Origin of the sequence: Saccharopolyspora elongata, from assembly GCF_004348985.1 — a bacterium.
Taxonomy (GTDB): domain Bacteria; phylum Actinomycetota; class Actinomycetes; order Mycobacteriales; family Pseudonocardiaceae; genus Saccharopolyspora; species Saccharopolyspora elongata.
The window spans coordinates 113,323-154,989 of the sequence record NZ_SMKW01000011.1; the positions used below are offsets into that span (position 1 = coordinate 113,323).

Consider the following 41,667-nt stretch of genomic DNA (forward strand, 5'->3'; position numbering starts at 1 on the left):
CAGGGCCTTCAGGGTGGTGCCGTAGACCTGGAGCATCTCGTAGAAGCGGTAGATGGTCGGGTCGGTCGGGACACCGCCGTCGATGGAGCCGCGGGTCGGGATGGTCTGCAGCAGCATCGCGGCGTCGTCGTCGAGGCCCAGCAGTTCGGTGACGGCCTTGGCCGCCGCCTCCGGCAGGGCGTGCTGGCCGAGGACGGCGGCGGTGACGAAGGCCGTCGACAGGCCGGCGGCCTCGGCGATCTGCTGCCAGGTCAGGTCTTTGCGGGTCTTGGCCTCCACGGCGGCCGCGGCCACGGACTGGCGGGCGGTGGGGTCGAACTGGGCGTGCGGCATGGGGCGTGCTTCCTTTCGGGTGGCCGCCGCGCGCTGCGGCGGGGTTTCCGCCCGCGGTACCGGGGCGGTTGCGTCCTGCCTCGTGAGCGTTTTGGAGTGCCATGGCGCTCCAAAACGCGCACGAGCCGGGGTCAGGCGACCTGGGGGCGGAGGTCGCCGGCGTCGAGCTCGTCGACGGTGCCGGTCGGGATGTCGAAGATCCAGCCGTGCATTCGCACGGTGCCCTTCGCGAGGGCCCGCGCCACCGACGGATGGGTGGCGAGGTTCGCCAGTTGCGCGGCGACGTTGTCGCGGACCAGCGCGCCCACGGCATCGCGATCGCCGGGTGCGGTGCGGCCGGGAGCGGAGTCCGCGTGGCGCAACCAGTCGGCGATGGCGGGCATGCCGGTCAGGTCGTGGCCCTCGGCGATGGCGGTCATCGCGCCGCAGGCGGAGTGACCGCACACGACGATGTCCGACACGCCCAGGACCGCGACGGCGTACTCGATGCTCGCGGTGACGCCGTCCGCGCCCGGGGCGTAGGCGGGCACCAGGTTGCCCGCGGTCCTGATGACGAACAGCTCGCCCGGCTCCTGCTGGGTGATCAGCTCGGGCACGACTCGCGCGTCCGAGCAGCCGACGAACAGCGTGCTCGGCCGGTGGACGGCGCCGAGGCCGGCGAACAGGTTCGCCTTGGCCGGGAAGACCTCTTCCTGGAAGCGGCGGATTCCCTCGGCGAGGTGGTGCATGCCCACTCTCCTTCCGGACTTCTGCGGGGACCGACCACTCAACCGTGCACCAGCTGGGGCGATAGTGTCCAAGTCGCACTTCGCATGATCACGATTGGTCTCATCTATAGTCGCGCCATGCCCCTCGAGCTGCGCCATCTGCGCTACCTGCTCGCGGTCGCCGAGCACGCGAACTTCACCCGCGCCGCCGAGGACCTGCACATCTCCCAGCCGACGCTGTCGCAGCAGATCAAGCAGCTGGAGAAGTCGCTGGGCGTGCGACTGCTGGACCGCACCGGCCGCACCGTGCGCCTGACCGACGCGGGCGCGACCTACGCCGACCACGCCCGGCGGGCGCTGCGCGACCTGGCCGCAGGTCGGCGCGCGGTGCTGGACGTCCAGGACCTCACCCGCGGCCACCTGCGCCTGGCGATGACGCCGACCTTCACGGCCTACCTGATCGGGCCGCTCGCCGGCGAGTTCCACGACCGGCACCCGGGAATCCGCCTGGACGTCCGGGAGATGACCCAGGACCGGATCGAATCCGCCCTGCTCGCCGACGAACTCGACCTCGGCATCGCCTTCGAAGGCGCGCATCTGCCGGGCATCGAGAGCACCGCGCTGTTCGCCGAATCCCTCAGCCTCGTCGTGGGTCCCGGCCATCCGCACGCCGGGCGGGCCCTGCCCCTGCCGGTCGCCGAAGCGGCGCAGCAGCAGCTGGCCCTGCTCAGCCAGGACTTCGCCACCAGGGGCCACATCGACGCCTACTTCGCGCGGCACCGGGCGCAGATGCCGATCGCGGTCGAGACCAACACGATCACCGCGCTGACCGAGATCATCCAGCGCACCGCGCTGGCCACCGTGCTGCCGGACGCCATCACGCGGGAACACCCCCGCCTGCACCCGATCCCGCTCGATCCCGGGCTCCCGAGCCGCACCGTCAGCATCCTGCGCCGCGAGAACGCCTACCTCAGCGCGGCGTCCCGGGCACTGATCCGGCTGACGCACCGCTGGGCGCAGACGTAGCCACCGGTGCCCGCCAAGAAATCGTCTACTTAGGACTTGCGGCGCGACACAGGCGGTTCTCCCCTGGATTCAGGGACTTCCGGCCGCCTGGATCACACCCTCGACCGCCCGATCGATCCGGTCCGCGATCTCGTTCGGCTCGGGACGTCCGGCGTCCAGCCAGGCCATGATGGCCTCCAGGCACACGGCGGTGGCCAGCTGCGCGGCCCAGTCCGCCCACGGCCCGGCGGCGATCGCGCCGGCCAGCCGCGCGCGCACCTCTTCGGTCATGGCCGCGCGGAGCTCGTCGACCTCCGCGCAGAACTCGGGCTCCCTGGCGGCGTGCCGGAACAGCAGCCGGAATCCGGCGGGCTCGGCATCGGCCCACCGGAGCAGCGCGTGCGCGCTCTCGCGGCCGACCTCCACGTCGGTCGCCGCGGCCAGCCGGGCGATCGCCCGCTCCAGCACGGCGCGGTACAGGTCGGTCTTGGACTCGAAGTGCCGGTACAGGATCACCCGGCTGATCCCGGCCTCGGCGGCGACTTCGTCCAGCCCGGTGCCCGCGAACCCGGTGCGGGCGAAGGCATTCGTGGCCGCGGCGAGGATCTGCTCGCGGCGCTCCGCCCGGGGCAGCCGCCGCACCGGCTCCTGCTGGATCTTCGACATCGGGCTTGAGAGTACACCCGAGGATGTTTATGGTCAGATGTTCACATCAAAGTAAACATCGCGGAGGCGACATGCCCGCCGAGGACCTGCCCGACCTGCCCACGTCACCACCGCCCCTGCGGACCGCCGAACGCGGCGGGCCCGGCCTGCCGCGCTACGCCCGGGAAGACGTCGAGATCGGCGGCGTCACGATCCGCGCCGGCGAGGCGGTGCTGCTCGACACGACGCTCGCCAACTTCGACGGCTCGGCCTTCGAAGAGCCGGACCGCTTCGACGTCACCCGTGCGCCCAACCCGCACCTGGCGTTCGCCCACGGCCCGTGGCACTGCCTCGGCGCGCCGCTGGCCCGGATCGAGCTGCGGACGGTGTTCGCATCGCTGCTCCCCCGGTTCCCGTCCCTGCGGCTGGCCGTGCCCGTCGAGGAGTTGCGGCTCAGCGCCGACTCGTTCACCAGCAAGCTGGTGGAGTTGCCGGTGACCTGGTGACGGGACCACCAGGTCACTGCGTTCAGCCCTGCCGGGCTCGCCGGGCGGATTCCGCCGACACGGCGCGCATCTCCTCGCGGTAGCGCTGGGCGAGGTTCCAGCGGCGAGATTCGAGGGCGATGTTCATGTGGTGCTCGGCGCGGCGGGCCCGGTCGTCGAGCTCCGCCTCGGTGCATTTGTGCAAAATCATCTGGCTGTCCGGGAAATCGTCGTCTTCGCCGTTCACGCGGCGACCGGCTGCTGCGCGGCTTCGATGTCGACGGCGGCCTGCACCGCGTCGAGGTGCGTGCGGTAGACGGTGCGGGCGTGCTCCGGACCGGGGTTGGCCCGGGTGCCTTCCTGATCGCAGATCCAGGTGCCCATGAACAGGTTTCGGTAGACGTGGGGCCGCTGGTAGGAGGAGGGACGCGGATCGAGCGTGCGGACTGCCGGGTGTCCGGTGGCGGATCGGGGGGTGTGCATGGTGTTCTTTCCTGAGGGGTATCTGTTCGGTACGGAACCCAGCTTGGCCCGCGAGGCCCCCGGGGGAATACGGGAGTTCTACGTAGTGACTACCTAAATCCGGGACCTTCGCCTCTGTCCGGGTCGCCGCTTCCCGGTCGGCACGCGAGCACCGCGGAAGCGCACGGGCTCCGGATTCCGAACGGTAGGCTCGAACGCGGAAGTCCTGCCATGGCTGAGCAATCGGGGGCCGACATGGCGACCAGCGACGGACAACGGATCGAACTGCAGCGCCGCACGATCGCCGAGCACATCGACGCGGAGAACGCCCACGACTGGTCGCGGGTGTACGGCACCTTCATCCAGGACGAGCACGCCTACTACGACGTCGTCCCGCTGAGCACGCGGTACGCGGGGTTCGAGGGCGTCCAGGACTTCTACCAGATCCTGGAGACCGCCGTTCCGGACTTCCGCGTCACCGTGAACGCCGAGTACGACATGCCCGGATCGTCCGTGCGCGAGGTGACGGTCAGCGGCACGCACCAGGGCGAGTACTGCGGCATCCCGCCGACCGGCCAACGTGTCTCGTTCGAGCTGGCGGCGTTCTACCTGTTCCGCTCGGACGACGCCGCGAAGCTGCTCGCGGAGCGGATCTACTTCGACAACGAGACCGTGCTGCGCCAGATGCGCGGCGAGGAGAACGCGCCGATCGGCATCGGCCTGGCCCCGACCTGATCCGCATCGGACCAGTGGGCTTCGGCCGCAGGCATCGCCGTGTGCCGCGCCGTCGGCTGCGTGGTCACCCGGATCGACGGCACCCCGCTCGCGGAGACGAGCCGCGGTCTCGTCGCGGCCGCCGACGCGGAAACCCACGAGCTGCTGATGTCGGTGATCCGCGACCTGCGCTAGCGGTGTCCAACGAGGCCGGCCGGCAACCTCGCGAGAAATCCACCACCACCTGCTCGAACGCGGCGATCACTGGACGTGGCGGCTGTCGTCATCCGGGGATGATCTCTCGCGAAATCGGCCCCGCCCCGGGCGGGTGCCCGCTAGGTGGCGCCCTCGGTCTTGCGCTGTGCCGCGACCCACGCCGCGATCTGGGTGCGCGAGCCGAAGTCGAGCTTGGTCAGGATGTGCTCGACGTGCGCCTCCGCGGTGCGCTGGCTGATCACCAGGTTCGCCGCGATCTCCTTGTTGGACATGCCGCGGGCGACGGCCTCGGCGACCTGGAGTTCGCGCCGGGTCAGGGGTCCGCCCTGCCGGTCCCCGGCCGGCGGGGCCGGGTTCTGCACCGGAACCGACCGGGCCTGGCCCCGAACCATCATCGGGAGGCTCTGCGCCAGCGGTAGCTTCGCGGTTTCCGCGGCGAGCTTGTCGAAGACGCCGTCCCCCAGCTCCGCGCGTGCTTCGGCTTCGGCCCGGCTCCGGTAGTCGATCAGCTGCTGCGAGCCCAGCAGCGGGATCCCGACCAGCGGCCAGATCCGCCCGAGGACGCCGAACAGCCTGGCGGCCTGGTCGTGTTCGCCCAGCGACACGTGCGACCACGCCAGGACCTCCACCGCTACCCCGAGGCCGAACAGGTCGTTGAAGCGGCATTTGATGCCGATGCCCTCGCGAAGATCCGCGATCGCGGCCTTCGCGTCGCCCCGCATCCAGCGCGCGAGGCCGCGCACCACGAGCGACCACGAGCGGGTCCACAGCTCGCCGGCGGCCGCCGTGATCCGCAGGCATTCCTCGGCGTGCTCGATCGCGTTCTCGTCATCGCCCTGCAGGCACGCCACCAGGCCCGCCTGGACCAGCGACATGACCATCGGGCTGGTGATCTCCTCGCGCGTGCGATGCCGTGACCACGCCTTAATGCACAGGTCGTGGGCCTGCTCCAGCTCGCCTTCGGCCAACGCGGCGACGCCCCGCAGGTGCATGCCGAAGGACGCCAGGCTGGGATCGTCGAGCTCCTGGGCGATCGCGATGCACCGTTCGGCCGTGGACCGGCCCCAGGCCACATCGCCCTGGTGCGAAGCCAGCCAGCTGCAGACCCACAGATCGGTCGCCCGGGCCGCGGTCGGACTCGCATCCAGCGCCAGCAGGCGGTCGAGCCACTGCCGTCCCTCGGCGATGAGCCCGCAGGCCGTCCAGTAGAACCACAGATCTCCGGCCAGGCGGAGCCCGGCCTGCACGTGCTCGGGCTTCGACGCGCAGAACTCCATGGCCGCCCGCAGGTTGTCGTGCTCGGTGGTGATGCGGGCGCGCCATTCGAGCTGGCGCGGGCCGAACCACTCGCGGGCGGCGCGTTCGGCCAGGCCGAGGTACCAGTCCCGGTGCCGCAGGCGGAGCCGGGCCCCCTCCTCCTCGTCCTGCAGGCTCTGGCCGTACTCGCGGACGGTCGACAGCAGCTGGTAGCGGGTGCCGGCGGGAAGATCCCCGGTCGGGTTCGCGGTGCGGATCAGGATCGACTTGTCGATCAGCGACGCGATCAGGTCCAGCACGCGGTCCGGGGCGAGGCCGTCGCCGCTGCAGACGTGCTCCACGGCCGCCAGGTCCATGCCGCCGGCGAAGACCGACAACCGCGCCCACAGCATGCGTTCCTCGGCCGAGCACAGCTCGTAGCTCCAGTCCATGGTCGCCTGCAGCGTCTGGTGCCGCGGCAGGGACGTGCGGTTCCCACCGGAGAGCAGCCGGAAGCGGTCGCCGATCCGCAACAGCAGTTCGTCCAGCGACAGGAACCGGGTGCGGGCCGCCGCCAGTTCGATCGCCAGCGGGATCCCGTCGAGCGCCCGGCACAACTCGACGATGGTGCTTTCCCGGCCCGCGGGGCACCGGAAGCCCGCGGCCGAAGCCCGGTCGATGAACAACCGCACCGAATTGGACGTGCCCGCGCCCCCGTCGACCTCCGCCGGCCCGGGCACCGGCAGCGTCGGCACGACGAGGACGTGTTCGCCGTAGACCTCGAGCGGCTGCCGGCTCGTGGCCAGGATCCGCAGCCCGGGTGCGGCGTCGAGCAGCACGGCGCCGGCCTTGAGGCACCCGTCCAGCACCTGCTCGCAGTTGTCCAGCACGATCAGGAGGTCCTTGTCCCGGACGTATTCGGCGAGCACGGAGTCCACGCCCCGGGACGACCAGTCCTGGATGCCGAGCGTCTGGGCGATGGTGTGCACCACCAGGTCGTCGTCGCGCACCTCGGCCAGCTCGACCAGCCACACGCCGTCCCGGTGGGCACGGCCCAGCTGCGCGGCGACCCGCAGCGCCAGCCTGGTCTTCCCGACCCCACCGACACCGGTCAGCGTCACCAACCGGGAGCGGGACAGGAGTTCTCGCACATCGGCGCACTCCTGCCGACGGCCCACGAAACTCGTTCGCTCGGCGGGGAGATTTCCCACCAGCCTGCGCGACGTTCGACTGGCCATTTCGGCCCCACAACGAAGTAGCGGCACCGGGCGCGCAGCGCCCGCCTTTTTCACCGCCAGCCTACGGCGGGTGCGGCCCCGAATGCGAGCTGTGCACCTGGCCCCCGTGCCGCAAGGTTGCGCGGAACCGTGCGGACAGGGTCGCGGGCGGCATGCCGGAGCCGTCGGTCCGGCGTTCTCGGGCGTCGGTCGACATTGGACCGCCGAGCGCTCGCGGTTGCTGCTTCCTGTTAGCCTTCTCCGGTGTCGGACGCAGGACGTAACCGGGGACGAAGGGGCCAGGACCAGCGCGGGGGTGGCCGCTCCCGAGGGCTCCGGGTCAGCACCCGGAACGCGCTTTTCCAGCAGTGGCAAGCATTGTTGTCGAACCGAACGAAGCGGCAGCGTTCCGGCGAGTTCCTGATCCACGGCGTCCGGCCGATCACGCTGGCGGTCGAGCAGGGCTGGCCGCTGCACAACCTCCTGTACCCGTCGGGCCGGAAGCTGTCCACCTGGGCCCGGCGGCTGATCGACGAATGCGACGCGACCGCCGTGGAGGTGCACCCGGATCTGCTCTGGGAACTCGGCGAACGCGAATCCGAGACGCCGGAGCTGATCGCCGTCGCCGCCCTGCCCGCCGACGACCTCGACCGGCTGCCGGTCGGGCAGGACTTCCTCGGCCTGGTCTTCGACCGGCCCACCAGCCCCGGGAACATCGGCACCCTGGCCCGCTCCGCGGATGCCTTCGGTGCCGGCGGCCTGATCGTCAGCGGACACGCCGCGGACGTCTACGACCCGAAGTCGGTGCGCGCCAGCACGGGCTCGCTCTTCTCGGTCCCCGCGGTCCGGGTGCCATCGCCGCAGGACGTGCTCGACTGGGTTGACGGGCACCGGCGGCGCGGCGTGCCGATCGTGGTCGTGGGCACCGACGAGCGTGGCACCGCCGAGATCACCGACTTCGACTTCACCCGGCCCGTGCTTCTGGTGATCGGCAACGAGACCTCGGGGATGAGCGCGACCTGGCGCGACCTGTGCGACGAGATCGTCCGGGTTCCTATCGGAGGCGCCGCGAGCTCGCTCAACGCGGCCTCGGCGGGGACCGTGGTGCTGTACGAGGCCGCTCGGCAGCGCGGCTTCCCCGCGGCCGGCTGATCACCCGGACCCGCCCGCAGCCAGGGACGGATCTGTCCCCTCACAGGTCCGCCGCTCGATGCGAGACTGGACGGCGGCGAGCAGCGCGACCTCCTCGCGGCGCAGGCTCGACCGCGGCGTTGACGCCGCGACCTACGCCGAGAACCGATTTATCGGCAGGACAAACCAGGTTTTGTTCCTCAGTAGACGGAGATCGCTATTCGGCACGAGCGCGCCATCGCGGCACGCTCAGCGTCGTCCAGGCGCGCAGCAGCCACTCCACCGGGCCGTAGGCGTGGCGGCGCAGCCAACACCGGCTGCCCGCGGCCTGCAGCGCGAACAGAGCCAGCGCGATCGCCGCGACCCCGGCCGGCGAGATGCGGCCCACCAGCGCCGCTCCGTAGCCGGTGAAGATCAGGGCGCAGACGAGGGACTGACCGAGGTAGTTGGTCAAGGTCATCCGGCCCGCCGGCGCCAGCGCCGCGACCACTGCGCGGCCGTAGCGACCGCGGGCAAGGCGGAGGACCGTCGCGGCGTAAGCGGCGGCCAGCAACGGGGCGCTGATCACGTCGACTCCCAGCGCGAAGACCTCGTAGGCCGACCCCGGATGGCCGAGGCTCGCATACGCGTACACGACTCCGCCCAGCAACCCGACCGTGAAGCCCAAGATCTGGAGCCACCGCAGAACCCGCCGATGCCGGGCAGTATCGGCGAGGGCGCGGTGACGTCCGGCCGCGAGGCCGAGCAGGAAGGCGGCGAGCGCCGACGGGGCCTGGAAGAAGACCAGCAGGAACACCACGTCCGGCAGCTGCGCCAGATGCGCACCGATGATCGACGCCGGGCCTCCGCGCAGGGCTTCGGTCGCCTCCATCGCGCCGGCCGTCGAAACCGGGGCAACACCATCGATGGTGAGCGCGAGAAGCAGATACCCGGCCGCAGTGATCGCGAGCAGCGTGACGGCGGCGAACACCGCCGTGCGCGGCCGGATCCGGTGCAGGGCAAGGAGGATCAGCCCAAGCACCCCGTACGTGGTGAGGATGTCACCGGGGAAGAGCACCACGGCGTGCACGACACCGATCACGAACAAGCCCGCGAGGCGTCGCAGGAAGCGCGGCGCGAACCGGGCGCCGCTGCGTTCGGCGGAGGCCAGCTGCAAGGTGAGGCTGTAGCCGAACAAGAAGGAGAACAGCAGGAAGAACTTGGCCTCGAAGAACACCGCCACCAGCCATCGGACCAGCTCGTCGAGCGGCCCGCCGAAGGCCGGGTCTTCCACACCGGTGCCGTGGTAGGCGGAGGCCAGGTAGCCGATGTTGACCATCAAGATCCCGAACAGCGCGAAGCCGCGCAGCGCATCGACCTGCGCCAGACGCGTGGTCGCTACCCCGGGGCGGGATGCGGTCGTCTGGATCACGCCGCCCTCCTGTCGTCGTTCAGCTGTTGCACTGCCCTACCTCCCAAGTTTCGGTTATCTTTAAAACTATCGTTTTCAAAACGAACGTAGTAAATTTGAACACATGATGTGGTTGCCCACGAAAGCGGGAGGGTGAAGAGCGCGGACACGGCGGGCCCTGTACGAACGCCACGGCTTCACCGCCCGTGCGCACCCAGCAGACGCCGTTCCTGCGCGACCTGATGGGATTCGGTGCCGTGACGACCATGAACCGCCCCGTCACCGCGGCGGACCTGTCCAGCGGGAGGCCGCGATGAACGCCGGGGAGAACACCCACCAGGTGAAGCGCCCGGAGATCCCGACGCGACTGCTGGTGCACGCCCTCGTCCGCGAGGACGGCACCGTCGACGCCGCCGAGCTCTACGCGGTCGCCGGCATCCTCGGCATGTCCGACCAGCAGGTCCGGCTGTGCATCAAGCGCCTCGTCGCCGAGGGGCAGTTCACCCATGAAGGACGCGGGCGGCGAGCCCAGCTCCGGGCCGTCGCCGACAGCACCGGCTCCATCGTTCCCGACGCCGATCACCTTCGTCACGCCTACCGCCAGGACCTGGGGATCGCGCCGTGGGACGGCACGTGGCACCTCTTCGCCTTCGCCATCCCGGAATCTCTCCGGACCGCCCGGGACGCGCTGCGCGGCACCCTCCTCTACCTGGGGGCCGCGGCCGTGCAAGGCGGTCTTTACGTCAGCGCCAACGCCATCGAGGACCTCGTCGAGGCCGAGGCGCGCCGCCTCGGCGTGCTGGACGCGGTCAAGTTCCTCACCAGCACCGACCTGCGCATGGGCGGCACCGGAGACCCGCGCGACCTGGCGGCCGCGATGTGGCCGCTGGCGGAGATCGCCGGCCGTCACGAGCGCCTCGCCGCCTTCGCCGAGTCCTGCCTCTCGGAGTTGCGGAACGGAAAGGTCGAGGCGGGCGCCGAGCGGCTGACGATGGCCGTGGAACTCGCGGCGGAATTCACCCGCGCCATGGAGCCGGATCCGTTGCTGCCGCCCGACTTGCTACCCCGTCCCTGGCCCGGCAGCCGAGCCCGCAGCCTCGCCCAGCAATGTTGGGCAGAGCTCCGCGAGACAGCGGGCGATCAGGACCGCGACAAGCCGCTCCCACGGCTGTTCCGGCTCTACGACGCCGCACTGTCCCCGGCAGACGAGCGGTGACACCCGCGCAGGCGCAGCGCATGTGCCAGAACAGTCCACAAGAGACGGTTTTCGACGGGGAGGCCTGGTCGCAGCCGTCGCCAGCGGAAAGGCCAGCTCCGCCGTTCAACGCGGGCTGATCGCCCAGATCTCGTGAGTGTTTTGGGTTGCCATAGCGACACAAGACACTCACGAGCCGGGGTGGCCGGTCGGCGCACCGGGAGGGGGAGGAATGCGCCGACCGGCCGGAGGGTTCGATGCCGGGTCGGGGGCATCAGCGGCATCGAACCTGGTCTTCAGGCCCGGCTTTCGCAGCTAGGGCTTCTCGACGGCAGGCGGTTAATCCTGTTCGTCGCGCAGAATTCCGTTGCAGTCCCGGCAAGTCGGCGCGGTGCACCAGTCCATCTCGCTCGGCTTGGCCATCGCTACCCGTTTGCCGCACACCGTCGTATCGCAGGACTGGCTCTCCCAACGGCGGCCCCGGAAAGCGTGCCGCACGAACCTGTCCTCATCCGGCGTTGGCAGCCAATAATGGCGTGGCGGCTCCCCCAGCTCGGTCCTCGGAAACCTCCGCAGCCTTCCCTGCGGCGGGCATCCTCCAAACCGAGGCATACATCCGGGCGATGGACACGGCGTCGGCGCGTCGCGAGAGCGAAGACATCGACGCGAACGTCGCGGCACGGCAAGAGCGACAGGCCATCCTCACCAGCGCGAAGCCGACTACGGCGTCGTTCATCCTGTCCGAGTCATGTTTGCGCCGGCAGGTCGGCACGATGTGGACCATGCGCGAGCAGCTCGACCACTTGGCAGAGATTGCGTTGCAGCAGAACATCAATCTTCAAGTCTTGCCGTTCGACGCTGAGACACCGCCTGGCGGGGTTTCCTTCAACTTCACGATGCTGCGCATCCCATCCAACGGAATCGCGGCCGACCTGGAGTTCGTCTACGTCGAATGCCTCGACGATGCCCGCTACCTGGATGACAAGGACGCCGTATCGGCCTACGCCAGGCTGTGGAACCAACTTCAGGCAGCTGCGCTCTCTCCGAAAAAGTCCCTCAGCGTCATACGATCGGTGCGCAAGCAGTACTCGGAGTGAACGCGAGGTCGCACCATGATCGAACGACGTGTCCTGCCGGATGCAGCGTGGTTCAAGAGCAGCTACAGCGCGACGCAGAACGAATGTATCGAGGTGGCGATGGTTCTGGGCGTTGTCGGCGTGCGTGACACCAAGGACCGCGACGGCGGCACGCTGGTCTTCGACAGCGTCGCCTGGTCCAGCTTCCTGACCCACGTCAAGGCGGGACGCAACGGCTGATCCGGCTGAGGTGCCCGGCCCCGGCCGGGCACCTCACAACCCGAAATAGCCACGTTGCGGTGTCGATGTCACGGCTTGGCGAGCAGTTCCGCCAGCGCTGCCGCCGTTTCCGGGTAGCGGCCGACCAGCTCGGCGCCCGCCCCACCGGGATCGGCCGTCTGCCACGTCCCGTCGCAGCCCAGCAGGTTCGCTACCGCGTCGCAGGTCGCGGGATGTGCGGCGAGCAGCGCGACCCCGCTCCCGCGCGGCGCTCTCCGTTGCGGCACGGCTTCCGGCGTCGGCTGGGCCAGCCACGGCGGCACCCATTCGTCCAGCTCCGCGAGGCGGCCAGGGAAGATCCGCCCGGCCTCGCGGATGAGCATCGGCGCCAGCTCCGCGCCGCCGGCACGCAGGGTGCTGATCAGGCTGGGCAACCACGGCAGCAGCACCGGGTCCGGCAGTCGCCGGAACGCGTTCGACACCGCTTCCACGACGAAGTCGGTCAGGCCCGGCACGGGTTCCAGCGCGTGCACGAATCCGCTTAGGTAGCGCGGGTAAACGGGCACCACCATGGGGTTGGCGAGCAACTCGTCGCACCGCGCCCGCAGCTCCGCCCGGGAGAGCTGCCCGAGCTGCACCTGAGCCGCCCACAGCAGGGCCAGCTTCGCCGGCTCCTGCGGATGCGACTGCGCGAACGCCAGCTCCAGCTGCGCCCGGTCGCAGCCCAGCGACAGCGCCAGGCCCTCCATGCTGAACAGGAAGCCCAGCATGGCGGCGACCTGGTCGACGGTCGCGTCCTCGTCGGTGAACGCCGTCGGCAACAGGGTGCAGTAGTGCGCGTAGCCGGTCTTGACGAACGCTTCGATCCACGGCGGTAGCACCGGCTCGCTGGTCCGGTAGTACGCCAGCAGCCGGCGCACCCGGCGCAGGACTTCCGGCGCACCGTCGACGCTGCGCTCGGTCGCCAGGACTTCCAGGGCACGGGTGCCCAGCTCGTTGGCGAGGCGTCGGCTGCGCAGGTAGAGCGTCGCGTCCTCGACGGCCTCCAGGACGGTGGCCGTGGTCGCGTGTGGGCCGTACGCCGCGCCGCGCAGGCGCTGCTCCAGCACCTGCTCGATGCTGACGCCTTCGTAGCCGAGTTCGATCAGCGCCCGCTGGTGGGTGCCGAGCGCCACGTCCCACGACTCCTGGATCGGCCGCTCGCCGAGCCGCCGCTCACCCATGATCGGCCGCGCCGCGCCGCGCGGCAGCAGGTAGCGCAGCATCCACAGCACGTCGGAGCACTGCGCCAGCTCCGGCCGGGACGCGATGTCCAGCAACGCTCTTTGCACGCCGCGTTGTTGGAGCTTGAGCTCCAGCGGCGCGAGCCGGTCGTGCACATCCCGCGCCAGCGGCGGCAGCGCGTCGTAGCCGACCTGACCGATCCGGTCGCCGCCCATCATGATCTCGACGAGGCGGCGCACGTCGCGCCTGCCCGGCACGGCGTCCTTCTCGATGCAGGTGATCGCCGCGTCCTGGAAGTCGTACGGCGTGGGCTTGGCCCGGTCGCGCATCCCGGCCAGCAGGATCGACGTCTCGAACACGGCGATCGCGTCCGCGGTGGACGCGAGGTAGCCGTTGCGGCGCGCGGCGCGCACGATGTCCACCGACCAGCCCAGCAGCTCGGCCTCGTCCAGCCGGTCGAGGACGGGCGGTCGCTGGAGGAAGCCGGAGAGCTTGTCCGAAGGCCCGGTCGGCGCGGGATCGACCGGCGGCGCGGTCTTCCCCGGCTTCTTCTTCGCACCCGCCTGCCCGGCGAGCCGGAACGGCTGCACCTTGGTGCGCTTGAGGTTCTTCGCCCACTCCGTCGCGGCGATCGACACCGAACCGGCGGCCAGGCCGAACTGCGCCTCGATCGCCGCGTTGCTCGACGGGATCAGGCCGTGCTGCCACTTGCTGGCGCTGGGCGGGCTGATCTCGAAGGTGTCGGTGCCGTGCACGCCGAACTCCGCGACGCGGCTGGCCGCGTGGAACGCGCCGCAGACGTACAGGCAGTCCGCCGGATCGGCGCCGGTCGCGGCCAGGTGCTCGCGCATCCTGGTCCACATGTACCGCTCGCGGTCCTCGTCCACGCGCACCCGGTGCGGATCGCCGGGCGCGAGGCGGCGGAACAGGCTGCCGATCAGGAGCATGACCTGCCGGTAGGCGTCGTGGTCGCTGTCGCCGAGCGGCAGTTCGACGTACTGGTGCCACCACTCCGACCAGTGGCGCACCCGGCCGTGGCGCAGCAGGTGCTCCTCCAGCTCCGCGAAGCGCGGCCGCAGGTCGCCGATCTCCACGCCGATCGCGTCGCCGTGCAGCGCGGTCTCCTTGTCCGCCGGCGGCGCGTCCGGGGCGGCGGGCTCCTCCGCGCCCGCCACCCACTGGAAGACGTGGTCGGAGGACCGGTCGACGAGGACCAGTTCGACGCCCGGTGTTTCCAGCGCGTAGGCGATCGCCTGGTACTCGGCCGACGCCTCGGTGATCGGGGCGACCACCGACAGCGGCGACCATTCCACCGGGAAGCCCTCGACCTCGGTCGCGAACGCCTGCACCGCGACCGGGAGCCGGCAGTTGCGCAGTTCGGTCAGCAGCGGCGCCATGTCCTCGCACAGCTCCAGGTAGACCACCTTCGGCTGCTTCTGCCGCAGCCGCCGGGCCATCGCGATGGCCGAAGCCGGCGAGTGGTGGCAGACCGGGAAGATCTCCAGCGGCTCGCGCTGCGCGCGGTCGACGTCGTCGACGATGCCGAGCAGGATGCCCTCCAGCGCATCGGGCCCGTCGGCGAACGCCGCGGCGGCTTCCCGCAGCTGCGTGCGGAGCGCGTCGAAGGCGCCGCTCATGACAGGGTGGCGATCGCGTCGCGGCCGCCCTCCAGGAACTCCGGCCACGATCCGCCCTCGTCCTTGCTGCGCGGCTCGACGACGCCGTGCAGGTACTTGTTGAGGATCGCCAGGTCCTCCGGCGCTCGCCTGGCCAGCGATCCGACGAGCGAGGAGGCGAGGGTGCGGGCGGTCAGCGCGTGCTCGCCGAAGAAGTTGCTGTGCAGGATCGCGTCTTCGAGCACGCCGATCTGCTCGGCGGTGGACAGCGCCGACTCCAGCTTCTCATCGTCGCTGCCGGCCGCGGCCGCGGAGGCGCGCAGATCGGCGAAGCTGCGCAGCAGCACGTCCAGCAGCGTCGGCGGCACGTCGAGCTCGATCTGGTGGCGGCGCAACAGCTCCTCGGTGCGGAAGCGGACGATCTCCGCCTCGCTCTTCTTGTTCGTCACCACCGGGATGCGCACGAAGTTGAAGCGGCGCTTGAGCGCCGAGGACAGGTCGTTGACGCCCCGGTCCCGGCTGTTGGCGGTGGCGATGATCGAGAAGCCCGGCTTGGCGAAGACGATGTTGTCGCCGTCGAGCTCGGGGACCGAGATGTACTTCTCCGACAGGATCGAGATCAGCGCGTCCTGCACGTCGCTGGTGGAGCGGGTGAGCTCCTCGAAGCGGCCGATCGCGCCGGTCTCCATGGCGGTCATGATCGGCGAGGGGATCATCGACTCCCGCGACTGCCCCTTGGCGATGACCATGGACACGTTCCACGAGTACTTGATCTGGTCCTCGGTGGTGCCCGCGGTGCCCTGCACGACGAGCGTGGAGTTCCGGCTGATCGCGGCGGCCAGCAGCTCGGCCAGCCAGCTCTTGCCGGTGCCGGGGTCGCCGATCAGCAGCAGGCCGCGGTCGGAGGCCAGCGTGACGATGGAGCGCTCGACGAAACTGCGGTCGCCGAACCACTTCGGCGCGATCTCCCGGTCGAGGCCGTCGGCGCGCTCGGAGCCGAGCACGAACAGGCGGACCATCTTCGGGGACAGCCGCCAGGCGAACGGCTTGGGACCGTCGTCGATCGACTCCAGCCAGTCCAGCTCCTCGGCGTACTTGATCTCGGCCGGAGCGCGCAACAGGTCGGACATGTGTGGGCCTTTCTCAGTGCTTGTCTTGGAGCTGGTTTGGTTGTTCTTTGAAGCGCCGAAGGCGCTTAGCCCACCCTCGCAACTTGCACCGCCGCGGGTTCTCAGACGTCGTCTGGCGAGGACAGCCCCGATGTCGCGTATTGGACATACTCAAATCGGGGATCCCACAGTCCAGACGGCGTCTGAGGTTCCGCCACCCGCACCGCCACGCAAGATGAGCCTGGAAACAGTCATTGCCCGAGGAATGTCTTGAGTTCTTGGACGAGTTTGCGGATGTGGCCGGAGATGACCGGCGTGCCGAGGGCCTTGAAGCGCTCGCGGAACCAGGGGTTGACCTCCTGGCGGCCGGAGCTGGTCACCGAGCCGACCGGGATGAACTTCACGCCCGACCGGTGGACCGCCTCGATGCCCTCGAACAGCGGCTGGGAGCGGTCGAACTCGTAGAAGTCCGAGATCCAGACCATGACGGTGTTCTGCGGCTCGGCGATCTTCGGCCGGGCCATGGCCATCGCCACCGGACCGTCGTTCCCGCCGCCCAGGTTGGTGCGCAGCAGCACGTCGAACGGGTCGTGCACCCAGGGCGTGAGGTCGATCGCGTGCGTGTCGTAGGCGATCAGGTGCACGTCGACCTTCGGCAGCCCGGCGAAGATCGACGCCAGGATGGTGCAGTTCACCATCGAGTCGACCATCGAGCCCGACTGGTCGACGACCACGATCAGCCGCTGCGGCGTGGTCTTGCGGGCGGTGTGCCGGTAGAAGAGGCGGTCGACGTACAGCCGCTCCTCCTCCGGGCTCCAGTTGGTGAGGTTCTTCCAGATCGTGCGGTCGAGGTCCAGGTTCCGGTACACCCGCTTCGGCGGGACCGAGCGGTCCACGGCGCCGACGGTGGCCTTCTCCACCTGGGTGCGCAGGGCTTCGGCGACCTCGTCGACGTAGCGGCGGATCAGCGCCTTGGCGTTGGCCAGCGCCACGCCGGACAGGTTGCTCTTGTCCCGCAACAACTGCTCGATCAGCGACATGCTCGGGGTCAGCTGCGCGGCGAGCGCGGGATCGGCCAGCACCTCGCGGAGGTGCATCCGCTTGACCAGGTCGGCCTCGATGTCACCGAGCTCCTGCCTGAGGCCGGAGCCGCCGGATCGACCGCCGCGCAGCTCCCCCGGCTGGCAACCGAGCGCGCGTTCCAGCCAGCCAGCATCCGACTGCCAGCGCGACAGCTGTCCCGCGGTGACCGTGCCGCTGCCGGAGTTGAAGACGTTGAGCAGCACCTTCGACACCAGCGCCGCGCGCCGCACCTCGGCGGCCCGGTCGCGCTCGTCACCGTCCGATGTGGACTCCGAGGTCATCAGGCCGTCGAACTCGGCGGCCAGGCCCGGATGGCGCTGGACGATCGAGTCGACGGAGACCTGCGGATCCAGCAGCGCGGGCGGCAGGCCGATGTCCTCGACCACGGCGACGCTCGCGGATTCCAGCGTCGCCTGCTCCTCGTCGTCGAAGAGCCGGGCGAGCAGCCGCCAGTACAGGACCTGGCGGCGGTTGTCGTGGGGATCGTGTTCGGTCATTTCCGCAACAACCTCCCGGCGCGTTCCCGAAGCACCGCTGCGGCGTCGGTGGCGGCCTTCTCCGCCTTGACACCGGCCTTGTCGGTCGTGCCACCGGCCCACGCCCCGGCGTGGACCGCGACGGCCTTCTTCCGCTTGATGGTTTCGACGGCGAGCGGCTGGATGCCGAAGGCGCCGGAATCCCAGCGGAGCAGGCCGATGCACGCGCTCGACGCCGCGACCGCTTCGGGGGTGAGCGGACCGGCGGCCGGAATGCGGTCGGCGTCGACGGCCAACCGATGCCCGGCGATGGTGAAAGCCATTGCGTCGCCGTCCACTTCGGCGTCGTAGCCCTCCAGGAAGACGGGCACGGCGATGCGCGCCGGGTGCCGGTCCAGCGGCGCGGTCGCCGGAACGGTCGCGGTGGTCAAGGCGACGCGGGCGGTGGCGAAGGCGTCGGCGGGCTCGCCCGGGCGGGCGCGCTCGTCGCTCCAGATCAGGTCGCCCTCGGCGGTGATCGGCATGCCGTCGAGGTCCATCGAGCGGCCCTCGCTGACGGCCGCCAGCAGCGACATGTGCGGGCGGAGCAGCTGCCAGAGGCCCGCTCCGACGATGGTGTCGGGCTTGGGCGCCGACACGCTGGCACGCACCAGGCGGGGCTCGGCGCCGTCGGCGGGCTCGAACACCGCGTGGACCTGGGCCTGCACCGCGGTCGCGTGCTCGTGCACGTCCACACCGAGGGGCAGGAGCCGGCCGGATGCGGTGTCGGTCTCCGGCACGTCGGCCGCCCCTGGCAGCGTCAGCAGCATCGCGCGCGACCACAGGTCGGCCCAGCGGCGCGCCGGGATGCGCGCCAGCGCCGTGCCCGGGCAGGACGCCGCGAGTTCGGCGGCGAAGCCGTCGAGGAGCGACGCCAACCGGCGCAGGGCCGGGTCCGGCAGCATCGCGGAGACGACCTGCGCCGAGGCGGAGACCACGTCGTGGTCGATGCCCCGCCACCCGGATCGCGCCAGGTCGGACAGCCAGGAGCGGGCGGCCGCGAGGAGGTTCGCCCCGTGCTGCCCGCCGTTCGCCGGGGCCGGATCGTCGCCGGCGGCCCGGCCGGTCGCCTCCGCCACCCGGGCCATCAGTGCATCGTGGACGGAACCGAGCAGCGCGGTGCGGGCGGCGGCGAGGGCGACGAAGTGGTCTTCGCCCGCGGCGCCGGCCGCCGCCTTCTCGGCCGCCTCGGCGACCGCGGCGGCCAGCGGCGTTCCCGCGACCGCGTCGGCGAGTTCGGCCAGTTCGGCGGCCTGGGCGGGTTGCGGCCGGAGCAGGCCGCCGATGAGCGCATGGTCGAAGGCGTCGACGGCCGCCAGGGCTTCGTCGAGCCCGGCGATGGTTCCGGCGAGCAGATCGGCGCGCATCACGCCACCGCCCTGGTCGGCGGGAACCACTGCATCTCCGGCAGCGGCGCGGTGGACGGGGCGAGCTCCAGGTAGGCCAGGTGGCGCAGGAACCGGCTGAAGACGGTCGCGGCGGCCTTGCTGTCGGCCTGCGGCGGATTCGCGCTGCTCATGCCGTCGGCGATGGCGGGAGCGCCCGCCTCCTCGTCCGCGATCTCGACCTTCAGGTAGCGCGCGACGCGCCCGGCGCCGTACTGCAGGACCGCCTCGTTGATCAGGGCCCGGATGTGGTTGCAGAACGAGCCGCGAGCGCCGCCGCAGGGCCGGTTGTTGTTGGTGCTGCAGGCGAACGCGTGATCACCGGCCGCGACCGACGAGACGTAGACCCGCTCGATGTCCGACCCGCTGGACACCACGCCCTGCAAGCGCCCGTCCGCCAGCTCGACGAACGGGACCTTGGCGAGCTTGCGCGGCCGTGCGGGTGGCAGCACCCGCGCCGTGCTCGACGTCTCCCAAGCTTCCAACACCATCTCCAATGCACCAAGCGGATTCCACGCCGCAACGACGCGACACGACGAACATACTTGCGACCCCCGACAATCCCGATCATGGCACTCAGGGCGCCGCACGCGGAGCTCCCGCCCGGGGAGGACGTGCCGCCAAGACCCTGCGGAACGACTGCGGACTGGACGACGGCCGGTTGTTCCGACCGAATACGCCCTACGCCTCTTCCACCGCCTCCACTGGAGACGCCGGGCGCTGACCGCCCGTGGCCCACGGACGCAACCTCGTGCTGACCGCCGCAGGCGACGCCCTGCTGGGCCCCGCCCGGCAAGCGCTACGCGCTGCGGTCGCCGCACGGGACTCGCTCGACGATGTCCGCGGGCTCTCGCACGGCCACCTCGACCTGCTGGTCCGGGCCGCCCTGCTGCAGCGCCCGATCACCTCCGCGATCGCGGCATTCCGTCGGATCCATCCGCAAATCAGCCTGCACATCAAGGAAATCCGCGCCGAAGACGCGCTCGGCGGGCTGATCCGCGAAGGCCGGCACGAACTGGCGCTGACCTACGTGCCGATCCCCGACACCGACCTGGAGGTCCACGAGCTCGGCGTGCACCGGCTGTGCGTGATCTTCCCGCCGGGAACGGGCGTCGATCTCCCGGACCCGGTCCCGGCGGCGGAGCTGGGCGGGGTCCCCATCGTGGCGGTGCCCGAGGAGGAGAGCAGGGTGCGCCTCCACGTCGAGACCAAGCTGGGGCACCGCCGGGGGTCGCTGTCACCGGCTGCCGCCGCGTTCGTCGAACTCGCGCTGGCCCGGGCGGTTTCGAGTCCCGGCTGAACCGCGCAGGCCGTTCGTCACGCCGTCCTGACGCCGGCCAGCACCTCCGCCACCAGTCCCTCGTCCGCCTCGTACGGCAGGGACAGCGAAACCCGGTCCAGCAGGCCGCCGAAACGGCTCCGCACCAGCGCACCCGCCTTCTCCGGTTCCGCGACGATCGCGAACGTGCCGAGGACGTCGTCGGTGATGCGGCGCCCCATCTCGTCCCACTCGCCGCGCTTGGACAACGCGTTCAACTCCTCTTGGAGCGCACCCCAGCCGTGCTGCTCCAGGACCGGCCGGTAGGCCGGGGTGGACGCGTAGAAGGCGATCTGCCTGCGCGTACCGGCGATCGCCGCCTGCATCTCGGCCTCGGTCCGACCGGTCGCCAGCATGACCATGCCCGCGAACTCGAAGTCGGCGTCGTTCCGCCCGGCGCGTTCGCGTCCCGCGGCGACCGCGGGCAGCGTGTGCGCGCGGAGGTACTCGACGGAGCTGAACGGGTGGCAGATCAAGCCGTCCGCGACCTCACCGGCCGCCTCCGTCATCAACGCACCGACCGCGGCGAGCAGCACCTTCGGGTTTCCGCTCGGCACGGGGCCGGGGTCGAACATCGGGGTCATCAAGGTGTGCGTGTAGAAGTCGCCGCGGAAGTCGAGTTTCGTCCCGTGCTGCCAGCAGTCCCAGATCGCGTGCATGGCGCACACGTACTCCCGCATCCGCGCCGCCGGCTTCGACCAGGGCATGCCGTAGCGATTGGTGATGTGCGGCCGGATCTGCGATCCGAGCCCCAGCACCACCCGGCCGCCGGACAACCGCTGCAGGTCGTAGCTGCTGGTGGCGGTCGTCATGGGGGTTCGCGCCAGGGCGATCGCGATGGACGTGCCGATCTCGATCTTCGAAGTGGCGGCGGCGGCGAGCGCCAGCGGCAGGAAGGCGTCGTGCTTGGTCTCGGTCACCAGGAACCCGTCCAGCCCGAGCGCTTCCGCCCGGGCCGCCTCGCTCGCCGCCGAGGTGAGGTCGCGCTGAAGCAGGATGTCCGCTTTCACGAGGAAATCTCCGATCGCAGTGGCACGGGCGGCACGGTTCGCGGTCCCGTGCCGAGATCAACGGCCCGGACTCCGCCGCCGATGCGGCTTCCGCGCCCCAGCGAACCACCGGCGGAGCCGTCCGTGAAGTCCGCAGTTGACGATGCGTCCGGCCGGGATCGCCTATGAATCGAGCTCAGGCCGACGTCGCACGCCGCACCCCGCGATCTCGCCCGGCCGCTCGAAGACAAGCCACTTCTAGGCCAAATTCAGGTTTACATCCACGGGGCAGAAACATTCGTACAGCAGTGAATTCCATCATCTCGTTGCCTTCGAATCCGAACGATGCTTTACTTCGAGCGCAGACCGGAGCCCGATCGACCTGTCGCGTCGATCCAACTCTTCGCGGGCCACGGCATCGAGACCAATCCAGCCCGGGGAACGACGTTCCCGTGGTGCGCCCCTTCAGGAGGAGCCGGCATGGCCGTCGAGCACGACCCGGATGTCAACGCCGTCGGAGGCCGCCGCACGCGGCACCACCGCCGTGCCTGGCTGGTGGTCGCACTGCTGTGCCTGTTCATGCTCATCAACTTCGCGGACAAGGTCGTCGTCGGCCTCGCCGGCGTGGACCTCATCCGCGATCTCGGCATCGACTCCCAGCAGTTCGGAGTCGTGCAGAGCAGCTTCTTCTGGCTGTTCGCGTGCGGATCCATCGTCGGCGGCGTGCTGATGGGCCGCGTGCCGGCCCGGTGGCTGCTGGCCGGCGCCGCGGCGCTCTGGGTCGTCAGCCTGCTGCCGATCATCTGGAGCGCGAGCTTCGGCGTCCTGATAGCCGCCCGCCTGCTGCTCGGGTTCGCCGAGGGACCGGCCGCCGCGATGGCCACCTCGGCGGTGCACAGCTGGTTCCCCGCCGACAAGCGCGCGGTGCCGACTTCGATCGTCACCGCGGGCGCCGGCATCGGCCCGCTGATCGCCGCACCCGTGCTCACCGCCGTGATCGTGAACTACTCGTGGCATGCGGCTTTCGCGGTGCTGGCGGTGGTCGGTTCGCTGTGGGTCGGGGCCTGGCTGCTGCTCGGGAGGGAAGGTCCCGAGTCCGCCGATGCGACGGCGCGGCGGGACGACGACCCGGCCGATCACGTCCCGGTCCGGGTCCTGCTCCGCACCAGCACGATCATCGGGATCCTGGTCCTCTTCTTCGTCTCCTACTGCAACGTGGCGCTCAAGGTCAGCTGGATGCCGATGTACCTGCGCGAGGGACTGGGCTACGACGCCACCGCGGTCGGACGGCTGAGCACCCTGCCCTACCTCGGCACCGCGGTCTTCCTGGTGCTGGCCGGAGTCGCATCCCGGATGATGACCAAACGAGGCGTCAGCAACCGGCTCGCGCGCGGGGTCTTCCCGATCGCCCTGGTGTTCTTGAGCGGCCTGAGCACGATCGCCTTCGCCTCGATGGACCGCGGCCCGCTCCAGATGGTCCTGATCGTGCTCGGCGCTTCGCTCGCCAGCGGGGGCTGGGGCGTGGCCTTCACCGCCGTGTCGGACGTCGTGCCGCCCCGGCGACGCGGCACCGTCATGGGGATCATCGTCGCGGTCTACAGCGTCGGTGGCGTGATCGCGCCGCTCGCGTTGGGCGGCTTGGTGAACGGTGCGCCCACCCCCGGCGCCGGGTATTCGAGCGGATTCACGATGCTGGGCGTCCTCCTGGTGGTCGGCGCGCTGATCGCGCTTCCGCTGCTCAACCCCGACCGCGATCGCAAGGCGCTGGCGGCGTACGTCCGCGGCGAGACGAGCAAGTCCGAAGTGGACGTCGAAGATCGAGCGAGGCTGAAATGACGATGAAACCCCTCGAAGGCATTCGGGTTGTCGATTTCGGGCACCTGATCGCGGGCCCGGGTGCCGCCGCCGCGTTGGCCGCGCTCGGTGCGGACGTGGTCAAGGTGGAGCCGCCGCACGGCGAGTCGGGCCGCAACATCGGCTCCTACGGCGAGGCGATCGTGGCCACCTACAACCGCGGGAAGCGGTCGATCGCGCTCGACCTGCGGTCGGCCGGCGGCATCGAGGCGGCCCGGCGGCTGGTCTCGTCGGCGGACGTGGTGCTGCAGAACATGCGCCCGGGGGCCATGGACCGGCTGGGGCTCGGTGCGGAGGACGTGCGGGCGCTGAATCCCCGAGCCATCTACGCCTCGGTCAGCGGTTTCGGATCGGCCGGGGCCGCGCGGGACCGGGTCGGCCTGGACATCACCGCTCAGGCGGAAAGCGGCATGATGTCGATCACCGGGCCCGCCGACGGTGATCCGCATCGAGTCGGGTTCACCGTGGTCGACATCGCCACCGCCGACCTGCTCGCCCAGGCGATCCTCGCGGCGTTGTTCGCGCGGGAGCGGACCGGGCGCGGCGAGCACATCCAGATCTCGCTGATCGAGGTCGCGGTCCACCTGCAGGCCGCCTGCTGGGCCGAGTACAGCCTCACCGGGGTTGAGCCGCGGAGGTGCGGCAACCCCCAGCCGACGGTCGCTCCGGCGGCCGACGTGGTGCAGGTCGAGGACGGGAAGGTGGTGATCTCGGCGTACCAGGACGGGCACTGGCGGCTGCTGTGCCGGGCCATCGGCCGACCCGAACTCGCCGACGATCCGCGTTTCAACGACAACTCCCGACGGGTCGAGCACCGGCGCGAGCTGCGAGAAGTCCTCGAAGCCGCGCTCGGCGACCGGACCCGCGACGAAGTGCTCGCGCACCTCGCCGAGCAGGGCATCGTGGCCGGAAACGTCCGCGACTACCGGGAAGTGCCGAACGCCCGGGAGGTAGCTGACCTGGGCGTCTTCATCTCCGCCGCCAGCCCGGACGGCGTGCCCATCCGGCTGCCCCGGCCCCCGTTCCGCACCGAAGGCTGGGTCCACGGGACCGAACCCGCACCCCGTTGCGGCCAGCACACCGCCGAGGTGCTGACCGAGATCGGCTACTCGCCGGACGAGATCGAGTCGATGTTCAGCGGCACGCCGAGCGGGCGGTCCCGATGAGGCCGGAGAGCGGAAGCCCGGTCCGGGTGGAACAGCACGACACCTGGACAGAGTTGGTCCTGCAGCGCCCGCATCGGCGCAACGCGCTGGACATCGGCACCGCCGAAACCATGCTCGAACTGGTTTCGGGCGCTCCGGCCGCGACAGAACGCCGGGTCCTGCTGCTGCGCGGCGAAGGCCCCTCCTTCTGCGCGGGTCTCGACCTCAAGGCCATGCACGCCGGAGACCCGCACGAGTGGATCAGCTCGTTCTTCCGGCATTGGCTGCCCTTGCACGCCGCGCTCGCCCGGCTCGACATCCCGGTGGTGTGCGCGGTGCAGGGAGCGGCGATCAACGCCGGTGCCGCATTGGCCTTCGCCGCGGACTTCCTGATCGTCGAGGAAGAAGCGCACGTGCAGCTCGGCGAGGTCCGGCAAGGACTGGCGGCACCGATCGGAATCGGTTGGCTGACCCTCCGGCACTCGGCAGCGCTCGCTCGCCGGGTCGCCCTCCGGGGAGCCCCGATCCCCGGCCCCGAACTCGTCCGGCTCGGGCTCGCGCATGACTGGGCGCCGTCCGGACGAGCCTTGGAACGTGCCCGCGCTCTCGCCGCCGAGCTGTCCGCCCTGCCCGCGCAAGGTGTGCGCCGAACCATCACCGGCCTGCACGCAGCGGTACGGGGCGAGGACGCGCTCGACCACTTCACCCGGATCGCGGATGCCGCCGCGATCCGGCAGCCCGCGGGCACCGCCACGTCCCGAATCGAACCGGTCCCACCGCAGCGAAAGGCACGTACTCCGTGAAGACGATCAACGTGGAACGTCCCGAGGAGACGATCACCCGGATCACCCTGGACCGACCCGACCACCTCAACGCGTTCACCCACGAGATGATCGACGAGGTCGTCGGCGCGCTGCGGGAAGCATCCCGCGACCGCCGGTGCCGGGCGATCATCCTGACCGGTGCCGGCCGCGCGTTCAGCGCCGGTGTCGACCTCAAGCGCAGCGGGGTCGACCGCTGGCTCGAAGACCGCGACCCGATCGAGGGCCGGGTCGAATGGGCCGAATACCTCACCTCGCTGTTCAACGCCGTCCGCCGGACCTCCAAGCCGGTCATCGCCGCGGTGAACGGTCCGGCCGTCGGTGGCGGCTTCGCGCTCGCGCTGACGTGCGAACTCCGCATCGGCGGCACCGCTGCGATGTTCGCCGACGGGTTCATCCGCAACGGCCTGTCCGGGTGCGAACTCGGGACGTCGTACCTGCTGCCGCGGCTGATCGGCGCTGGCCGGGCGAACGAGCTGATGCTGACCGGCCGGGCCGTGGAAGCCCCCGAAGCCGAACAGATCGGCCTGCTCAACCGGGTCGTCGCGAATGAGCAGTTGCAGGACGAAGCCGTGCGCCTCGCGGCGAGCATCGCCGAGCACTCGCCGTTCGCCGTGGCGATGACCAAGCAGATCGCGAACGCCAACCTCGAAGCGACGAGCCTGGACAACGCGATACTCCTGGAGATGCGCACGCAGATGCTCGCCGTGCACACCACGGATTCGCGGGAGGCGCGCGACGCGCTGCTCGGGAAGCGCTCCCCCGACTACACCGGTTACCGCACCAGCTGACGACGGAAGAAACTGGTATGTCCAAAGAGGATCAGTTCACGATGCCGGGGCTCTCGGAACGCATTGAGAGGTTCTTCGAAGAACTGCCGCCGCTGCTCTCCGGAGTCGAAGGGATGGTCGCGCGCGGCAAGGCTTACCGGAAGGCGCTGTGCGAGGCCGGGCTCGCCGGTCTGGACGTTCCGGCCGGGTACGGCGGTGGCGGATACGGGCCACCGGCGAAGGCGCTGTTCGCCAAGCTTTCCCGGGGTCGTATTCCGGCCGAGGACGACATCTTCACCATCGGCTTGGGCATGGCGCTGCCCACGCTGCTCGAGTTCGCGGCCGAGCACCTCCGCCGCCGCTACGTCGAGCCCGCGCTGCGCGGCGAGGAGATCTGGTGCCAGATGTACTCGGAGCCCGGCGCCGGTTCCGACCTCGCGGGCCTGCAGACGCGTGCGCTGCGCACGGCCGGCGGCTGGGTCCTCAACGGGCAGAAGATCTGGACTTCCCGGGCGGAAATCGCCCAGTTCGCGATCTGCCTCGCACGGACCGATGTGGACGCGCCGAAGCACAAGGGGATCACGATGTTCGTGGTCCCGATGGACCAGCCCGGCGTGACGGTCCGGCCCATCCGGCAGATCACCGGGGCCTGCGAGTTCAACGAGGTGTTCCTCGACGACGCCGTCGTCCCGGAGGACCACGTCGTGGGCGAGGTGAACGGCGGCTGGCCGGTTGCCGTCGCCCTCATGCAGAACGAACGCAGCGCCATCGGGTCCGGTGGCGGGCGGCGTCCGGTGCCGTTCGAGAAGCTGCGCGACCTCGTGCACGACCGCGGACGCGCCGCCGATCCGCGGGTCCGGGGCGACCTCGCCGACTGCTACATCGGTCAACGCCTCGCCGAATTGCTTTCCGAGCTCGAGGCGGAGTCGGTCGATGCGGGCACACCGCTCGGCGCCGAGACCTCGCTCGGCAAGCTGTGGCGCTCCACCAACGGCCGGGCGGCTGCGGCGCTCGTCGGCGAACTGGCCTTCGCGACCGGGACCGCGTGGCAGACCGGCGACGATCGGGAGGACTGGGCCTACGCCGTGCTGGACGCCTGCGCCCTGTCGCTCGGCGGCGGCACGGACGAGGTGCAGAAGAACGGCATCGCCGAGAAGGTCCTCGGGCTACCGAGAGATCCCTACCGCACCGACAAGGTCCCGTTCCGCGACCTGACGGTGGGCACGCAACGCGACTGAGCTGATCGACGAACCACCGGCATAAGGGGTCGTTTCAGGATGCAGCGTCAGCCGCATGCAGTGGGGGACTCAGCTCGCACCGCCGCGGGTTCTCAGGCAGTGCCCGCCCTCTGGGCTACTGGGCGAGGCCAGTCCCCGATGCCGCGTATTCGGTCATACGTAAGTCGGGGCTCCCACAGTCCAGGCGGCGTCTGTAACTCCCGCAGGGGGGCCGCCACCCGCGCCCCTACGCAAATCCATTCTGAAATCATCTCTACGAGGAAGCGCGACCATGAGTCTTCTCATCACCGCAGAGCAGCGAATGCTGCAAGACGGCCTCGAACAGCTCCTGACCCGGCACGCGCCGCCGGACTCCGGGGCCGAGCTGTGGCACCAGTTGGCCGACGAACTCGGCGTGGTCGGATTGTGCATCCCGGAGGAATTCGGCGGCGCAGGAGGAACTTTCACCGATCTCGCCGTGGTCATGGAGGCGATGGGCCGCACCCTGTACCCGGGCCCGTACCTCTCGTCCGCGGTCCTGGCGGTGCACGCACTGCTGTTATCCGAAGATGTTGCCGCACAAGGCGATCACCTCCCGAACCTGGCGCGCGGACGCCTGCTCGGCACGGTGATCGCAGAGGATCTGTGCGAGATCGACGGCCGCATCCTCGCCACGTCGAACAGCGGGCGAGTGACACTCTCGGGAACCGCGTCCTCGGTGTTGGACGGGCTCAGCGCCGACTTGCTGTTCGTCGTCGCAGAAGACGGCGAACAGCAGAGCCTCTTCTCCGTCGACCCCTCAACAGCCGGGACGACGCGAATCCCGTTGACTTCGCTCGATCTCCGGCGGGACGCGGCGCGGGTGACGTTCGCCGAGGCGCCCGCGCAGCGAATCGGCCCACCCGGTGCCGCGGCCGAGATCGTTCCGCGATTGCGGCAGATCGCCTCGTTGGCGATCGCCGCCGAGCAGGTCGGCGGCGCGAGCCGCTGCCTCGACGACGCGTGCGAGTACGCGAAGGTGCGGTACCAGTTCGGCCGCCCGATCGGATCCTTCCAAGCGGTGAAGCACGCTTGCGCCGACATGTACCAGCACGTGCGATCGGGGCACGTGGCGGTGCGGCACGCCGCTCGTTGCCTCGACGCCGGTTCGCCGGAGTCGCCGAGCGCAATCGCGATGGCGAAGGTCTACTGCGCCGAGGCCTACATCGCCTGTGCGGCGGCGAACCTCCAGATCCACGGAGGCATGGGCTTCACCTGGGAGGAGAACTGCCACCTGCACTACCGGCGCGCCCGCGCGTCGGCGATGTGGGCGGGTGCCCCCGACCGCCACCGGCAGTGGCTGGCGGACCAACTGCTCGCCCGGTAGCGGCGGAAAGCCCGATCCGGGTTGGAGAACGGAATCCGAAACCACCGGCGAACGTGCGCGTGCCGTCGGCGACGGGTTCCTCGGCACCGGTGGCTGGCACGACCGGCGAACGGCCAACCTCCTCGACGGTGGCGCACCGTTCTACCGCGCCTACCGCTGCGCCGACGACAAGCACATGGCCGTCGGCTGCATCGAACCCCAGTTCTTCGCCGCATTCCTCCGAATCCTCGGGCTCGACGACGACCCCGATTTCGGTGCCCAGCACGACCGTGCCTCCTGGCCCGCCATGCACCGCCGGCTGGAAGAGGTCTTCGCCGCCAAACCGCGCGACGAATGGGCTGAACTGTTCACCGGTACCGACGCGTGCACCACGCCGGTCCTCTCCCTGCACGAAGCGCCCCAGCACCCGCACAACACCAGCCGCAGCACCTACCGAGCCATCGACGGCGTCGTGCAGCCCATGCCCGCACCCCGTTTCGGCAGCACGGCGACCGCGCCTCCGGAACCCCGCCCCGCACCCAGGCCCGGTCAGGACACGAGGAACGTCCTCACCGACGCCGGTTTGTCCGAGCAGGACATCGAAGACCTGATCAACACCGGTACCGCGACCCAGGCTTGAGCACCGGGGTGCCGAGCGGCCGGCAGCCCCTCGGCACCCCGCGGCTTCGCGACGGGTCGTCGCCGCGCCGGCGTTCGAGGGCGTCAGGTCAGAGCTTCGCGCGCAAGATCGCGCGGGCGATCGCCACGAGGTTGGGGTAGAAGCCCGGAAGCCGGGTGAGGCTCGGCGTCTCGTTCAGATTGTTGATCACGGTCATCGCCGCCCGCACCAGCGCTCGCGCGGCGGCGGAGGTGAGCTCCGGGCGGCCGGCCATCAGCAACGAGACCCACTCCTGCACGTATTCGAGCTGGCCGCGCCGGCTCTCCGGCAGGGTGCCCACTTCGCTGACCAGGACCGAGACCAGGTAGCGCTGCGACCTGCAGAGGTCGACGTAGGTCTCCACAGCGCGGTCGAGCGCCTCGGCCTCCGTCGCACTCGAACTCAACGTGGCGTGCAGATCCAGCCAGAGCGCGTGGCTCGCTCGCGCCAGCACCGCCACGAGGATGTCGGCTTTGCTGGCGAAGTGGGTGTAGAGGCTGGGGCCGCTGATGTCCGCCGCAGCCCCGATATCGGCCAGGCTGGTGTTCTGGAAACCGCGCTCGCCGAACAGGCGCACCGCTGCCGCCAGCAGCTTCTCCCGTTTCGACACCGGGCTGAACCCGCGGCTGGGCCGTTCCTGCTCGCCCGGGCCCGATTGGAGCTCGACCTCGGCCACCGCGCGGCACCCGGCCAGGAGGCACCTGCCGTACTCCCTGGCCGACAACCCCCTGATGTGACCGCTGGTGCTGACCAGGACGGACTGCATCGCCCATGCCAGCAGCGCCGCCTCGTCCTCGGTGAGCGCCGGCCTTTCCTCCCGGAGCGCACGGCGGTAGTTCCGGTTCTCCCGGCGCAGCCGGCCGACCAGCTGCGCGCGGTCCTCCTCGGAGAGGTGCCGCGATTCCCTGGACCACAGCACGCCGGCGGTGGGCAGCTCCGCCGCGACCCCGGCCCTGCGCTGCAGGATGCCGTCCAGCGAGCCGACGTCCCCGGACGCCGCGGCCACCTGGGCGAAGAGGCCCGCCAAGGTCGCGTTGAGGATCTCCTCCTTGCCCTTGAAGTGCCGGTACAAGGCGCCCGCGGTGATGCCCACCTCGCTCGCGATCTGGTTCATCGTCACGTTGTGGAACCCGTGCTCGGCGAAGAGCGCACCGGCGGTCTCCAAGATCTGCCGCTTCCGGTCCCGCGGGCGTTGGCGACCACCAGCCGAGCCCTCCCGGTCCACAGCTGCTTCCCGCCCCACAGGCCGAACCCCCACAACGCTCGCGATGTCGGCGACACGGCTGTCGCCATCGGCACCACACTACACCAAGTAAACGCCGGTTAAGCTGTCATCCAACAAGGACACACGGCGGTGCCAGGTCTTATCCGGATCACCGCGAACACCGGCCGCTCAGTTGACGGCACGCGCAGACCTGTCCCAGTGCGACTTGCGCAGCTCGCGCTTGAGGACCTTACCGGTCGGCGACAACGGCATGGCGTCCACGAATTCGAACGAGCGCGGCGCCTTGTAACCGGCGATCAGGGTCTTGACGTGCTCCCTGATCTCGGCAGCAGTGGCGGCACACCCCTGCTTGCAGACGATCACGGCGTGCACCCGCTCGCCCCACCGCTCGTCCGGCACGCCGATCACCGCGCAGGAAGCGACCGCCGGGTGCTTGGCGAGCGCATTCTCGACCTCGGCGGAGTAGACGTTCTCGCCACCGGAGACGATCATGTCCTTGATGCGGTCGACGATGAACAGGTAGCCGTCGTCGTCCATGTACCCGGCATCACCCGTGTGCATCCAGCCGTCTCGCACCGCTTCGGCCGTCTCCCGGGGCTTGTTCCAGTAGCCGAGCATCACGCCGCCACCGCGCACCGCCACTTCGCCCACCGTTCCGGGGGGGCCTCGCGGCCCTCCTCGTCGACGATCCGCACCTCGGTGGAAGCCGTGGCGCGACCGGCCGACCGCAGCAGGTTCTTGTCCTCGTGGTCGTCGCCGGTCAGCACGGTTGCGCCGGGCGACAGCTCCGTCATGCCGTATCCCTGGCTGAACCGGGCGCCGGAGAACGCGGTGACCGCGCGCTCCAAGAGCGGTTCGGAGATCACCGAAGCCCCGTAGCCGATGTGTTCCACAGTGGATAGATCGTGGTGCCCGATCGCGGGGTGGTCGAGCAACGCCTGGATCATCGCGGGCACCAGCAGCAGGTTCGTGACCTGGTTCCGCTCGATGGCGTCCAGGACCTCCGCCGGGTCGAAGGCGGGCAGGAAGACGTGCGAGCCGCCCATCACGGACTGGCCGTTCCACGCGCCCAGCGCCGCGAGGTGGAACAGCGGGGCGACGTGCAGCAGCCGGCCGCCGCGCCGGGAGCTGCGCGCGGTGGCCAGCATCCCGAGCGTGGAGGTCAGGATGCCGCGATGGCTGAGCATCACGCCTTTCGGGAAACCGGTGGTCCCTCCGGTGTAGAAGATGCCGGCGAGCGCGTCGCCGCCGCGACGGACGTCCTCGACCGGTTCGTGGCCGTCGATCAGCTCGCGGTGACCGAGCATGCCCGCGGGCAGATCGCCATCGCCGAGGTGGACGACCGTCGAGATGCCGCCCCAGTGGGATTCGAGCTCGGGAACGCGAGCGGCGAACGAGTCGTCCACGAAGAGGACCCGGGTGCCCGAGTCCTCGAGGGAGTACGCCATCTCGCGGGCGCTCCAACGCGTGTTGACCGGGTTGACCACGCCGCCCATCCACCACACCGCGCAGAGGAACTCGTGGTACCGATCCGAGTTCTTGGCCAGGAGCCCGACCCGGTCCCCTTCCGCCAGTCCCAGCGCGCGCAGCGCCCCCGCCAGGCGGGCGACGCGATCCGCCGTCTGGCGGTGGGTGCGCACTCGGTCGCCGCAGATGGTGGCGATCTCGTCCGGGAACTGCTGCACGGCTCTGTGCAGGCTCTGCGTGAGGTACACGGCCATCCTCCTGCGGCGAAAGGGTCGGTGAACGCGTGGATCGTTGCGGGGCTGGTGGATTCCGGTTCGCACCGGTACTGCGGCGAGCCGGTGGGCGCCGACGAGCGGCGCCCACCAGCCGGTCAGAAGCCGCCGGAGCAGAGGATGACCTGGCCGGACACGTAGTCGGTCTCCGGGATGCACAGGGCGTAGACCGCGCCCGCGGCCTCCTCCGGGGTGCCGGCGCGCCCCAACGGGATCCCCTTCTCCAAGCGCGCGAGCAGGTCCGGGTTGACACCGACCGGCAGTTCGCGCCCCTCGATGTCGATCGTCGCGGCGCCACCGGCGGGAGCCTCGGTCAGTCGCGTCCGGATCAGGCCGTAGGCCACGGCGTTCACGTTGACGTTGTAGCGACCCCATTCCTTGGCCAATGCCTTGGTCAGCCCGATGATGCCGGCCTTGGCCGACGAGTAGTTCGACTGGCCGACGTTGCCGTTGACCCCGGCGCCGGAGGAGATGTTGACGACCTTGCGGTGCACCCGCTCGCCGCGAGCGGTTTCTTCCTTCTCCATCCGGGAGATGTGCGGCTGAGCGGCGCGCAGGATCTGGAACGGCGCCTTCAGGTGCACGTCGAGGATCGCGTCCCACTGTTCGTCGGACATCTTCTGGATGACGTTGTCCCAGGTGTACCCGGCGTTGTTGACGATGATGTCGAGGCCACCGAGCTCCAGGCCGGCGTTGACGAACCGCTCGGCGAAGCCGTCCTCGGTCACGCTGCCCGCCACCGACGTGGCCTTGCCGCCCGCCTTCTCGATCAGGGCGACGGTCTCCGCGGCCGGCTCCCGGTCGAGATCGTTGACGACGACGTTGGCGCCTTCGGACGCGAACTTCAAGGCGATCTGCCGGCCGATGCCCCGGCCGGATCCGGTGACGAGCGCGACCTTGCCCACGAGCTTGCTCATGCTGCGATTTCTCCTTCGATGACTGCGGTGCCCTGGAGCGTGACGGTGCCGTCCTCCAGCGCCATGGTCAGATCGAGATGCGTGTTTCCGTCCGCCACCTTCGCCACCTGCGCGGTGGCGACGGGCTTGGCGTGAATCGGCGTGATGGAGGTGAACCGAACACCGAACGAGCGGATGCGCTCCTGCGGGAAGTTCGCCGTCAGCAGCCGGCCGAGATAGGCCATGTTCAGCATGCCGTGCGCGAAAACATCATCCATGCCAGCAGATTTGGCGACGTCGATGTCGATGTGCATCGGGTTGTGGTCACCCGAGGCGCCGGCGTACAAGGCGAGCGTGGTTCGGGTGATCTTCGGCAGCTCGAGCTTCACTTCCGGGCCTCCGGGTTGCGCACGACGAGCGAGTTGGTCAACTCCGCGACCAACTCCCCGTTGCGGGTGACCTCGGTGGTGCGGACGACGAACTCCAGCGCACCACCCTTCTTGCTGTAGACGTCGGTGATCTCGCCTTCGAAGGCGAGCTGATCCCCTGCGTGGATCGGGGCGTGGTAGGTGAACGACTGCTCTCCGTGCAGCACCCGCCGGATGTCGATGCCGAGCAAGTCGATCAGGGAGAACCCGTCGGTCCGTTCGCCGTCCAGGCAGAACAGGAAGGTCGGCGGCACGAGCAGGTCGGGGTGCCCGGCGGCCTTGGCCGCGTCGAGATCCACGTAGGCCGGATCGCTCTCACCGATCGCCTTGGCGAAGAAGCGCAGCCGCCCGCGTTCGACGTCCGCGCTGTGGCTCGGGATCTTGGTCCCGATCACGTCCTTGCTGATCATCACTTCCGCCCCGCCTTCTCGTAGAGGGTCACGACGCAGGCGCCGCCGAGGCCCAGGTTGTGCTGCAGCGCCAGGGCCGGGTCACCGTCGACCTGGCGCGCATCGGCCTGGCCGCGCAGCTGCCACACGAGCTCGGTGCACTGGGCGAGTCCGGTGGCACCCAGCGGATGCCCCTTCGACATCAGCCCGCCGGAGGGGTTGACCACGACCCGCCCGCCGTAGGTGTTGTCCCCGTCGAGCACGAACTTCTCCGCGGTGCCCTCGGGGGTCAGGCCGAGCGCCTCGTAGGTGGTGACCTCGTTGCTGGTGAAGCAGTCGTGCAGCTCCACGACCCGGATGTCCGACGGGTCGACACCGGATTCCTCGTACACGTTGCGGGCCGCGGACTGCGCCATGTCGTACCCGACGATCGTCATCATGTCTCCGGAACCGAAGGTGCCCGGCACGTCGGTGGTCATCGACTGGGCCTTGATGCGCACATCGGCCTTCAACCCGTTGCGGCGCGCGAAGTCCTCGCTGACGAGGACCGCCGCAGCGGCACCGCAGGTGGGCGGGCAGCACATCAGCTTGGTCAGCGGGCCGTGCTGGTGCGCGGAGGCCAGCACCTCCTCTTCGGTGATCGGGGCGCGGAACACCGCGTACGGGTTGTTCGCGGCGTGCCTGCGGGACTTCACCGCGACCTTGGCGAACAGGTCGTTGCCCACCCCGTACTTGTCCATGTACGCCTGGCCGGATCCGCCGAAGAGCTGAGCGGCCATCGGTCCATCGCCCCAGCCCTGGATGCCGATGGTCGCGTCGATACCGCGCTTCATCGCCGGCGGGCGGTCCGGGAGCTTGCCGCCGCCCAGCGCGCCGCGCTGCATCTGCTCGAACCCCAGCGCCAGAACGCAATCGGCCGTTCCGGAGGCGATCGCCTGCCGCGCCAGCCACAGCGCCGACGAACCGCTGGCGCAGTTGTTGTTCACGTTGACGACCGGGATCGCGGTCTGCCCCAAACCGTAGATCGCGGCCTGACCGCTGGTCGAATCACCGAACACATACCCGGCGTACGCCTGCTGCACGAGCTCGTAGCCGATGCCCGCGTCGTCGAGCGCGGCACGGGCCGCGCGCTCCCCCATCACGTCGTAGGTCTCGCCGGCACCCGGTTTCGTGAACGGGATCATGCCGACCCCGGCGACGTGCACGTTGTCGCTCACTGGCTCCTCCTCAGGCTGAACATCGACCGTTTCCGGCGCCGCGGCGCGGCCGCTGCTGACACCCCAGCTCGCCGGACGCGACACTCGGTAAACGGACATTCGAACGAAGATGCGACCGAACCCTCCGAAGGCCACGCCCCGGATCACATCGATCAGCTTGTTCTCTATTTACATCTACCTACGACACGCTGGTACGTCAACATCTTCACTATGCACAAATCCGAGTTTCCATTTACTTTGAGGCTCGCCAGCGGCCGGTTCCCTGGTCTAGCCTGAACCGGCATTCACCAGATCCGGCATAGAGGAGAGCAGCGCACATGCAACGCGACGTGTTCACCGAGGACCACGAGGCGTTCCGGGAGACCATCCGGGACTTCATCACCAACGAGGTGGCACCCGTCTTCCACGAGTGGGAACAGACCGGCCACCCTCCCCGCGACTTCTACCGCCGCCTCGGCGAGCTCGGCGTCCTCGGCATGGAGGTCCCCGAGGAGTACGGCGGAGCCGGCCAGACCAGCATCAAGTTCCACGCCGTGATCGCCGAGGAGTGCGCCCGCGCCGCCGTCACCTTCGGCTCCTCCGGCGTCCACACCGGCCTGATCCTCGGCTACCTGCTGCGCTACGCCACCGAAGAGCAGAAGAAGCGCTGGTTCCCCGACTTCGTGAGCGGCGAGACCATGTACGCCATCGCGATGACCGAGCCGGGCACCGGCTCCGACCTGGCCGGGATGACCACCCGCGCCGAGCTCTCCGCGGACGGCACCCACTACGTCCTCAACGGCGCCAAGACCTTCATCACCGGCGGCGTCCAAGCCGACCACGTCCTGGTCTGCGCACGCACCTCACCACCGACCACGCAGAACCGCCGGGCGGGAATCTCCATCCTGGTCGTCGACGCCAAGAGCGAGGGCTACGCGGTCGGGCGCAAGCTCGACAAGATCGGCATGCTCGCCTCCGACACCGCCGAACTCTCGTTCACCGACGTCGAGGTGCCCGTGGAGAACCTCCTCGGCGAGGAAGGCAAGGCCTTCTACTACCTGTCCGACAACCTGGTGCAAGAACGCCTGATCATCGCCATCGGCGCCTGCGCCACCGCCACCGCGGCGCTGAACTTCACCATCGACTACGTCACGGAGCGCAAAGTCTTCAACAAGCCGGTGGCCGCCTTCCAGAACACCAAGTTCGTCCTCGCCGACTGCGCCACCGAGATCGAGGCAGCCCAAGCGATGGTCGACCGGGCCATGAACCTCCACGACAAGGACGAGCTGACCGCCGCCGACGCCGCCAAGCTGAAGCTCTTCGGCACCGAGATGGCCGGCCGCGTCATCGACAAGTGCCTCCAACTGCACGGCGGCTACGGCTACATGCGGGAATACCCGATCGCCCGCCTCTACGCGGACACCCGCGTCTCGCGCATCTACGGCGGAACCAACGAAGTCCAGAAGACCGTGATCGCCAAATCCCTCGGCCTGTAGCAGCTCCGGGTGGCCGGTGACGCCCGCTGGGTCGTGAGCACTTCGGGCTGCTATAGCGATCCAAAACACTCACGACCCGGCACCGGTCGCTCGGCCGCATCCCTGTCCAAGGACCGGCCCCGACGGAGCGGCCGTGGTGGCCGTTTCCGTCCGGTATTGGTGGGTGGACGTCTGGAGCGCCGGGCACTCAGTCAGCGGAGTCCGGGGATGCGGCTACGCCGGCGAGATCGTCGAGCGGCTCCGGGCCGACTACCTGGCGGCGCGCGCGAACATCCCGGCCTGATCGAATCCGACGCCCTGATCGTCGACTGCCCGCGGTTCGCGGAGATCGGCCGGTTCGAACGGGAGCGGGCTACCTGCACATCGTGGACCGCAAGAAGGACATGATCGTCAGCGGTGGTTTCAACGTCTTCCCGCGCGAGGTCGAAGACGCGCTCACCGGGCACGACGCGGTCTCGGTCGCCGCGGTCTACGGCGTCGCGGACGACAAGTGGGGCGAGGCCGTCACCGCCACCGTCGTGCTGCGCCCCGGCCACGAAGTCACGCCCGACGAACTGATCCGGCACGTCAAGTCCGTCAAGGGATCCGTGCAGGCGCCCAAGCAGATCCGCGTCGTCGACGAACTCCCGCGAACCCCGGTGGGCAAGATCGACAAGAAGGCGCTCCGCGCGCAGTGGGGCCCGCGGAGCTGATCGCCTAGCGATGCCGCGCCGGATGGCGTCACTAGCCGGGACGCCCGGGGGTCACGCCGGCGTCCAGCTGGACCCGGTCCCGGTCGACGTCGAGATCCACCGCCACGCTCCGGTTCAGCAGCGGCAGCGGGAGGTTCGCTTCGACGTCGGCGATGTGCTGCTGACCCGGCGGCACCAGCAGCAGCGGCGGGAGCAAAGGCACGCCGTCCTCCATCGGAGTCCCGGGCACGGGTTGCTGCCCGGGCGGCGCGGGCGGGGCGGGCGACGGAGCCGGGTTGGGCTGAGCGGCCGGTGGCGGGGTTGCGGCCTGGCCCTGCGACTGCTGGGTCGGCGATTCCGGGTCGACCGGTGCGGCGGCCAGCGGCGGCGGATCGGCCTGGTTCGCCGCCAGCGCGATGCCCAGCGCCGCCAGCGCGGCCAGCACCGCGCCGCCCACCGCCATGCTCTTGCGCGGGTTCGACCGCACCACGCCGACCACCCCGGCGCCGACCAGGCTCCCGCTGCCCGAGACCGCGAGGTATCCGGTGGCCGACGCGGTCCCGCCCAGCACCACAGGGGCGATGAACGCCTTGAGCACGCCGTTGATCTCCATCAGCTCGGCCGCCAGCGCCGCGCACCGGTCGCACTTGCCCAGGTGCTCGTTGACCTGCGTCGTCTCCCGCTTCGACAGGCCCTCGCGGGTCCACGACCCCAGCCGGTCGATCGCCGACCGGCACTCGACGGCCTCGGCGTCCATGCGCATCAGGTGCACCTGGAGGTACTGCTGCTTCAGGCCCTCGCGAGCCCGGTAGGCGAGCGCGGAAACGCCGTTGGCCGTCATGCCCAGCATCGGCGCGACCTTCGACGGCGATTCGCCCTCGATCTCCACGTGCCAGAGCACCATCTGCCAGCGCTCCGGCAACCGGTTGAACGCCTGCGAGATCAGCGAGCGCTCCTCGTTCTCCACGGCCGGGTCGCGGAACGGCTGGCTGATGTCGATGTTCGGCACCGTCTCGAAGTCGTCGACGGCCTGCGTGCGCTTCGCCTTGTTGGCCCGGTCGTAGGCGCCGTGCCGCACGGCGGTCAGCAGGTAGGCCCGGAAGGCGTCCGTCGGCCCGCGCCCGTCCCGCAGCAGCGCGAGCACCTTCGCGAACGCCTCGGATACCACGTCGTCGGCCTCGGCCTGCGACTTGGTGACCTGCCGCGCCATCGTGTAAGCCGCGCCGACGTGCCGCTCGTACAACGCCCCGAACGCATCGGTGTCCCCGCCGCGCACGGCGTCGATCAGGACGGCGTCACTGGTCTCCTGGACCAGATCTTCCCGCTGCACGGCCACCACACATCACTCCAACGCCCCGAACCACTCCCGCTGAGCCGAAAGCGTATCCCGGACGCCATCGGCCGAATAGGCGGACTCGATCACGAAAACGGATCAACGCGAAGTCGCCCGATAGCACCAGCGCGCCGAGGAGTTTCCCCACACACGGCGAAGACCCCGATCCGCGCACACCGGGAGCCGCCGACCGGTAGCGTCGTCGATGTCGAAGGGGAGGTGACCGGATGTCCGTCCACGTCGTGGTCGGCAAGGGGCCGATCGGCGTCGCCACTGCGAATCTGCTCGCGCAGCAGGGCCATCGAGTTCGCCTGATCAGCCGTTCCGGCGGCCCTGCCGAAGGCTCGATCGAGCACGTCGCGCTGGACGCCGGCGATGCCGAGCAGCTCTCCGAGGCCAGCGCCGGTGCGGTGGCCATCTACAACTGCGCCGCCCCGCCCTACCACCGCTGGGTCCAGGACTGGCCGCGGTTGTCGGCCGGCCTGCTCGGTGCCGCCGAACGCACCGGCGCGGTTCTGGTCCTCACCGGCAACCTCTACGCATACGGCCCGGTGAACGCTCCCATGACCGAAGATCTCCCGCTGAACGCCCGATTCCGCAAGGGCGAGGCGCGGGCCCGCGTCTGGCGGGACGCCCTGGCCCGCCACCAGGAGGGGCGCGTCCGGGTGGTGGAAGCACGCGCGTCCGACTTCATCGGACCCGGCGTGACGGCGGGCGGTCACCTGGCCGAGCGCGTCGTGCCCAAGCTGCTGCGGGGACGGCCCGTCCAGGTCCTCGGTGACCCGGACGCGGCGCACAGCTGGACCTACGCGCCCGACGTCGCGCGCACCCTGGTGCGGCTGGCTGCGGAAGAGCGGGCATGGGGCCGCGCGTGGCACGTGCCCACCGCGCCGCCCATGTCGGCGCGTCAGGCCGTCGAGGAGATGTGCCGAATCGCCGGCCTCGCAGTGCCACGCGTGTCCGCCCTGCCGTGGTGGGCGCTGCGAGCGGTCGGCCTGGTGTCCCCGCTGGTTCGCGAGCTGCACGAGATCCGCTACCAGTTCGACTCGCCGTTCGTGATCGACTCCAGCGCCTACTCGGAAGCGTTCCAGGAGGAGCCCACCCCAGCCGGAGAAGCGCTCGCGAAGACCGTCGAGTGGTGGCAGGAGAAACTCGCCACCTGAACCCAGGACCGCGCAAGCCGTTCTGATCGGCGACGGATCGCACCGCGCAGCAAGGCGTTCTACCGAAGTTGTCCTGCTCCGCAACGGTTCGCCACCAATTTCAGGGAGGCAGTTGCCCACGATCTACGGACTACACGGAAAGCGTGGCTCGGCCAAGATCACCAGCGCGCAGCGACGCTCAACTGAGTGTTGTCGTAATGAGGTTGACCCACATCCGTACGGTCGCTCGATCACGCTTCTTGAGCAGGCGCATGTGGGAGATCCTGTTGCGTATCGGCATGACATCCTGTCGAAAACGCTGCCATAGGACCGTGTCCCACGACAGGCCCTGGAACGTCGAAGACTCGACGACCTGGAGCAGTTCACCGAGGGTGAGCCATTCGATGGGGTCTCGGAGCTCGGAGACGCTCGCTGCAGTCACACTCACGTCGCGTCGTGCTCGTTCGAGCACGTGCTGGGCAATGGTCTCGTTGAAGAGATTCTTGCGCCATTTTTCACCTGCGTCCCGAATAGCTGCTTCACGCAGCAATTTCCGGATCGTGCGCTCAATTTGCCAAAGCCCCTCCGAAACTGCGGGGAGATCGACCTGAGGCCCAACGATCGTGGCAATGACGTCGGCGACAGCGTTTTTGAACTGCCAGAACGGCCCTGGCGAGTTAAACCGCAGGGCGTCGTCGACGACGTGGGCAAAGCCGGCGCCACGCATCGCCTCTGCGACACCGGCCTCGACTTCGGTGATGAAGTTGGCGCCGTGGTTTGCTTCGAAGAGAGCGAAATCGAGATCGGTGAGGACGTTAACGCCGAGTTCTTCAAGTGCGGTTCGTAGGAGGAGGTTCACGTCGGATTGATGACCAAACCCGACCGAGGGAAGCGAGGACGCAAGGATATGCCGTCGCTCTTCGGGGCATTCGTTTGGGTCAAGCACGGGGAGGCAATGCCAGGATGCGTCGTCGAGCAGACTGCTTCCCGCGACCGGGGCGAACGAGATCTTCGGCGTGCGGGAAACGAGGCAGATCTCTGCATCGTCGTCTCGGAGCTCGTTGACCTTCGCGCGGAGGGCACCGAGCGTGGCACCACCAGCTTTGCCGTTACGCGCGAACGCCTCCATGCCATCCAGGATGACCCGCTCCGCGGGAAGTTCGACGGGGCTCGAGGTTTTCGCGAAGTCCGCGGCATCGAGCACGGTTCCGCACAGGGCGCTGAGCAGAGGTTCCCGGAGAACGTCGAACGCGGCACCGCACTGGATGAAGACCAGCTTGAAGCGTTTCAGCCGAGTGCGGATCTCGTCGGCCCGGACCTGCGCGCTGAAAAGGATGGAGTCAGTCATATTAGTTGCAGCACCGGCGTGAGCTCGTAGGAGTTATCGACCTCCTGAACGAGGCCGAGGCTAATCAGATGACCAAGCGCGAGAGGAACATCGTCGGCGACAACAGCGAAGGACTCAGGCTCTTCCATGAGGATCTGAAGCAGATAGGACTCGTCGGGATAGTACCTTCTGACGTGATCGAGCATCTCGCGCATGTTGCCGGCAACCTGACGCCGCCAGGTGTTGATGGTCCTCAAGACCAGCGGCTTTTTGATCTCACGATGGAACGTGTCGACAGGCAACTCGTTTACCACGGCGGAGGCCAGGTGCCGGTAGAGGAACGCATGCCCTCCTGTCGCCTCGAACAACGCCTCCAGGGCACCGTCCTCGATCGTGATGCCCATCTTCTGCCCCACGGACCGGGCAAGGTCGTCGGCTTCGTGCCGTTCGAACGGAGCGAGGAAGTTGGCCTTGGCCCAGGAGAACAGCGGGTTAGGCCCAATGCCGGTCGTTTAGGTTGTCGCGTGGCCGGTAGCCTGCGTACTTGTGGATCTTGAGGCAGGTGCGGGCGCGGGTGTCAGCGTGGCCGATCGGGCCGCCGTCGGCGTGCTGACCCGAACGTTCCCTGTGGAATTGGTCGATCGAGTTATTGATCAGTACTGGCGTAGGGAACAGCGGACCCGCGCACTGCCCGCCCGGCTGATGTTCTACTTCACGCTGGTCTTGTGCCTGTTTCCGCACGAGT

General features: G+C 69.6%; 43 protein-coding genes and 1 pseudogene (1 of these 44 only partly in view). 21 read left to right on the forward strand and 23 right to left on the reverse strand.

The annotated features are described in order from the left end of the window. A protein-coding gene (gene cynS, locus E1288_RS11300) for a cyanase (RefSeq protein WP_132484056.1) crosses the window boundary here: on the reverse strand, positions 1–333 show its 5' portion. Its footprint begins 138 nt before the window's first position; the window shows 333 of its 471 coding nt (coding positions 1–333); the start codon lies at positions 331–333; its stop codon lies beyond the left edge, outside the window. A gap of 131 nt (positions 334–464) precedes the next feature. Further along, positions 465–1,061 carry a carbonic anhydrase gene (locus E1288_RS11305; RefSeq protein ID WP_132484058.1) on the reverse strand — a complete coding sequence of 199 codons (597 nt, stop codon included), beginning with the start codon at positions 1,059–1,061 and terminating at the stop codon, positions 465–467. A gap of 117 nt (positions 1,062–1,178) precedes the next feature. Between E1288_RS11305 and cynR the strand changes: the two genes are divergently transcribed. Further along, positions 1,179–2,066: a transcriptional regulator CynR gene (gene cynR / locus E1288_RS11310; protein WP_132484060.1), complete on the forward strand. Its 888-nt coding sequence runs from the start codon at positions 1,179–1,181 to the stop codon at positions 2,064–2,066. 69 nt (positions 2,067–2,135) lie between these two features. Here the strand turns inward: cynR and E1288_RS11315 are convergent, their stop codons facing one another. Then, positions 2,136–2,711, reverse strand: a complete 576-nt coding sequence (locus E1288_RS11315) for a TetR/AcrR family transcriptional regulator (RefSeq protein WP_132484062.1) — start codon at positions 2,709–2,711, stop codon at positions 2,136–2,138. A 71-nt stretch (positions 2,712–2,782) separates the two neighbouring features. Between E1288_RS11315 and E1288_RS11320 the strand changes: the two genes are divergently transcribed. Continuing rightward, positions 2,783–3,196: a cytochrome P450 gene (locus E1288_RS11320; RefSeq protein ID WP_235883483.1), complete on the forward strand. Its 414-nt coding sequence runs from the start codon at positions 2,783–2,785 to the stop codon at positions 3,194–3,196. A gap of 22 nt (positions 3,197–3,218) precedes the next feature. Here the strand turns inward: E1288_RS11320 and E1288_RS46860 are convergent, their stop codons facing one another. Together E1288_RS46860 and E1288_RS11325 are read right to left on the reverse strand one after the other, a co-directional pair. Continuing rightward, a complete protein-coding gene (locus tag E1288_RS46860; RefSeq protein WP_165968073.1) occupies positions 3,219–3,386 on the reverse strand; it encodes a hypothetical protein in 168 nt (55 codons plus the stop codon). 32 nt (positions 3,387–3,418) lie between these two features. Further along, on the reverse strand, positions 3,419–3,658 hold the full coding sequence (locus tag E1288_RS11325) for a hypothetical protein (protein ID WP_132484066.1): 240 nt from the start codon (positions 3,656–3,658) through the stop codon (positions 3,419–3,421). A 210-nt stretch (positions 3,659–3,868) separates the two neighbouring features. Here E1288_RS11325 and E1288_RS11330 point away from each other — a divergent pair, with 210 nt between their 5' ends. Both E1288_RS11330 and E1288_RS11335 read left to right on the forward strand, forming a co-directional pair. Continuing rightward, positions 3,869–4,372, forward strand: a complete 504-nt coding sequence (locus tag E1288_RS11330) for an ester cyclase (protein ID WP_235883484.1) — start codon at positions 3,869–3,871, stop codon at positions 4,370–4,372. Positions 4,373–4,396: 24 nt separating this feature from the next. Next, positions 4,397–4,546: pseudogene (locus tag E1288_RS11335) on the forward strand (inositol monophosphatase family protein); the annotation flags it as partial. Positions 4,547–4,686: 140 nt separating this feature from the next. Here E1288_RS11335 and E1288_RS11340 read toward each other — a convergent pair. Next, positions 4,687–6,981 (reverse strand): ATP-binding protein, encoded by a 2,295-nt coding sequence (locus E1288_RS11340; protein ID WP_235883486.1) that lies wholly within the window; start codon positions 6,979–6,981, stop codon positions 4,687–4,689. Between the two features lie 303 nt (positions 6,982–7,284). On the opposite strand from E1288_RS11340, the gene E1288_RS11345 reads away from it, so the two are divergent. Then, complete coding sequence (locus E1288_RS11345) at positions 7,285–8,172, forward strand: RNA methyltransferase (protein WP_132484072.1); 888 nt, start codon at positions 7,285–7,287, stop codon at positions 8,170–8,172. A gap of 196 nt (positions 8,173–8,368) precedes the next feature. Here the strand turns inward: E1288_RS11345 and E1288_RS11350 are convergent, their stop codons facing one another. Continuing rightward, a complete protein-coding gene (locus tag E1288_RS11350; RefSeq protein WP_235883488.1) occupies positions 8,369–9,562 on the reverse strand; it encodes a DUF418 domain-containing protein in 1,194 nt (397 codons plus the stop codon). A 292-nt stretch (positions 9,563–9,854) separates the two neighbouring features. Between E1288_RS11350 and E1288_RS11360 the strand changes: the two genes are divergently transcribed. From E1288_RS11360 to E1288_RS11375, 3 genes are all read left to right on the forward strand, one after another. Beyond that, positions 9,855–10,757, forward strand: coding sequence for a PaaX family transcriptional regulator C-terminal domain-containing protein (locus tag E1288_RS11360; protein WP_132484074.1), 903 nt, complete (start codon positions 9,855–9,857; stop codon positions 10,755–10,757). Positions 10,758–10,993: 236 nt separating this feature from the next. After that, entirely contained in the window at positions 10,994–11,833 is an 840-nt protein-coding gene (locus E1288_RS49820) for a DUF5753 domain-containing protein (protein ID WP_268951826.1), read from the forward strand. A gap of 15 nt (positions 11,834–11,848) precedes the next feature. Then, entirely contained in the window at positions 11,849–12,052 is a 204-nt protein-coding gene (locus E1288_RS11375) for a DUF397 domain-containing protein (protein WP_132484078.1), read from the forward strand. A 68-nt stretch (positions 12,053–12,120) separates the two neighbouring features. On the opposite strand, the gene E1288_RS11380 is transcribed toward E1288_RS11375, so the two are convergent. The 5 genes from E1288_RS11380 to E1288_RS11400 form a co-directional block, all read right to left on the reverse strand. After that, positions 12,121–14,892, reverse strand: coding sequence for a DUF5682 family protein (locus E1288_RS11380; protein ID WP_132484080.1), 2,772 nt, complete (start codon positions 14,890–14,892; stop codon positions 12,121–12,123). Next, a complete protein-coding gene (locus E1288_RS11385; RefSeq protein ID WP_132484082.1) occupies positions 14,889–16,001 on the reverse strand; it encodes an ATP-binding protein in 1,113 nt (370 codons plus the stop codon). Before E1288_RS11385 ends, E1288_RS11380 begins: the two co-directional genes overlap by 4 nt. 230 nt (positions 16,002–16,231) lie before the next feature. Continuing rightward, positions 16,232–17,560 (reverse strand): VWA domain-containing protein, encoded by a 1,329-nt coding sequence (locus E1288_RS11390; protein ID WP_132484084.1) that lies wholly within the window; start codon positions 17,558–17,560, stop codon positions 16,232–16,234. Then, a complete protein-coding gene (locus tag E1288_RS11395) occupies positions 17,557–18,975 on the reverse strand; it encodes a hypothetical protein (RefSeq protein ID WP_132484086.1) in 1,419 nt (472 codons plus the stop codon). The genes E1288_RS11390 and E1288_RS11395 overlap by 4 nt, the downstream gene beginning before the upstream one ends. Beyond that, a complete protein-coding gene (locus tag E1288_RS11400; RefSeq protein ID WP_207954297.1) occupies positions 18,945–19,454 on the reverse strand; it encodes a hypothetical protein in 510 nt (169 codons plus the stop codon). Before E1288_RS11400 ends, E1288_RS11395 begins: the two co-directional genes overlap by 31 nt. A gap of 239 nt (positions 19,455–19,693) precedes the next feature. On the opposite strand from E1288_RS11400, the gene E1288_RS11405 reads away from it, so the two are divergent. Continuing rightward, on the forward strand, positions 19,694–20,263 hold the full coding sequence (locus E1288_RS11405; protein WP_132484088.1) for a LysR family transcriptional regulator: 570 nt from the start codon (positions 19,694–19,696) through the stop codon (positions 20,261–20,263). A gap of 17 nt (positions 20,264–20,280) precedes the next feature. On the opposite strand, the gene E1288_RS11410 is transcribed toward E1288_RS11405, so the two are convergent. After that, positions 20,281–21,291 (reverse strand): TIGR03617 family F420-dependent LLM class oxidoreductase, encoded by a 1,011-nt coding sequence (locus tag E1288_RS11410; protein WP_132484090.1) that lies wholly within the window; start codon positions 21,289–21,291, stop codon positions 20,281–20,283. 459 nt (positions 21,292–21,750) lie between these two features. Between E1288_RS11410 and E1288_RS11415 the strand changes: the two genes are divergently transcribed. From E1288_RS11415 to E1288_RS11445, 7 genes are all read left to right on the forward strand, one after another. After that, positions 21,751–23,106: an MFS transporter gene (locus E1288_RS11415; protein ID WP_132484092.1), complete on the forward strand. Its 1,356-nt coding sequence runs from the start codon at positions 21,751–21,753 to the stop codon at positions 23,104–23,106. Beyond that, positions 23,103–24,290, forward strand: a complete 1,188-nt coding sequence (locus E1288_RS11420; protein ID WP_132484094.1) for a CaiB/BaiF CoA transferase family protein — start codon at positions 23,103–23,105, stop codon at positions 24,288–24,290. Before E1288_RS11415 ends, E1288_RS11420 begins: the two co-directional genes overlap by 4 nt. After that, positions 24,287–25,072: an enoyl-CoA hydratase/isomerase family protein gene (locus E1288_RS11425; RefSeq protein WP_132484096.1), complete on the forward strand. Its 786-nt coding sequence runs from the start codon at positions 24,287–24,289 to the stop codon at positions 25,070–25,072. The genes E1288_RS11420 and E1288_RS11425 overlap by 4 nt, the downstream gene beginning before the upstream one ends. Next, a complete protein-coding gene (locus tag E1288_RS11430) occupies positions 25,069–25,881 on the forward strand; it encodes an enoyl-CoA hydratase/isomerase family protein (protein WP_132484098.1) in 813 nt (270 codons plus the stop codon). The genes E1288_RS11425 and E1288_RS11430 overlap by 4 nt, the downstream gene beginning before the upstream one ends. Before the next feature lie 17 nt (positions 25,882–25,898). Next, positions 25,899–27,098, forward strand: coding sequence for an acyl-CoA dehydrogenase family protein (locus E1288_RS11435; protein ID WP_132484100.1), 1,200 nt, complete (start codon positions 25,899–25,901; stop codon positions 27,096–27,098). A gap of 271 nt (positions 27,099–27,369) precedes the next feature. Then, the gene (locus E1288_RS11440) at positions 27,370–28,443 is read left to right on the forward strand and encodes an acyl-CoA dehydrogenase family protein (protein WP_132484102.1); all 1,074 of its coding nucleotides are present in this window, start codon (positions 27,370–27,372) and stop codon (positions 28,441–28,443) included. Then, positions 28,391–29,062, forward strand: coding sequence for a CoA transferase (locus E1288_RS11445; RefSeq protein ID WP_132484104.1), 672 nt, complete (start codon positions 28,391–28,393; stop codon positions 29,060–29,062). Before E1288_RS11440 ends, E1288_RS11445 begins: the two co-directional genes overlap by 53 nt. An 88-nt stretch (positions 29,063–29,150) precedes the next feature. On the opposite strand, the gene E1288_RS11450 is transcribed toward E1288_RS11445, so the two are convergent. The 7 genes from E1288_RS11450 to E1288_RS11475 all read right to left on the reverse strand — a co-directional run bounded on the left by E1288_RS11450 (position 29,151) and on the right by E1288_RS11475 (position 34,974). After that, positions 29,151–30,323 carry a TetR/AcrR family transcriptional regulator gene (locus tag E1288_RS11450; RefSeq protein WP_132484106.1) on the reverse strand — a complete coding sequence of 391 codons (1,173 nt, stop codon included), beginning with the start codon at positions 30,321–30,323 and terminating at the stop codon, positions 29,151–29,153. A 150-nt stretch (positions 30,324–30,473) separates the two neighbouring features. Then, positions 30,474–30,947, reverse strand: a complete 474-nt coding sequence (locus E1288_RS48715) for a class I adenylate-forming enzyme family protein (protein WP_235883489.1) — start codon at positions 30,945–30,947, stop codon at positions 30,474–30,476. Beyond that, on the reverse strand, positions 30,923–32,020 hold the full coding sequence (locus tag E1288_RS11455) for an AMP-binding protein (protein ID WP_235883490.1): 1,098 nt from the start codon (positions 32,018–32,020) through the stop codon (positions 30,923–30,925). Before E1288_RS11455 ends, E1288_RS48715 begins: the two co-directional genes overlap by 25 nt. A gap of 122 nt (positions 32,021–32,142) precedes the next feature. Next, a complete protein-coding gene (locus E1288_RS11460) occupies positions 32,143–32,961 on the reverse strand; it encodes an SDR family NAD(P)-dependent oxidoreductase (protein WP_132484108.1) in 819 nt (272 codons plus the stop codon). Further along, entirely contained in the window at positions 32,958–33,329 is a 372-nt protein-coding gene (locus E1288_RS11465) for a MaoC/PaaZ C-terminal domain-containing protein (protein WP_132484110.1), read from the reverse strand. The genes E1288_RS11460 and E1288_RS11465 overlap by 4 nt, the downstream gene beginning before the upstream one ends. Next, entirely contained in the window at positions 33,326–33,778 is a 453-nt protein-coding gene (locus E1288_RS11470) for a MaoC family dehydratase N-terminal domain-containing protein (protein WP_132484112.1), read from the reverse strand. The genes E1288_RS11465 and E1288_RS11470 overlap by 4 nt, the downstream gene beginning before the upstream one ends. Next, positions 33,778–34,974: a lipid-transfer protein gene (locus E1288_RS11475; RefSeq protein WP_235883491.1), complete on the reverse strand. Its 1,197-nt coding sequence runs from the start codon at positions 34,972–34,974 to the stop codon at positions 33,778–33,780. The genes E1288_RS11470 and E1288_RS11475 overlap by 1 nt, the downstream gene beginning before the upstream one ends. A gap of 317 nt (positions 34,975–35,291) precedes the next feature. Between E1288_RS11475 and E1288_RS11480 the strand changes: the two genes are divergently transcribed. The 3 genes from E1288_RS11480 (at position 35,292) to E1288_RS11485 (ending at position 37,141) form a co-directional block, all read left to right on the forward strand. Further along, a complete protein-coding gene (locus E1288_RS11480) occupies positions 35,292–36,449 on the forward strand; it encodes an acyl-CoA dehydrogenase family protein (protein WP_132484116.1) in 1,158 nt (385 codons plus the stop codon). Between the two features lie 133 nt (positions 36,450–36,582). Then, entirely contained in the window at positions 36,583–36,732 is a 150-nt protein-coding gene (locus E1288_RS46865; protein ID WP_165968074.1) for a hypothetical protein, read from the forward strand. Between the two features lie 82 nt (positions 36,733–36,814). Then, a complete protein-coding gene (locus tag E1288_RS11485) occupies positions 36,815–37,141 on the forward strand; it encodes an AMP-binding enzyme (RefSeq protein ID WP_235883492.1) in 327 nt (108 codons plus the stop codon). 31 nt (positions 37,142–37,172) lie between these two features. On the opposite strand, the gene E1288_RS48720 is transcribed toward E1288_RS11485, so the two are convergent. After that, complete coding sequence (locus tag E1288_RS48720) at positions 37,173–38,459, reverse strand: sigma-70 family RNA polymerase sigma factor (RefSeq protein WP_235883493.1); 1,287 nt, start codon at positions 38,457–38,459, stop codon at positions 37,173–37,175. Positions 38,460–38,680: 221 nt separating this feature from the next. Here E1288_RS48720 and E1288_RS11495 point away from each other — a divergent pair, with 221 nt between their 5' ends. Further along, the gene (locus E1288_RS11495; RefSeq protein WP_132484118.1) at positions 38,681–39,616 is read left to right on the forward strand and encodes an NAD-dependent epimerase/dehydratase family protein; all 936 of its coding nucleotides are present in this window, start codon (positions 38,681–38,683) and stop codon (positions 39,614–39,616) included. 178 nt (positions 39,617–39,794) lie between these two features. On the opposite strand, the gene E1288_RS11500 is transcribed toward E1288_RS11495, so the two are convergent. Both E1288_RS11500 and E1288_RS11505 read right to left on the reverse strand, forming a co-directional pair. Further along, the gene (locus E1288_RS11500; protein ID WP_132484120.1) at positions 39,795–40,943 is read right to left on the reverse strand and encodes a hypothetical protein; all 1,149 of its coding nucleotides are present in this window, start codon (positions 40,941–40,943) and stop codon (positions 39,795–39,797) included. Then, a complete protein-coding gene (locus E1288_RS11505; protein ID WP_132484122.1) occupies positions 40,940–41,326 on the reverse strand; it encodes a hypothetical protein in 387 nt (128 codons plus the stop codon). Before E1288_RS11505 ends, E1288_RS11500 begins: the two co-directional genes overlap by 4 nt. 142 nt (positions 41,327–41,468) lie before the next feature. Between E1288_RS11505 and E1288_RS11510 the strand changes: the two genes are divergently transcribed. Then, positions 41,469–41,667: transposase domain-containing protein (locus E1288_RS11510; RefSeq protein ID WP_207954298.1), on the forward strand; the 199-nt coding region annotated here is incomplete at its 3' end.

Coding starts and splice junctions, on each gene's coding strand:
- E1288_RS11305 (WP_132484058.1), bottom strand. CDS start 1,061: ATGCACCACCTCGCCGAGGGAATCCGCCGCTTCCAGGAAGAGGTCTTC.
- cynR (WP_132484060.1), top strand. CDS start 1,179: ATGCCCCTCGAGCTGCGCCATCTGCGCTACCTGCTCGCGGTCGCCGAG.
- E1288_RS11315 (WP_132484062.1), bottom strand. CDS start 2,711: ATGTCGAAGATCCAGCAGGAGCCGGTGCGGCGGCTGCCCCGGGCGGAG.
- E1288_RS11320 (WP_235883483.1), top strand. CDS start 2,783: ATGCCCGCCGAGGACCTGCCCGACCTGCCCACGTCACCACCGCCCCTG.
- E1288_RS46860 (WP_165968073.1), bottom strand. CDS start 3,386: ATGATTTTGCACAAATGCACCGAGGCGGAGCTCGACGACCGGGCCCGC.
- E1288_RS11325 (WP_132484066.1), bottom strand. CDS start 3,658: ATGCACACCCCCCGATCCGCCACCGGACACCCGGCAGTCCGCACGCTC.
- E1288_RS11330 (WP_235883484.1), top strand. CDS start 3,869: ATGGCTGAGCAATCGGGGGCCGACATGGCGACCAGCGACGGACAACGG.
- E1288_RS11360 (WP_132484074.1), top strand. CDS start 9,855: ATGAACGCCGGGGAGAACACCCACCAGGTGAAGCGCCCGGAGATCCCG.
- E1288_RS49820 (WP_268951826.1), top strand. CDS start 10,994: ATGCCGGGTCGGGGGCATCAGCGGCATCGAACCTGGTCTTCAGGCCCG.
- E1288_RS11375 (WP_132484078.1), top strand. CDS start 11,849: ATGATCGAACGACGTGTCCTGCCGGATGCAGCGTGGTTCAAGAGCAGC.
- E1288_RS11380 (WP_132484080.1), bottom strand. CDS start 14,892: ATGAGCGGCGCCTTCGACGCGCTCCGCACGCAGCTGCGGGAAGCCGCC.
- E1288_RS11385 (WP_132484082.1), bottom strand. CDS start 16,001: ATGTCCGACCTGTTGCGCGCTCCGGCCGAGATCAAGTACGCCGAGGAG.
- E1288_RS11390 (WP_132484084.1), bottom strand. CDS start 17,560: ATGACCGAACACGATCCCCACGACAACCGCCGCCAGGTCCTGTACTGG.
- E1288_RS11400 (WP_207954297.1), bottom strand. CDS start 19,454: ATGGTGTTGGAAGCTTGGGAGACGTCGAGCACGGCGCGGGTGCTGCCA.
- E1288_RS11415 (WP_132484092.1), top strand. CDS start 21,751: ATGGCCGTCGAGCACGACCCGGATGTCAACGCCGTCGGAGGCCGCCGC.
- E1288_RS11420 (WP_132484094.1), top strand. CDS start 23,103: ATGACGATGAAACCCCTCGAAGGCATTCGGGTTGTCGATTTCGGGCAC.
- E1288_RS11425 (WP_132484096.1), top strand. CDS start 24,287: ATGAGGCCGGAGAGCGGAAGCCCGGTCCGGGTGGAACAGCACGACACC.
- E1288_RS11435 (WP_132484100.1), top strand. CDS start 25,899: ATGTCCAAAGAGGATCAGTTCACGATGCCGGGGCTCTCGGAACGCATT.
- E1288_RS11440 (WP_132484102.1), top strand. CDS start 27,370: ATGAGTCTTCTCATCACCGCAGAGCAGCGAATGCTGCAAGACGGCCTC.
- E1288_RS11460 (WP_132484108.1), bottom strand. CDS start 32,961: ATGAGCAAGCTCGTGGGCAAGGTCGCGCTCGTCACCGGATCCGGCCGG.
- E1288_RS11470 (WP_132484112.1), bottom strand. CDS start 33,778: ATGATCAGCAAGGACGTGATCGGGACCAAGATCCCGAGCCACAGCGCG.
- E1288_RS11480 (WP_132484116.1), top strand. CDS start 35,292: ATGCAACGCGACGTGTTCACCGAGGACCACGAGGCGTTCCGGGAGACC.
- E1288_RS11495 (WP_132484118.1), top strand. CDS start 38,681: ATGTCCGTCCACGTCGTGGTCGGCAAGGGGCCGATCGGCGTCGCCACT.
- E1288_RS11500 (WP_132484120.1), bottom strand. CDS start 40,943: ATGACTGACTCCATCCTTTTCAGCGCGCAGGTCCGGGCCGACGAGATC.
- E1288_RS11505 (WP_132484122.1), bottom strand. CDS start 41,326: ATGGGCATCACGATCGAGGACGGTGCCCTGGAGGCGTTGTTCGAGGCG.